This window comes from Nocardioides sp. NPDC006273 (genome assembly GCF_040613495.1).
Lineage (GTDB): Bacteria > Actinomycetota > Actinomycetes > Propionibacteriales > Nocardioidaceae > Nocardioides.
Map to the genome: position 1 here is coordinate 1 of NZ_JBEXSD010000035.1, position 56,228 is coordinate 56,228.

At 69.2% G+C, this 56,228-nt stretch carries 56 protein-coding genes; 22 read left to right on the forward strand and 34 right to left on the reverse strand.

Translation table 11 applies throughout. The annotated features are described in order from the left end of the window. Positions 1 to 39: 39 nt before the first annotated feature. Positions 40 to 669 carry a bifunctional 4-hydroxy-2-oxoglutarate aldolase/2-dehydro-3-deoxy-phosphogluconate aldolase gene (eda, locus tag ABZZ22_RS16055; protein WP_354933033.1) on the reverse strand — a complete coding sequence of 210 codons (630 nt, stop codon included), beginning with the start codon at positions 667 to 669 and terminating at the stop codon, positions 40 to 42. Next, the gene (gene edd / locus ABZZ22_RS16060) at positions 662 to 2,527 is read right to left on the reverse strand and encodes a phosphogluconate dehydratase (protein ID WP_354933035.1); all 1,866 of its coding nucleotides are present in this window, start codon (positions 2,525 to 2,527) and stop codon (positions 662 to 664) included. Before edd ends, eda begins: the two co-directional genes overlap by 8 nt. A 106-nt stretch (positions 2,528 to 2,633) precedes the next feature. On the opposite strand from edd, the gene ABZZ22_RS16065 reads away from it, so the two are divergent. Together ABZZ22_RS16065 and ABZZ22_RS16070 are read left to right on the forward strand one after the other, a co-directional pair. Then, positions 2,634 to 3,797: an ROK family protein gene (locus ABZZ22_RS16065; protein ID WP_354933037.1), complete on the forward strand. Its 1,164-nt coding sequence runs from the start codon at positions 2,634 to 2,636 to the stop codon at positions 3,795 to 3,797. A 46-nt stretch (positions 3,798 to 3,843) separates the two neighbouring features. Beyond that, positions 3,844 to 5,076: a low temperature requirement protein A gene (locus ABZZ22_RS16070; RefSeq protein ID WP_354933039.1), complete on the forward strand. Its 1,233-nt coding sequence runs from the start codon at positions 3,844 to 3,846 to the stop codon at positions 5,074 to 5,076. 10 nt (positions 5,077 to 5,086) lie between these two features. Here ABZZ22_RS16070 and ABZZ22_RS16075 read toward each other — a convergent pair whose 3' ends face one another. The 7 genes from ABZZ22_RS16075 to ABZZ22_RS16105 form a co-directional block, all read right to left on the reverse strand. Then, positions 5,087 to 5,731 carry an SIMPL domain-containing protein gene (locus tag ABZZ22_RS16075; RefSeq protein WP_354933041.1) on the reverse strand — a complete coding sequence of 215 codons (645 nt, stop codon included), beginning with the start codon at positions 5,729 to 5,731 and terminating at the stop codon, positions 5,087 to 5,089. 145 nt (positions 5,732 to 5,876) lie between these two features. Continuing rightward, complete coding sequence (locus tag ABZZ22_RS16080; protein WP_354933043.1) at positions 5,877 to 6,707, reverse strand: PadR family transcriptional regulator; 831 nt, start codon at positions 6,705 to 6,707, stop codon at positions 5,877 to 5,879. Between the two features lie 162 nt (positions 6,708 to 6,869). Beyond that, the gene (locus tag ABZZ22_RS16085; protein WP_354933045.1) at positions 6,870 to 8,138 is read right to left on the reverse strand and encodes a mechanosensitive ion channel; all 1,269 of its coding nucleotides are present in this window, start codon (positions 8,136 to 8,138) and stop codon (positions 6,870 to 6,872) included. Between the two features lie 199 nt (positions 8,139 to 8,337). After that, positions 8,338 to 10,302: a M3 family metallopeptidase gene (locus ABZZ22_RS16090; protein ID WP_354933047.1), complete on the reverse strand. Its 1,965-nt coding sequence runs from the start codon at positions 10,300 to 10,302 to the stop codon at positions 8,338 to 8,340. 72 nt (positions 10,303 to 10,374) lie between these two features. Then, entirely contained in the window at positions 10,375 to 10,740 is a 366-nt protein-coding gene (locus ABZZ22_RS16095; protein WP_354933049.1) for a YciI family protein, read from the reverse strand. A gap of 103 nt (positions 10,741 to 10,843) precedes the next feature. After that, positions 10,844 to 12,091, reverse strand: a complete 1,248-nt coding sequence (locus tag ABZZ22_RS16100; RefSeq protein WP_354933051.1) for a sigma-70 family RNA polymerase sigma factor — start codon at positions 12,089 to 12,091, stop codon at positions 10,844 to 10,846. A 7-nt stretch (positions 12,092 to 12,098) separates the two neighbouring features. After that, positions 12,099 to 12,473: a YciI family protein gene (locus ABZZ22_RS16105; RefSeq protein WP_354933053.1), complete on the reverse strand. Its 375-nt coding sequence runs from the start codon at positions 12,471 to 12,473 to the stop codon at positions 12,099 to 12,101. 157 nt (positions 12,474 to 12,630) lie between these two features. Between ABZZ22_RS16105 and ABZZ22_RS16110 the strand changes: the two genes are divergently transcribed. Next, positions 12,631 to 13,935 (forward strand): MFS transporter, encoded by a 1,305-nt coding sequence (locus tag ABZZ22_RS16110; protein WP_354933055.1) that lies wholly within the window; start codon positions 12,631 to 12,633, stop codon positions 13,933 to 13,935. Here ABZZ22_RS16110 and ABZZ22_RS16115 read toward each other — a convergent pair. The 6 genes from ABZZ22_RS16115 to ABZZ22_RS16140 all read right to left on the reverse strand — a co-directional run bounded on the left by ABZZ22_RS16115 (position 13,867) and on the right by ABZZ22_RS16140 (position 20,227). After that, the gene (locus ABZZ22_RS16115) at positions 13,867 to 14,745 is read right to left on the reverse strand and encodes an alpha/beta hydrolase (RefSeq protein ID WP_354933057.1); all 879 of its coding nucleotides are present in this window, start codon (positions 14,743 to 14,745) and stop codon (positions 13,867 to 13,869) included. The two genes, ABZZ22_RS16110 and ABZZ22_RS16115, sit on opposite strands and share 69 nt — an antisense overlap. 182 nt (positions 14,746 to 14,927) lie before the next feature. After that, a complete protein-coding gene (locus ABZZ22_RS16120) occupies positions 14,928 to 16,028 on the reverse strand; it encodes a glycosyltransferase family 2 protein (RefSeq protein ID WP_354933059.1) in 1,101 nt (366 codons plus the stop codon). 223 nt (positions 16,029 to 16,251) lie between these two features. Continuing rightward, positions 16,252 to 17,166 (reverse strand): pseudouridine-5'-phosphate glycosidase, encoded by a 915-nt coding sequence (locus ABZZ22_RS16125; protein WP_354933061.1) that lies wholly within the window; start codon positions 17,164 to 17,166, stop codon positions 16,252 to 16,254. Beyond that, the gene (locus ABZZ22_RS16130) at positions 17,163 to 18,101 is read right to left on the reverse strand and encodes a carbohydrate kinase family protein (RefSeq protein WP_354933063.1); all 939 of its coding nucleotides are present in this window, start codon (positions 18,099 to 18,101) and stop codon (positions 17,163 to 17,165) included. Before ABZZ22_RS16130 ends, ABZZ22_RS16125 begins: the two co-directional genes overlap by 4 nt. Before the next feature lie 76 nt (positions 18,102 to 18,177). Beyond that, positions 18,178 to 19,446 (reverse strand): alpha-hydroxy-acid oxidizing protein, encoded by a 1,269-nt coding sequence (locus tag ABZZ22_RS16135; RefSeq protein ID WP_354933065.1) that lies wholly within the window; start codon positions 19,444 to 19,446, stop codon positions 18,178 to 18,180. 136 nt (positions 19,447 to 19,582) lie between these two features. Next, a complete protein-coding gene (locus ABZZ22_RS16140) occupies positions 19,583 to 20,227 on the reverse strand; it encodes a TetR/AcrR family transcriptional regulator (RefSeq protein ID WP_354933067.1) in 645 nt (214 codons plus the stop codon). Between the two features lie 71 nt (positions 20,228 to 20,298). Between ABZZ22_RS16140 and ABZZ22_RS16145 the strand changes: the two genes are divergently transcribed. Further along, positions 20,299 to 21,186 carry a sterol desaturase family protein gene (locus ABZZ22_RS16145; protein ID WP_354933069.1) on the forward strand — a complete coding sequence of 296 codons (888 nt, stop codon included), beginning with the start codon at positions 20,299 to 20,301 and terminating at the stop codon, positions 21,184 to 21,186. Here ABZZ22_RS16145 and ABZZ22_RS16150 read toward each other — a convergent pair. The 6 genes from ABZZ22_RS16150 to ABZZ22_RS16175 are packed head-to-tail and all read right to left on the reverse strand — an operon-like array spanning position 21,149 to position 25,953. Beyond that, positions 21,149 to 21,763, reverse strand: a complete 615-nt coding sequence (locus ABZZ22_RS16150) for a hypothetical protein (protein WP_354933071.1) — start codon at positions 21,761 to 21,763, stop codon at positions 21,149 to 21,151. The genes ABZZ22_RS16145 and ABZZ22_RS16150 overlap by 38 nt on opposite strands. Further along, positions 21,760 to 22,560, reverse strand: coding sequence for an HAD family hydrolase (locus tag ABZZ22_RS16155; RefSeq protein ID WP_354933073.1), 801 nt, complete (start codon positions 22,558 to 22,560; stop codon positions 21,760 to 21,762). The genes ABZZ22_RS16150 and ABZZ22_RS16155 overlap by 4 nt, the downstream gene beginning before the upstream one ends. After that, positions 22,557 to 23,069 (reverse strand): GNAT family N-acetyltransferase, encoded by a 513-nt coding sequence (locus tag ABZZ22_RS16160; RefSeq protein ID WP_354933075.1) that lies wholly within the window; start codon positions 23,067 to 23,069, stop codon positions 22,557 to 22,559. Before ABZZ22_RS16160 ends, ABZZ22_RS16155 begins: the two co-directional genes overlap by 4 nt. A 28-nt stretch (positions 23,070 to 23,097) precedes the next feature. Continuing rightward, positions 23,098 to 23,955 carry an HAD family hydrolase gene (locus ABZZ22_RS16165; RefSeq protein WP_354933077.1) on the reverse strand — a complete coding sequence of 286 codons (858 nt, stop codon included), beginning with the start codon at positions 23,953 to 23,955 and terminating at the stop codon, positions 23,098 to 23,100. After that, positions 23,952 to 25,223 carry a serine--tRNA ligase gene (serS, locus tag ABZZ22_RS16170; protein ID WP_354933078.1) on the reverse strand — a complete coding sequence of 424 codons (1,272 nt, stop codon included), beginning with the start codon at positions 25,221 to 25,223 and terminating at the stop codon, positions 23,952 to 23,954. The genes ABZZ22_RS16165 and serS overlap by 4 nt, the downstream gene beginning before the upstream one ends. 52 nt (positions 25,224 to 25,275) lie before the next feature. Then, positions 25,276 to 25,953 carry a peptidoglycan-binding domain-containing protein gene (locus tag ABZZ22_RS16175; RefSeq protein WP_354933080.1) on the reverse strand — a complete coding sequence of 226 codons (678 nt, stop codon included), beginning with the start codon at positions 25,951 to 25,953 and terminating at the stop codon, positions 25,276 to 25,278. Positions 25,954 to 26,170: 217 nt separating this feature from the next. Between ABZZ22_RS16175 and ABZZ22_RS16180 the strand changes: the two genes are divergently transcribed. Beyond that, positions 26,171 to 27,742 (forward strand): YegS/Rv2252/BmrU family lipid kinase, encoded by a 1,572-nt coding sequence (locus ABZZ22_RS16180; protein WP_354933082.1) that lies wholly within the window; start codon positions 26,171 to 26,173, stop codon positions 27,740 to 27,742. 421 nt (positions 27,743 to 28,163) lie between these two features. Here ABZZ22_RS16180 and ABZZ22_RS16185 read toward each other — a convergent pair whose 3' ends face one another. Beyond that, entirely contained in the window at positions 28,164 to 28,574 is a 411-nt protein-coding gene (locus ABZZ22_RS16185) for a DUF4446 family protein (RefSeq protein ID WP_354933084.1), read from the reverse strand. A gap of 24 nt (positions 28,575 to 28,598) precedes the next feature. On the opposite strand from ABZZ22_RS16185, the gene ABZZ22_RS16190 reads away from it, so the two are divergent. From ABZZ22_RS16190 to ABZZ22_RS16225, 8 genes are all read left to right on the forward strand, one after another. Then, positions 28,599 to 29,438, forward strand: coding sequence for a prephenate dehydratase (locus tag ABZZ22_RS16190; RefSeq protein WP_354933086.1), 840 nt, complete (start codon positions 28,599 to 28,601; stop codon positions 29,436 to 29,438). Then, a complete protein-coding gene (gene larB / locus ABZZ22_RS16195; RefSeq protein WP_354933088.1) occupies positions 29,439 to 30,128 on the forward strand; it encodes a nickel pincer cofactor biosynthesis protein LarB in 690 nt (229 codons plus the stop codon). Then, positions 30,128 to 31,327, forward strand: coding sequence for a nickel pincer cofactor biosynthesis protein LarC (gene larC, locus ABZZ22_RS16200; protein ID WP_354933090.1), 1,200 nt, complete (start codon positions 30,128 to 30,130; stop codon positions 31,325 to 31,327). Before larB ends, larC begins: the two co-directional genes overlap by 1 nt. Before the next feature lie 178 nt (positions 31,328 to 31,505). Next, positions 31,506 to 32,108 carry a TMEM165/GDT1 family protein gene (locus ABZZ22_RS16205; RefSeq protein ID WP_354933092.1) on the forward strand — a complete coding sequence of 201 codons (603 nt, stop codon included), beginning with the start codon at positions 31,506 to 31,508 and terminating at the stop codon, positions 32,106 to 32,108. A gap of 25 nt (positions 32,109 to 32,133) precedes the next feature. Further along, a complete protein-coding gene (locus ABZZ22_RS16210) occupies positions 32,134 to 33,348 on the forward strand; it encodes an arginine deiminase (RefSeq protein ID WP_354933094.1) in 1,215 nt (404 codons plus the stop codon). Positions 33,349 to 33,430: 82 nt separating this feature from the next. Then, on the forward strand, positions 33,431 to 33,802 hold the full coding sequence (locus ABZZ22_RS16215) for a cyclic nucleotide-binding domain-containing protein (RefSeq protein ID WP_354933096.1): 372 nt from the start codon (positions 33,431 to 33,433) through the stop codon (positions 33,800 to 33,802). A 77-nt stretch (positions 33,803 to 33,879) separates the two neighbouring features. Next, the gene (locus tag ABZZ22_RS16220; protein WP_354933098.1) at positions 33,880 to 34,818 is read left to right on the forward strand and encodes an adenylate/guanylate cyclase domain-containing protein; all 939 of its coding nucleotides are present in this window, start codon (positions 33,880 to 33,882) and stop codon (positions 34,816 to 34,818) included. 95 nt (positions 34,819 to 34,913) lie between these two features. Further along, the gene (locus tag ABZZ22_RS16225) at positions 34,914 to 35,789 is read left to right on the forward strand and encodes an AraC family transcriptional regulator (protein ID WP_354933100.1); all 876 of its coding nucleotides are present in this window, start codon (positions 34,914 to 34,916) and stop codon (positions 35,787 to 35,789) included. 106 nt (positions 35,790 to 35,895) lie between these two features. Here ABZZ22_RS16225 and ABZZ22_RS16230 read toward each other — a convergent pair whose 3' ends face one another. From ABZZ22_RS16230 to ABZZ22_RS16250, 5 genes are all read right to left on the reverse strand, one after another. Further along, the gene (locus ABZZ22_RS16230) at positions 35,896 to 36,834 is read right to left on the reverse strand and encodes a DUF5926 family protein (RefSeq protein ID WP_354933102.1); all 939 of its coding nucleotides are present in this window, start codon (positions 36,832 to 36,834) and stop codon (positions 35,896 to 35,898) included. 110 nt (positions 36,835 to 36,944) lie between these two features. Beyond that, complete coding sequence (locus ABZZ22_RS16235; protein ID WP_354933104.1) at positions 36,945 to 37,715, reverse strand: glycerophosphodiester phosphodiesterase family protein; 771 nt, start codon at positions 37,713 to 37,715, stop codon at positions 36,945 to 36,947. 81 nt (positions 37,716 to 37,796) lie between these two features. Then, the gene (locus ABZZ22_RS16240) at positions 37,797 to 38,177 is read right to left on the reverse strand and encodes a DoxX family protein (protein WP_354933106.1); all 381 of its coding nucleotides are present in this window, start codon (positions 38,175 to 38,177) and stop codon (positions 37,797 to 37,799) included. A gap of 130 nt (positions 38,178 to 38,307) precedes the next feature. After that, positions 38,308 to 39,036, reverse strand: a complete 729-nt coding sequence (locus tag ABZZ22_RS16245) for an SDR family oxidoreductase (protein ID WP_354933108.1) — start codon at positions 39,034 to 39,036, stop codon at positions 38,308 to 38,310. Then, a complete protein-coding gene (locus tag ABZZ22_RS16250) occupies positions 39,033 to 39,803 on the reverse strand; it encodes a hypothetical protein (protein WP_354933110.1) in 771 nt (256 codons plus the stop codon). Before ABZZ22_RS16250 ends, ABZZ22_RS16245 begins: the two co-directional genes overlap by 4 nt. 192 nt (positions 39,804 to 39,995) lie before the next feature. Between ABZZ22_RS16250 and ABZZ22_RS16255 the strand changes: the two genes are divergently transcribed. After that, positions 39,996 to 41,402, forward strand: a complete 1,407-nt coding sequence (locus ABZZ22_RS16255) for a lytic transglycosylase domain-containing protein (RefSeq protein WP_354933112.1) — start codon at positions 39,996 to 39,998, stop codon at positions 41,400 to 41,402. A 6-nt stretch (positions 41,403 to 41,408) separates the two neighbouring features. Here the strand turns inward: ABZZ22_RS16255 and ABZZ22_RS16260 are convergent, their stop codons facing one another. Continuing rightward, positions 41,409 to 42,425 carry an NADP-dependent oxidoreductase gene (locus ABZZ22_RS16260; protein WP_354933114.1) on the reverse strand — a complete coding sequence of 339 codons (1,017 nt, stop codon included), beginning with the start codon at positions 42,423 to 42,425 and terminating at the stop codon, positions 41,409 to 41,411. A 174-nt stretch (positions 42,426 to 42,599) separates the two neighbouring features. Here ABZZ22_RS16260 and ABZZ22_RS16265 point away from each other — a divergent pair, with 174 nt between their 5' ends. The 5 genes from ABZZ22_RS16265 to ABZZ22_RS16285 all read left to right on the forward strand — a co-directional run bounded on the left by ABZZ22_RS16265 (position 42,600) and on the right by ABZZ22_RS16285 (position 47,603). Continuing rightward, positions 42,600 to 43,661: an ATP-binding cassette domain-containing protein gene (locus ABZZ22_RS16265; protein ID WP_354933116.1), complete on the forward strand. Its 1,062-nt coding sequence runs from the start codon at positions 42,600 to 42,602 to the stop codon at positions 43,659 to 43,661. Between the two features lie 28 nt (positions 43,662 to 43,689). Next, on the forward strand, positions 43,690 to 44,346 hold the full coding sequence (locus tag ABZZ22_RS16270) for an ABC transporter permease (protein ID WP_354933118.1): 657 nt from the start codon (positions 43,690 to 43,692) through the stop codon (positions 44,344 to 44,346). Then, positions 44,343 to 45,056, forward strand: a complete 714-nt coding sequence (locus tag ABZZ22_RS16275) for an ABC transporter permease (RefSeq protein ID WP_354933120.1) — start codon at positions 44,343 to 44,345, stop codon at positions 45,054 to 45,056. Before ABZZ22_RS16270 ends, ABZZ22_RS16275 begins: the two co-directional genes overlap by 4 nt. Positions 45,057 to 45,084: 28 nt before the next feature. After that, positions 45,085 to 46,023 (forward strand): ABC transporter substrate-binding protein, encoded by a 939-nt coding sequence (locus tag ABZZ22_RS16280; RefSeq protein WP_354933122.1) that lies wholly within the window; start codon positions 45,085 to 45,087, stop codon positions 46,021 to 46,023. Between the two features lie 125 nt (positions 46,024 to 46,148). Continuing rightward, a complete protein-coding gene (locus ABZZ22_RS16285) occupies positions 46,149 to 47,603 on the forward strand; it encodes an NAD(P)/FAD-dependent oxidoreductase (RefSeq protein WP_354933124.1) in 1,455 nt (484 codons plus the stop codon). On the opposite strand, the gene poxB is transcribed toward ABZZ22_RS16285, so the two are convergent. The 5 genes from poxB to ABZZ22_RS16310 all read right to left on the reverse strand — a co-directional run bounded on the left by poxB (position 47,600) and on the right by ABZZ22_RS16310 (position 53,321). Beyond that, positions 47,600 to 49,324 (reverse strand): ubiquinone-dependent pyruvate dehydrogenase, encoded by a 1,725-nt coding sequence (poxB, locus tag ABZZ22_RS16290; RefSeq protein WP_354933126.1) that lies wholly within the window; start codon positions 49,322 to 49,324, stop codon positions 47,600 to 47,602. The two genes, ABZZ22_RS16285 and poxB, sit on opposite strands and share 4 nt — an antisense overlap. A gap of 73 nt (positions 49,325 to 49,397) precedes the next feature. Then, complete coding sequence (locus ABZZ22_RS16295) at positions 49,398 to 50,108, reverse strand: hypothetical protein (RefSeq protein WP_354933128.1); 711 nt, start codon at positions 50,106 to 50,108, stop codon at positions 49,398 to 49,400. Between the two features lie 31 nt (positions 50,109 to 50,139). Further along, the gene (locus ABZZ22_RS16300) at positions 50,140 to 50,484 is read right to left on the reverse strand and encodes a VOC family protein (protein WP_354933129.1); all 345 of its coding nucleotides are present in this window, start codon (positions 50,482 to 50,484) and stop codon (positions 50,140 to 50,142) included. Positions 50,485 to 50,528: 44 nt separating this feature from the next. Next, positions 50,529 to 51,959 carry an MBL fold metallo-hydrolase gene (locus ABZZ22_RS16305; RefSeq protein ID WP_354933131.1) on the reverse strand — a complete coding sequence of 477 codons (1,431 nt, stop codon included), beginning with the start codon at positions 51,957 to 51,959 and terminating at the stop codon, positions 50,529 to 50,531. Positions 51,960 to 52,124: 165 nt separating this feature from the next. Beyond that, a complete protein-coding gene (locus tag ABZZ22_RS16310; RefSeq protein WP_354933133.1) occupies positions 52,125 to 53,321 on the reverse strand; it encodes an ATP-binding protein in 1,197 nt (398 codons plus the stop codon). Positions 53,322 to 53,526: 205 nt separating this feature from the next. On the opposite strand from ABZZ22_RS16310, the gene ABZZ22_RS16315 reads away from it, so the two are divergent. Both ABZZ22_RS16315 and ABZZ22_RS16320 read left to right on the forward strand, forming a co-directional pair. Next, a complete protein-coding gene (locus ABZZ22_RS16315; RefSeq protein ID WP_354933135.1) occupies positions 53,527 to 54,390 on the forward strand; it encodes a DNA-formamidopyrimidine glycosylase family protein in 864 nt (287 codons plus the stop codon). 9 nt (positions 54,391 to 54,399) lie between these two features. Then, positions 54,400 to 54,726, forward strand: a complete 327-nt coding sequence (locus ABZZ22_RS16320; protein WP_292650428.1) for a rhodanese-like domain-containing protein — start codon at positions 54,400 to 54,402, stop codon at positions 54,724 to 54,726. Here the strand turns inward: ABZZ22_RS16320 and aat are convergent. Further along, positions 54,723 to 55,457 (reverse strand): leucyl/phenylalanyl-tRNA--protein transferase, encoded by a 735-nt coding sequence (aat, locus tag ABZZ22_RS16325; RefSeq protein ID WP_354933137.1) that lies wholly within the window; start codon positions 55,455 to 55,457, stop codon positions 54,723 to 54,725. The genes ABZZ22_RS16320 and aat overlap by 4 nt on opposite strands. 56 nt (positions 55,458 to 55,513) lie before the next feature. Here aat and ABZZ22_RS16330 point away from each other — a divergent pair, with 56 nt between their 5' ends. Beyond that, positions 55,514 to 56,212, forward strand: a complete 699-nt coding sequence (locus tag ABZZ22_RS16330) for an EcsC family protein (RefSeq protein ID WP_354933139.1) — start codon at positions 55,514 to 55,516, stop codon at positions 56,210 to 56,212. The last annotated feature ends 16 nt before the right edge of the window (positions 56,213 to 56,228 follow it).

Consider the following 56,228-nt stretch of genomic DNA (forward strand, 5'->3'; position numbering starts at 1 on the left):
GTCGGCGCGTTCGAACGCGCCGACTCGGCGGGGTTTGGGTCAGCGGAGCGCGGCGGTGGCGGCGGCGAGCGCGGTGACGCGGTCCCAGTCGCCGGAGGCGAGCGCGTCGGCGGGGGTGAGCCAGGAGCCCCCGACGCAGGTGACGTTGCGGAGGCTGAGGTAGCTGGGGGCGGTGGCGAGCGAGATGCCGCCGGTGGGGCAGAAGCGCGCGTCGGGGAGCACGGACGGCAGCGAACCCAGGTACTTGGCGCCACCGGAGGCCTCTGCCGGGAAGAACTTCATCGCGGTGTGGCCGGTCTCGAGCACCGCGAGAGCCTCGGAGACGGTGGCGGTGCCGGGCAGGAACGGCAGCCCTGTGTCGCGCATCGCGCCGAGCAGCGTCGGGGTGGCACCCGGCGAGACCAGGAACTGGGCGCCGGCCGCGGCGGCCTCCTTGGCGAGCAAGGGAGTGGTCACGGTGCCGGCGCCGATCAGGACCTCCGGCACCTCCTCGGCGATCGCCCGGATCGCATCGAGCGCCACCGGCGTACGCAGGGTCAGCTCGACCACCGGCACGCCACCCTCGGCGAGAGCACGGGCCACGGGCACCGCCTGGTCGACGGAGTCGACGACGACGACCGGGATCACCGGAGAGAGGTCGAGCAGCTGGGTGGAGGTGAGATCAGACATGAACGGGGGTCTCCTGGGGCGAAGCGAACTGGAAGACGGACGCGCCGGTGTCGGCGGAGCCGACGGTGGCGCGGAAGGCGGAGAAGAGCTCGCGGCCGGTGCCACGCCACTCGGCGTCGAGCGGTGCCCGGCCGGTGGTGGGACGGTGCGCGAACTCGTCGGCGTCGACGCCGATGCTCAGGGTCCCGGCGACGGCGTCCACGGTGATCAGGTCACCGTCCTGCACGCGGGCGAGCGGTCCGCCGAGCGCGGCCTCGGGAGTGAGGTGGATGGCGGCAGGCACCTTCCCTGATGCCCCCGACATCCGGCCATCGGTGACGATGGCGACCTGCTGGCCGCGGTCCTGCATCACTCCGAGGGCCGGGGTCAGCTTGTGCAGCTCCGGCATCCCGTTGGCAGCGGGGCCCTGGTAGCGCAGCACCGCGACGAAGTCGCGACCGTCGAGGCGACCCTCGGAGAAGGCGGTGAGGAAGTCGGCCTGGTCATCGAAGACCATCGCCGGCGCGGAGACCAGCCGGTGCTCAGGAGCGACCGCCGAGGTCTTGATGACGGCGGTTCCGAGCTCGCCGGTCAGCATCCGCAGGCCGCCGTCGGGCGAGAACGGGTCGTCGGCCGGGCGCAGCACGTCGAGATCGCCGGAGACCGGGGCGCCCTCGACCAGCTCGACCTCGCCGCCGTCGCGAGTGAGTCGCATCTCCTGGGTGTAGGTCGACAGCCCCCTGCCGAGGATCGTGGTGACATCCTCGTGGAGCAGCCCGGCCTCGAGCAGCGTACGGATCAGGAAGCTGACGCCGCCGGCCGCATGGAAGTGGTTCACGTCGGCGGAGCCGTTGGGGTACATCCGGCTGAGCAGCGGCACCACCGGCGACAGGTCGGAGATGTCGGACCAGGTCAGCTGGATCCCCGCGGCGCGGGCGATGGCGACCAGGTGGAGCGTGTGGTTGGTCGAGCCGCCCGAGGCCAGCAGCGCGACGCAGGCGTTGATGATCGACTTCTCGTCGATCATCTCGCCGACGCCCGGACCGCCGGTCAACGCCAGCTCGGTGGCGCGCTCGGCGGCGGCGCGGTTGAGCGCGGCGCGCAGCAGGGTGTCCGGGGAGGCGAACGAGGAGCCCGGCATGTGCAGCCCGAGCACCTCCATCAGGAGCTGGTTGGAGTTGGCGGTGCCGTAGAAGGTGCAGGTGCCGCGGGAGTGATAGCTGGCGGCCTCGGCCTCGAGCAGCTCCTCACGGGTCGCCTCGCCCGCTGCGTACCGCTGTCGGACTCGGGCCTTCTCCTTGTTGGGAAGGCCCGAGGACATCGGGCCGGCAGGCACGAAGACGGTCGGCAGGTGACCGAACGAGAGCGCACCGATCAGCAGGCCCGGCACGATCTTGTCGCACACCCCGAGCATCAGCGCAGCGTCGAACATGTCGTGCGAGAGGGCGATCCCGGCCGACATCGCGATCACGTCGCGGGAGAAGAGGGAGACCTGCATACCGTCGCGGCCCTGGGTGATCCCGTCACACATCGCGGGCACGCCGCCGGCGACCTGAGCGAGCCCGCCGGCCCGCATGACCGCGGCCTTGAGGAGCGGCGGGTAGGTCTCGTAGGGAGCGTGCGCGGAGAGCATGTCGTTGTAGGAGGTCACGATCGCGACGTTGGGCTTCGCCGCGGGGCTGACCATCTTGAGCTCGGCCTTCTCCGGAGCGGTGGAAGCCGCGAAGCCGTGAGCCAGGTTGCTGCACGCGAGCCGGCCGCGGGCCGGTCCGGTCGCCCTGGCGGCTGCGATGCGGGCCAGGTAGTCGGCCCGGGTGGCGGCGGAACGCTCGACAAGTCGAGCGGTTACGTCGGCGACGGTAGGGGCAACAGCTGTCACAGGTCCTCCAAAGGCAGTGTGCTTTGGCACACAATGACACGATCTTTGGATCGATACAAGTAAATCTTTAGTACACGAAAGACATAAGTAGCGTACGCTCCATCCCATGCCCGACTCGACCACGACCGCCGACGTACTCGCTCTGGTGCGCTCTGGCCGCGCCCTGACCCGCAGCGACCTGCAGAAGACGACCGGGCTGTCGCGTACGGCTGTGGTCTCTCGAGTCTCGGCTCTCGTCGAGGCCGGGCTGATCCTGACCGGGGAGGAGCTCGCCTCGACCGGCGGCCGACCGCCGGGCTCGCTGAGCTTCAACGCCGACGCCGGGGTCGTCCTGGCGGTGGCGATCGGACGCTCCCGGAGCCAGCTCGCCGTCTTCGACCTCGACGGCCGCGAGCTCGCCGGCGACACGCGTGACCACGAGGTCGGCATCGCCGCCGACGACCTCATGCCCGACGTCACCGACCGGCTCGAGCGGCTCTTGGAGGGCATCGAGCCGCCGGTCCTCGGTGTCGGGATGAGCCTTCCGGGCGTGGTCGACCCCGTCCGCCTGGTCTCGGTCGACTCACCGGTCATGCGGGGCTGGGACGGCGTCGCGCTCGACCGCTACTTCGCCCGGCTCACCGACGGCCCGCTCGTCCTCGTCAACGACACCGACGCGCTGGCCACGGCCGAGCTCTTCGGCAGCGGGCTGCACCCGCGCGACGCGCTCGTCGTGAAGGCCTCGACCGGCCTCGGCCTGGCGGTCATCGCCGACGGCCGGGTCCTGCGCGGTCACGCCGGTGCCGTCGGCGAGATCGGCCACACTCGGGTCGAGTCCGCCGGCGATCGCCCCTGCCGATGCGGAGCGACCGGCTGCCTGGAGACGGTCGCGGCAGGCTGGGCGCTGACCCAGGGCCTGGTCGACTCCGGCGTCTCCGCCGGCCACATCCGTGACCTCGTCGCCGCGGCGCTCGCCGGAGACGCCATCGCGCGAGGCCTGCTGCGCGAGGCCGGGCGCCAGCTCGGCGAGGTGCTGGCGATCGCGATCAACCTGCTCAACCCCGAGGTCGTCGTCATCGGCGGAGACATGGCCGCCGCGTTCGACCTCTTCACCGCAGGCGTACGGGAGACCGTCTACTCCCGCTCGACCGCCCTGGCCACCCGCGACCTGACCTTCGTCCCCTCCACTCACGCCGACTCCACCGGCATGGTCGGCTGTGCCGCCGTGGTCATCAACCATCTGCTCTCGGCCGAGAGCCTCGACCTCCACCTCGGCGCCACGGCCAAGTAGCCCGGCGTCCGGCGGACCACCGATGCCACGTCCTATCCTCACCAGGGTGAACTCAACCAGCCGCCTACGACAGATGACCGGACGCGATCCGCACGAGCAGTATCGGAGCGCCACTCCTCTGGAACTGCTCTTCGACCTCACCTTCGTCGTCGCCTTCGGGGTGAGCGGCAACGAGCTCGCTCATCAGCTCGCGGAGGGGCACATCGCGGCAGGGATCGTGGCGTTCTGCTTCGCGTCGTTCGCGATCTGCTGGGCCTGGATCAACTACTCCTGGATGGCCTCGGCCTACGACACCGACGACTGGGCGTTCCGGCTGCTCACGATGGTGCAGATGGTGGGCGTGATCATCATGGCCCTCGGCCTGCCGACCCTGTTCGAGAGCATCCACGACGGCGACCGTCTCCACAACGAGATCGTGATCGCCGGGTACGTCGTGATGCGGGTCGCGCTGTGCGGCCAGTGGCTGCGGGCGTGGCGTCAGGATCCGGCCCGGCGCGGTGCGCACCAGGTCTATCTCGCCACCATCCTGGTCGCGCAGGTGCTCTGGTGCGTGGTCGCGGTGCTTCCACTCAGCGTGGCCGTCGCGTTCGGGGCGATGCTGGTGCCGATGGTGATCGAGCTGACCGGCCCCTTCTTGGCCGAGCGTCGCTTCGGTGGCACTCCCTGGCACGCCGACCACATCGCCGAGCGCTACGGCCTGCTGACGATCATCACCCTCGGCGAGGGCGTGATCGGCACCGTCGCGGTGATGTCGGCCCTCGTCAACGAGCCGGAGCTGGGCTGGAGCCTCGGCGCGATCCTGCTGCTCGCCGCCGGCATCGGCCTGACCTTCGGCCAGTGGTGGACCTACTTCACGATCCCGTGGGCAGCCATGCTCGAACGGCGTCGCGATCGCTCGTTCCTGTGGGGCTACATGCACATCCTGGTCTTCGCCTCGATCGCCGCCACCGGCGCCGGCCTGCACGTGGCCGCCTACCTGCTCGAGCACCACTCCGAGCTCAGCGAGGTCGGCACGGTTCTCGCCGTCGCGCTTCCCGTCGGGTCGTACGCCTTGGTCCTCTATCTCCTCTACAACCTGTTCATGCGCGTCCTCGACCCGTTCCAGCTGCTGCTGATCGGCCTCACCGCGGCCGTGCTGGTCGCCAGCGTCGTGATGGCGATCGCGGGCGTGCCGGTGGCCTGGTGTCTCGTCGTCGTTGCGCTGGCGCCGGTCGTCACCGTCGTGGGCCACGAGACCGTCGGCCACCGCCGCATGGCCGAACACCTCGACGCTCTCTGAGCGGGGCTGATCAGGACCCGACCGCGAACGCCGCTTCGACCTCGGCGTAGACCGTGATGTCATCGGGGCGGAAGGCCAGGTCGGGCGCCATCTCCACCTCCGGGCCGACGGCCATCGAGGCGTACGCGACGTCCCGGGGGAAGCCGACATCGTTGATGCTGCGCACAGAGACCGGTCCGAGGTCGAGCGCGTCCGCATAGTCCTGCGCGCGCACCTTGGCCTGGCGGACCGCCTCCTGGCGTACGCCACGCTCGGTGTTCAGCTGGCTCTCCTTGGTCAGCCGCCAGGAGATCTCACGCACCTGGACGCCCTCCTCCTCGGCGCTCCGGCCGACCCAGACGCCCAGCTCCTCGAAGTCGACGAACTCCGCCCAGAACCAGACCGAGGCGCGATGCACCACCTCGAGCCGATCACGACCCTTCGGCCCATCCCGGTCCACGGACGTACGCGCCTGCTGGATGACGAACCGACCGACGACGCCGTCGCTCTCGAGCCGCTCCAGCTTCTCGCGCACCCTCGCCACCTCGTGGCGTATCCGCTCCAGCACGATCTCCGGCGAGGCCCCGGCGGACCGCACCTCCGCGTGCACCACCCCGACCTCCGGCGGCACTTCCACACTGTGCGATCCGCGCACCTTGATCAGGATCTCGCTCACCCCAGGCACAGTACGCCCCGCGCTGGGCGATGGTGACCGACTTCTAGGCCACCATCGCGCCGAGTCGGCGCCAATGTTCCGTGAAATCGCGTCGAGTCGGCGCCTATGTCTCGAACTGTTGAGACATTTGCGCCGACTCGGCTGGTCAGGCCTTCGGGTCGGGGCCGGCTTCGCCGTCCTCGACCTCGTCGATCTGCTCGGCCGTGACCGTGCCCTCACCCGGAACGGCCTCGTCGTCGCCGGCGGCGAGGAGGCCGTAGAGCTTGCGCCGGGTGTCGGCGAGGATGTCCGCGGCGGCCTGGCGCTGGGGGTCGGTGCCGGAGGTGGCGAGCTGCCACACGGCCGGGAGCACCTGGGCGAGCTCGCCGCCGAGGATCCCAAATCCGGCGAGGTCGCCCATGCCCTGCCCACCCCGACCGGCACGGCTCTGCTCGCGAGCGTTGTCGACAGCCTTGTCGAACGGCTTCCACACGGCTGCCAGCTCGTCGCGGTGCTCAGCGGCGTAGGTCTTGCCGGTGGCGGTGAGTCGGATCGCCCGACGACCGTGCTCGTCGTCGGACTCCACGAGGCCCTCGTCCTCGAGCTGCTGGATGGTCGGGTAGACCGAGCCGGGGCTCGGCCGCCACTCACCCGAGCTGCGCTCGGCGATCTGCTGGATCACCTGGTAGCCGTTGATCACCTGGGCCTGCTCGGCCGCCTCGGCCATCACGTAGATGATCGCGGAGCGTACGTCGCCTCGACGGACGCGGGGACCGGGCCGCTGCGGGGGCTGGTTGTCGAAGCCGAGCAGCGCCGAGATCCACGGCGGCGGGCCGGCGGGTCCACGCCCGCGGCCCTGGGGGCCGCCCCATCCTGCTCCGCCCCAACCAGGGCCACCCTGCCAGCCATGGGAGCGGCGTGGGCCGCCGCCCTTGCCGAACTCTCGACCCATCTGGTCGATCCACTCGCCCCAAGGGTTGCTGTTGTTGTAAGTCATTTGGTTCTCTCTCTCAGAAGACTAGGTCGCGTTCCTTCGCGATATATCGTGATCTTACGCGGCTCTTCGCCCTCGTTCAAGGCAAATGAAAGGAAGCCCCCGGCTGCACCGAAGTGCGGGCCGGGGGCTCCCTGAGTCAGACCCTGAGGGTCGTCGCTGCGATCAGACGCCAGGCGTCTGGGGCGGCGGCGGGGTCTGGGGGGTCGACGAGGTGGTCGCCGAGCTCACCCCACCGCCGGACTGCATCCGCTCCAGCTGCTTGGCAGCAGCGTCGCGACCACCCAGGCCGAAGGCGAGCGCCGCGGCAGCGGCACCACCGACGACCACGGCGCCGAAGCCGAGGTTGATGATCGAGTCGGCCAGACCCATGAACTTCAGCCCGATCGCCACGAACAGCACGATCGTCGCGTACTTCAGGATCTGCGAGACCGATCCGGGAACGATCTTCGCGAGCACGGAGGCGATCACGACACCGGCAGCGATGATCGCGCCGCCGAAGACGACTCGACCACCGAGCTCGAGAACCTCGGCGATGAACGCCGTGATCTGCGGGAACTCCAGCATCTGCGCCGCCATCACGGCGAAGAAGAGCACGATGCCGATCTGGATCACCTTGGTGATGGCAGGCGTGGCGCTCTGCCCCTGCGGCAGCACGTCCATCGAGCGCAGCGCGTTGTCGAAGCCGAGCCCGTCGATGATCTGGCCGAGGATGTCGGCGGCGAAGCGAGCGATGATCACACCGATACCGAGCAGGATCGCGGCAGCAATGATCTTCGGGATCGCGGCGAGGATCATGTTGAGCATGCCCTCAGCAGGATCCGAGATCGAGCTGATCCCGAGAATCTGCAGAGCGGCGATGGCCACCACGATCATGATCATCGCGTAGAGAACGAGCCCGATGACATTGATGATCTTCGCGGCAGTGCCCGACTGCGGAGCCGATGCGTCGTGCGGGTCCGTAGCGGCGTTCACGCCGACGGTCTTGTCAACCTGGCCGGAGAGCTTGCCGCCACTGCCGAGCCACTTGTCGAACGGCACCGCACCGAGTGCGGTCTCGACGAGCTGGCGGACGATCTTGGCGACAAGCGCACCGACGATGAACACGAAGACCGCACCGATGAGGTTGGGCAGGAAGCCCAGCACGCCATCGAGCAGGCGCTGGATCGGCGTCAACACAGCGGTGAGTTTGAACAGGTCCAGCAGTGCGATCAGGCCGAAGAGCCACACCAGCAGGCCGGCCACGGAACCGAGGCTCTTGCCGATGCTGTCCCCGTCGCTTCCAGCCCTCTGGAGCAACGGGATCTTCGAGGTCAGCTTCGCGAAGACCCAAGCGACGATCTTCGCGATGATCCAGGTGACCAGGAGGATGACGATCGCGGCGAGCACCTTGCCACCGAGATCCACCCAGTCGATGTCCTTCACGGCATCCATCTGTCTCTCCCCTCAATAGGGTTCGTTGGAGGTGCCTGAGATCGACGAGCAGCCCGAGTGATGCACGCAACAGGCACCTCTGCTTCAAGAGACGTTCGTCCAGAAGCGACGCCGACGCAAGTTTGGCGCTCCAACAGACGCAAATAAGCAATTCCTTTACAATTCCATGACGTCTGTATCGAACGCGATGAAACGCTGGCTAAGAGACCAACCAGGCCGCGTACGCCTCGAAGGAGTAGGGCCGCCCGAGGAAGTCGGCGACGAGGTCGGCGGCATCCTTCTCGCCCCCGCGGGCGAGCACCAGGTCGCGGTATCGACCGGCCACCTCGGGGTCGAACAGGTTGTCCCGGTCGAAGGCGCTGAACAGGTCCTTCGCGATCACCAGCGACCACATATAGGTGTAGTAGGCCGAGGAGTAGCCGCCCAGGTGTCCGAAGTTGGCGAAGAAGTGGGTGCCCTCGATATAGGGATAGGGAGAGTACGCCGCCTGAAGCTCCTGGAGACGCTTGGTCAGGTCGTCGGGCTGCTCCTTGTGGAACCAGTAGGAGATCGCGGCATAGAACATCTGCTGCCGGGCGTGGTAGCCCTTGCCGAAGTCGTCGGCCGCCCGCATCCGCGCGACCAGGTCGGCCGGGATCGGCTCGCCGGCCGCGTCGGTGGCGAAGGTCCGCAGCACGTCGGCGTCCCAGGCCCATTCCTCGAGCATCTGGCTGGGCGCCTCGACGAAGTCCCACTCCGTCGCGACCCCGGAGAACCGCGCCCACTCGCCCTGCCCGCCGAGGACGTGGTGGATCAGATGGCCAAACTCGTGGAACAGGGTCACGACGTGGTCGTGCTCCATCAGACCGCGGGAGAAATTGCAGACCAGCACGCCCTCGGGGAGCTGGCGGCCCTTCACGCCCGTGGCCAGGTCGAACTGCGCCGCGTGCTTGTACTTGCCCTCGCGGGGGTGGAGGTCGAGATAGATCCGGCCGAGGCGTTCCGTGGTCTCGACAGGCTCGACCTCCGAGGCCCGATAGACGTCGAAGACACTGACGTCCTCGTGCCAGGTGACGGCGTCGGAGACCGGTTCGTAGTGCAGCCCGAAGAGGCGGCCGGTGACGTCCAGCAGCCCCTGGTGCACTTTCGCGAAGTCGAAGAACGTACGCACCACCTGGCTGTCGACGTCGTACTTCTCCTGGCGCACCAGCTCCTCGTAGTAGAGGGCATCGGCCGACGAGACGGCGCTGGCTCTTCCCCCCGAAATGGGCCCAGTGTCCCGGTTGTAGCGGTCGAGAAGAACCTCGAGGTCGCGCTTCATCCGCCCCTCGGAGGCACCGGCGATCTTGTCGATGAACTCCGGGATCGCCGGTCCGTCGCCGATCATCTTCACCGCAGCGTCGAAGGCGGGCCAGTCCTCGTAGCCGACCAGGTCGGCCAGCTCATGACGAAGCGCGAACATCTCCTTCAGGACCTCGTCGTTGTGCGGCCAGCCGCGCTCGAGGCCGGCCACGGTGACGGCGTGACGGACCGACGGGTCCTTTGCGAACATCCGCACCGGGAGAGCGTCCGGGTAGTCGGTGGTGATCTCGACGAGCCCCTTGTCGCTGACCGGATGCGCCTCCAGCCAGTCGGCGGGCATCCCGTCGAGCTGTTCGGGCGTGGCCGTGGTGATGCGTACGTCGTCCCTGCTCACGCGGGAGAACTCGAGGTTGAGCTCGGTGAGCCGTTCGTTGATCTCGGTGAGCCGGGCGCGGGTGGCGTCGTCGCGATCGACGCCCGCGCGGGTGAAGTCCTGCAGGGTCTTCTCCAGGAGTCGCTTGGCCAACGGGTCGAGAGCGTCCGTCTGCTCCGCGGGAAGCTCCGCGAAGACGTTGTAGAGCGCCCGGTCCTGGGTCAGCTCGGTGCGCAGCCGGTCGACCTCGACCTCGGTGTCCTCGCACGCGGTGCGGACCGCCTCGACCGGGTGCACGTTGGCGAGGAGACCGGCCAGCCCGCCGAGCGAGCCGAGCTCGAGGGAGAGCTCGTCCCACGCCTCAAGCACCTCGAGCGCTGTCGCCGGCGGCGCCGTCCGCAGCCGCTCCGCCAGCTCGCGCACGTGGGTCAGTGTCTGCGACGTACGGTCCTTGATCCAGGCCTCCGCGGCCTCGGTCTCGGGCAGGGCAAGCGGTGGCGGCGTGGTCATGCGGGCAAGCCTGCCACGACCTGAAACGCTTCGCCGCCGAGATTCGGCGAAGCGTCGGACCAGGTCTGCGACTCACGCCTCGAGGCGCGGCCGTCCGGGGAACCGGTGGATCTCCTGCGGCCAGTCGAGCGCGACCGCCATCCGGCCCGCCCAGTAGCGCGCGGTCTCGTCGTCGGGAACGTCGACGACGAAGAATCCCCCGAGGTGCTCCTTGGTCTCGACGTACGGACCGTCGGTGAACACGGGCTCCCCGTCGTCACCGAGCTCGACGCTGCAAAGAGCAGTCGAGGCGTCGATCCCGCCGTTGCCGTAGACGAAGACCCCTGCGTCCTTCATCTCCTTCGTCACAGCCATCGAGGTGTCTCGCTTGTGGATCAGCTGCTCCATGGTGTGCTCGGCCACCCACTCGTCGTTGAACGCGATGATGTATTCCGGCATTTCGCTCTTCTCTCCTGTGTCGTCGTCAGCGGCCCGGCGGCCGCCGTCCACCTCTTCTACGAACGCCTCCAGCCCGATCCGACAGCCCCCGGGAGAAATTCCGTCAAGTACGTCCGAGCTGATCCCGGCGCCTGGTCAGCAGTGCTATCTCGGCGGCGTTCTGGGCGAGATCGATGGCCTTGTCGTACGCCGCCCGGGACTCGCCGCTGCGGCCGAGCCGGCGCAGCAGATCGGCTCGGGTGGCGTGGAAGGCGTGGTAGTCGTCCAGGCTGGGCCCCAAGCGCCGGTCGATCTCGGCGAGCGCGACCTCGGGGCCGTCCAGCTCGGCGACGGCGATCGCGCGGTTGAGCCGGACGATCGCTGAGCCGTCGACCCGGATCAGCTGGTCGTAGAGCGCGACGATCTGGGACCAGTCGGTGTCGCGGGCGTCCCTCACGGAGGTGTGGACGGCGTTGACGGCGGCCAGGATCTGGTAGCGCCCGGGCCGCGGGCCGCCGTTCGCGACGACAGCGAGCCGCTCGCGCACCAGCGCGTGACCCTCGCCGATCAGCGCGAGATCCCATGAGCCGCGGTCCTGCTCGTCGAGCCGGACCAGCTCGCCGGTCGCCGAGACCCGAGCCGTACGCCGAGCCTCGATCAGCAGCATCAGTGCCAGCAGACCGGCGACCTCGCCGTCCTGGGGGAGCAGCACACGGACCAGCCGGGTCAGCCGGATGGCCTCGAGAGTCAGGTCGCCGCGTACGGGGTTCTCGTGGTCGCCGGAGGAGAGATAGCCCTCGTTGAAGACCAGGAAGAGGACGGCAAGGACGCCCGAGACCCGCTCGGGGAGGTCGGCCGCCTCGGGCATCCGATACGGGATGTGGGCGGCCTTGATCTTGGTCTTCGCACGGGTGATCCGCTGGCCCATCGTGGTCTCCTGGACCAGGAAGGCGTTAGCGATCTCGGGCACCGTCAGGCCGCCGACCATACGCAGCGTCAGCGCGATCCGCGCCTCGGGCGCGAGCGCGGGGTGGCAGCAGGTGAACAGCAGTCGGAGCCGGTCGTCCTCGATGGCGCCGAGAGGCTCGTGCGGGGTGTCATCGTGCATCGCGACGGCCTCCTTCTGCTTGTCGTCACGTTTGGACTCGCGGCGGATCCGGTCGATCGCGCGGCGGTTGGCGGTGGTGGTGAGCCAGGCGCCGGGGTTGGGTGGGACGCCGTCGAGCGGCCAGCGCTCGACAGCGACCGTGAACGCCTCGGCCGCGGCGTCTTCAGCGATGTCGAGGTCGCTGAAGCGTCTGGCGAGGCTCGCGACCACCCGTGCCCACTCCTCTTGGTGGGCCCGGGTGATCGCCTCCGCAACGTCAGTCAACCGCGACTCACGCCTCAGGGCCGGTCTGCATCGGCCGCACCTCGACCTTGCCGAGGCAGGCGGCAGAGGCTTCGGCGGCAAGCTTGAGCGCGACGTCGAGGTCGGGGACGTCGATGATCCAGAAGCCAGCCATGTATTCCTTGGCCTCTGCGTAGGGGCCGTCGGTGATGACCGGCTTCTCGCCCTGACCGTCGACGACGGTCGCGGTCTTCGCGGCGTCGAGGCCGTCGGCGAAGACGAAATAGCCCTCCTGCTGGAGCTTGTCGTTGAACTTCCCGGTCGCCTCGAACGAGCGCATCATCTCTTCCTCGGAGGCGTAGCCGTGGTGGTCCTTCTCGTAGTCAGCGTCGGGACCCCAGACGGACATCAGGTACTTGGCCATGGTGCTCACTCCTTTGTGTTGGGCAGCCTCGGTGACCGCCTCTCACCCTTGCTACGAACGTCTACACCCCGATCCGACACCCCTTGCCCGGATTTCTCCAGGGAAATTCAGTTCTTTACTATTTGGCGGTCTCGACAGGCACGACCACCGGAGCAGAATGACCATCGCCGCACGGCTCAAGGGTGTCGTCGCCGATACCCGTCCGTTGCAGGACCCGAACTTCCGGCGCCTGTGGTTCGCCGGGATCGTCACGATGATCGGCGCGCAACTGACCGTCGTGGCGGTGCCGGCCCAGATCTACGCCGACACCGGCTCCTCGGCGTACGTCGGCCTCACCGGTGTCTTCGGGCTGGTCCCGCTGATCGTCTTCGGCCTCTACGGCGGCGCGCTCGCGGACCACTTCGACCGCCGTACGATCCTGATGGTCTCGACCGTCGGGCTGATCGGCACGAGCGGGCTCTTCTGGCTCCAGTCCGCGCTCGGCAACACCAACGTGTGGCTGCTGCTCTGCCTGTTCTCGGTGCAGCAGGCGTTCTTCGCGGTCAACCAACCGACCCGGTCGGCGCTGCTGCCCAAGATCCTGCCCATCCACCTGCTGCCGGCGGCCAACTCGCTGCAGATGACCGTCTTCCAGGCGGGCGCCATCGCGGGCCCGCTGGTCGCCGGCGTGATGCTGCCGTTCACGGGGTTCACCTGGTTGTACGCCATCGACACCGTCACCCTCTTCGCGACTCTCTACGCGGTCGTCCTGCTGCCGAAGCTGCCGGTGGAGGGCGCCGGCGCCAAGGTGCCCGGGCTGCGTTCGGTGTGGGACGGCTTCGCCTATCTGCGTCATCAGCCCGTCCTGCTGATGAGCTTCGTGGTCGACCTGATCGCGATGGTCTTCGCGATGCCGCGCGCGCTGTTCCCGCAGATCGCGCACGAGTCCTTCGGCGGCCCGTCGGAGGGCGGGATCGCCTTCGCCCTGCTCTTCGCCGCCATTCCGGCCGGTGCGGTGATCGGCGGGATCTTCTCCGGCTGGGTCTCCCGGATCGAGGCGCAGGGCCGCGTGGTCATGTGGTGCATCGCCGTGTGGGCGCTGGGGATCACCCTGTTCGGGCTCACCGTCGCGTTCGCCGACCACCTCCCGGCCCTGATGCTGGGGCTCGGCGTGCTCTTCATGATGGTCGCCGGCGCCGCCGACGTGGCCTCGGCGGCCATCCGGATGTCGATGCTCCAAGCAGCAGCGGACGACAACGTACGCGGCCGGCTCCAGGGCGTCTTCACGGTCGTCGTCGCGGGCGGCCCTCGGGTCGCCGACGTCCTGCACGGCGGTGCCGCAGCCGTGGTCGGCACCGCGATCGCGACCACCGGAGGTGGTCTGTTGAACCTGCTCGGGATCGCGCTGTGCGCGCTACTCGCCCCGAGCTTCCTCGCCTACCGGATCAACCGGGCCGCTCCCGACAACGAACTGGCGAAGTAGACCCGCGAGCACCTCCGGCTGGTCGATCGGCACCAGCGTCGAGGAGCCCTCGACGACCACCAGCCGGGCGTCGGGGTAGTGACCGGCGAGCCGGGGACCGTGCTCGGCGGGCATCATCGTGTCCTGGTCGGCCCAGACCACCAGCACGGGCTTGGTGAACTTCTGCTGACCCTCGGCCAGCTCGAGCAGCTTGTCGCGCGAGGGCGCGCCGCCGGCGAACTTCATGAAGTCGCGGCGGATCGCCTTGTCGGTCAGCGCCGGCGCGAACCAGCCGTGAACGAGATCGTCGTAGAGGTGGTAGTCCTTGTCGACCGACATCCCGCCGTAGCCCGAGCTCGCCTGCCGGAAGGCCCGCACGCGGAGCAGCTGCAGCGCCGCGGTGAACAGCGGCGGCATCTTCGAGAGCACAGCCAGTGGCCTGGCCGCCTTGGGCGGGTAGTTGTCGAAGGCCTCGCACGCCACCAGCGCCAGCCGCGCGATGCGGTCGGTGCGGTCGGCGTTGATGAGGAACTGACCGCCGCCCCAGTCGTTGAGGACCAGGGTGACGTCGTGGAGGTCGAGCTCGTCGAGGAAGTCTCCCAGGATGCTCGCCACGCCCTGCTGGCTGAGGTCTGCGTCGGGGTTCATCGGCTTGCGATGGCCGCCGAGCGGCAACGTCGGCCGGATCACCCGGAACCCGTCGAGATGAGGCATCGCGCGACGCCACAGACGGCCGTCCATCGGCACTCCGTGGAGGAGTACGAGGACAGGGCCGTCACCGCCGGTATCCTCGAAATCGATCGGACCGGCCGACAGCTGGACGCTGGGCATTCAGTGGGCTCCTCGAAGCAATGACGTGGGGTGCCCACACCTTGCCCCTCCGGCAACAGGCGTGCAACGGGAATCGCCCAATTCCCCACGCATCCGGGTCTATCGCAGGTCTTTGGTCCCTGGGGAGCAGGACCTTCCGATACGACCTGGGGTTTCTCGCGTCAGTTGCCGGGCTGCCGGCCTCAGAGCCCGACCGGCAGGTCCTCGGCGGCGGCGAACGCCTCGATCGTCTTTGCCGGCCCTCGCTCGTCGATCATCTCGATGAGGTCGGCGAGGTCGTCGCGGCGGTCTCGCGAGACCAGCCAGGCCATCAGCCGCTGGCCACGCGGAACGGTGGTCTCCTCGAAGGGAACGCCGGCGTCGTACCAGAGCTCGAGGACGGCCTCGCGGAGCAGCGACCAGTAGCGGTCGGGGTCCTCGGTGGCGGGGTCGACCGCCGCGCGGAAGTGCTCCCACATGTCGATCGGGAGGATCTCGGTGCGCAGCGTCCGCATCAGCTCCTCGGAGCCGGTGGCCGCCACCAGCTCCACGGTCTGGCGCTTGGTGGCGATCCGCTCGACCAGGTTGGCGATCTGCGCGCGCTTCTGGGTGGCGGAGGACAGGTCGTTCCGGACCCGCCAGTCGTAGACGACGTCGGTGAGGACGTCGAAGCTCCGAGCAGCCAGGAACGCCTGGGTCAGAGCGACCTGGTCCTGGTAGCGCGTGCGCTCGGGAAAGGTGATGTCGTTGTCGGCCCAGAAGGAGCGCCGGAAGATCTTGTTCCAGACGAACACGTCCGCGAGCATCAGCGGCGCATCCTGGATCCGGCACTTCAGGCGCGTCCGGGAGTGGTTGCGGCGCATCAGCGGGGTGACGTACCGCTGCTCCTCGCCGTCGACGACGCTCACCCGCTCGGCCGCGCCGACCGCGAAGTCGGAGCCCGTACGCCGCAGCGTCCGCAGCATCGTGGTCCAGGCGTCGCGGGGCAGGATGTCGTCGGGGTCGACGAAGGTGAGCAGTTCACCGGAGGCGGCCTCGATCCCGGCGCGACGGGCGATGGAGACGCCGGAGTTGGGCTGGATGATCAGCTTGACCCGCGGGTCCTTCGCGGCGATGTCCTTGACGATCTCGGCGGACCCGTCGGTCGAGCCGTCGTCGACGACGACGACCTCGATGGCGCAGACCTCACGCAGGGGCTGGCGCAGGATGCTGTCGAGGCTGTCGGCGACGTAGTCGGCCACGTTGTAGACCGGTACGACGACGCTGAGCAGCCTCGGCTTGTCCTTCCTCCTGAATACCCCCACGTAAACGGAGTCTAAAGGGGCGTACATCACCGCACCGCCGCCATCGTGAGCGTGTCGACCCTGCAGCCGTCCGGGGCGATGACCTCGAACACGGCGCGCCAGGAAGGGGTCGTCGCGGTCGGGCCAATGTGGGGGCAATCGGTCACGGGAGGATCAACGCACGATCAAACGAGACGTTAGGCCGATCGCGGTGTCTCCGGGGTGAACGGGTGGTGAGCGTTCGTCACACTGCGGCATGGTGAGCGTACGACGCGGCCATCCGTGCGCCGAAGGCTGCGTTGTCACGCACCAGCGCGATGTTGGTCGCCAGCGAGTCGCCGCCGGTCAGCTCGACGATCCGGGCCAGCAGGAACGGGGTGATGTCCTTGCCGCGGACGTCGCGCTCCTCGGCATCTGCGAGGGCCTGAACGATGTGTGCCCCGATCACCTCAGCCGGGATCTCGTCGCCGACCGGGACCGGGTTGGCGATGACCAGACCGCTGGGGAGACCGAGGCCCCAGGTGGCCTTCATGACCGCGGCGGCCTCGTCGGGGCCGTCGATGCGCAGCGGCGCCGCGAAACCGGAGCTGCGGGAGTAGAAGGCCGGGAACTCGTCGCTGCCGTTGACCAGGACCGGCACACCGTAGGTCTCCAGGGTCTCCAGGGTCAGGCCGATGTCGAGGATCGACTTCACTCCGGCACTCACCACCGCGACCTGGGTGCGGGCGAGCTCGGTCAGGTCGGCGGAGATGTCGAAGGACTCACTCGCTCCCCGGTGCACGCCGCCGAGCCCACCGGTCACGAACGTTTCGATCCCGGCCATGGCCGCCAGGCGCATGGTCGCCGCGACCGTGGTCGCGCCGTGGAGACCGCGGGCGACGACGTATGGCAGGTCTCGAACGCTGACCTTGGTGACCTCGGGGTCGGAGGCGAGGAGCTCCAGGTCGTCCGGGGCAAGGCCGGCGCGCGGGATGCCGTCGAGGAGCGCGATCGTGGCCGGGACGGCGCCGTTGTCACGCACGATCTGCTCGACCTCGGTGGCCATCTTGACGTTGTCGGGGTAGGGCATGCCGTGGCTGATGATCGTCGACTCGAGCGCGACGACCGGGCGACCCTCGGCGAGCGCGGCCTCGACCTCCTCGGTGAGCCGGACCTTCACGCCAGCTCCCGCACGAGGCTTTCGCTGAGATCCATCCTGACGGTGTCGTTGGTGCCGCAGGTGAGCGCGGCCGCAGCATGCCCGAACCGCGCCGCCTCGACCAGGTCGATGTCGCGGAGCAGCTCGTGGGTGAACGCGGCGAGCATCGCGTCGCCGGCGCCGGTGACGTCGATGACGTCTGTCGGCACGGCGGGAAGCTCCTGGTAGATGTCGTTGTAGCTGATCACCGAGCCGCGGGCGCCCAGACGGACCCAGACGACGCCGACGCCGCGGTCGTGCAGGGAGTGGACGGCCTTCTCGATCTCCGCGTCGCTGCCGGCAGGCAGGTCGGTCAGCGCGGCGAGCTCGGCCTGGTTGGGCGTGACCAGATAGAGCTCGCGATCGGCGCGGATCAGCTCACGCGCCCGCTTCGCCTTCTGCACCGAGACCGGGTCGAACCCGACCGGCACGTCGAACTCGCGGGCGAGGTCGATCGCCATATCGGCCGTACGTACCGGGATGTTGCCCTCGACGAGCACGCCGCGAGCGCCCTTGATCAGGTCGCGGGCCGCCTCGACGACCAGCGGGGAGAACTCGTCGGTCGCCGCCATGTCGGCCACCGCGACCACCAGTTCGCCGGAGGAGTCGAGGACGGCGTTGTAGGTGCCGGTGCGTACGTCTGCCCGACGTCGGACGTAGGTGCAGTCGACGCCGACGTCCTCGGTGTAGCTGATCACTTCGTCGCCGATCGGGTCGTCGCCGACGACCGAGACGAGCGCCACCGAGTCACCGAGCCGGGCGAGGTTCTCCGCGACGTTGCGGCCGACGCCGCCGGGCGAGATCCCCGCGGATCCGGACATGCTCGAACCCATCACCACCTGCTCGTTCGCACGAGCGTGGAGATCCATGTTGGAGCCGCCGATCACGACGATGTCTGGCGGGGATTGCGGGTTCATCACCTGCATCGTAAGTGGGGTGCCCGGATCGCGCCCCCTCATAAAGTATGAACTTGGTTGTGCGCTCCTGGTTCCTTCAGCCGAGGAGCTCGCGGCCGACCTCGTCGACCGAGCGGCAGCCGACCAGACCGAGGGAGAGGTCTAGCTCGGCGATCATGTGCTCCAGGACGGCCTGGACCCCGGCGGCGCCGGCGAGGGCGAGACCGTAGACGTAGGGGCGGCCGAGGAGCACCGCGTCAGCACCCAGCGCGAGGGCTTTGAGGATGTCGGCGCCGGAGCGGATGCCGGAGTCGAAGAGCACCGGGATCCGGCCGTCGATCTCGTCGACGATGCTCGGCAGGGCGTCGATGGAGGCGATGGCGCCGTCGACCTGCCGGCCGCCGTGGTTGGAGACGATGATCCCCTCGACGCCGTGCTCGAGCGCGCGACGCGCATCCGAGGGCGCCTGGATTCCCTTCAGCACGATCGGCAGATCGGTCATCTCGCGCAGCCGGTCCAGGTCGTCCCAGATCAGGTCGGATCGGGAGAAGACGTCGAGGAAGGTCTCGACCGCGGCACGGGCGTGACCGGAGCGAAGGTTGTCGACGAGCCTGCCGGGGTGATGCTGGGCCATCGAGGCGACCGCCGACAACGCCGAGGGGAGCTCGCGCAGCCCCGGCCGCACGTTCGTCCCGGGACCCGACGTGATCCGCTGCTCGACGAGCGCCCGGAACGCCGGGTCGGAGGTGTACTGAGCGATCCCGAGGCCGCGGGCGAAGGGCAGGTAGCCCAGGTCGAGGTCGCGCGTACGCCACCCCAGCATGTGCGTGTCGAGCGTGACGACCAGCGCGTCGGAGCCGATGGCCTCGGCGCGGCGTACGAAGGACTCGACGATCGACTCGTCCTTCGACCAGTAGAGCTGGTAGAGCCGAGGGGTGTCACCGAGGTCCTCGGCGACCTCCTCCATGGGGACGGACGCCTGGGTGGAGATCATCATCGGGATGCCGGTCGCGCGAGCCGCGGCGGCGACCTCGTGCTCGGCGCGGGGATGGGCGAGCTCGAGCACGCCGACCGGTCCCAGCATCATCGGCGCCGGCATCTCCACCCCGAACAGGGTGGTGCGCAGGTCGCGGGCCTCGACGTTGGCGAGCATGCGGGGCACGAGCCGGAAGTGGTCGAAGGCCGCCGTGTTGGCGGCGACGGTGCGCTGCTGGCCGGCCCCGCCCGCGACGTAGGCCCACGCCTCGTCGCTCATCGCCTTCTGGGCCGCCTCGGCGAGTGCCGACGGCTCGGTGGGCACCACCGGCCGGTGGCCGAACAGGCCCTTTCGGAAGATCGCGGACTGTAGGTCTCTGCCGATACTCACGCGCCCACCTCCGTAGCGCACGCGCCAAGGTACGGACGCGGGCGCGTGTCATTCTGATGGTTCACTCGCTGTCGCTCGCTCACCCGGCGAAGGCTACTGGCTCAGGCCGGCCGCCGGGCCGGATGTACGACGCGACTCACCTGGCGCCAAGATCCACCGTCAGGTGTGCGGGCAGTGCGGCCCCGGAGAGCGCCGCGATCAGTCGATGACACCGCTCGGTCATCTGGGTCGGCGTCACCTCCGGGTGGTCGAGCCACCAGGTGATCAGCGCGTCGACGGCGCTCATCCAGACGGCGGTCAGCGCGGAGGCGTCGAGAGGGTCGTCATCGCCCACGAGCCTCATCAGCTCGCCCACCCCCTCGACGGCGAGACGGGTGATCCGGTCGGTGTAGACGGCGCGGGCGGCCGCGACCTCACCGTCGTCGGGCGCCGACGGGTCGAAGAGGAGCCGCCACAGCCACGGCTGCGGCTCGAGCGTTCGGAAGAGACCGTCGAGCGTGCGCAGGCCCCGCTCGAGGCCGACCGAGTCATCGGCGGCGACCCGCTCCATCTCGGCGGCGAGGGTCTCGGCGCCGTAGTTGAAGCTGGCCAGGAAGAGGCCCTCCTTGGAGCCGAAGTACTGATAGACCAGCGGCTTCGAGATGCCGGCATCGGCGGCGATCCCGGCGACGGACGCCTTGGCGAACCCCACGGTGCCGAAGACCTCGCAGGCGGCTCGGACGATCTGCAGCTCGCGGTCGGCGCGCGGGACGCCCTTGGTTCCTGCGTTGGCCCGTGACATGCCCAGAAGTCTAGCGACGGCATATGACCCTGAGGTAACTTACTCCAAGGTCATATCTCAGGAGGTCCCCCATGAACGACATTCTCGACCCGATGAAGAACCCGTTGACATACGCGATCCCGTTCTTCGTGATCGCGATCCTCATCGAGCTGGCTGCGCTGAAATGGCTCGATCACGACGACAACCTCGCCGGCTACGTCTTCAAGGACGCGCGCACCTCGATCCTGATGGGCTTCGGGTCGATCGTGTCGATGACCGTCTTCAAGGTGCTGGCCTTCGGGATCTATGCGGCGATCTTCGCCTATGCCTCGCTGTGGCAGATCCCGGGCACGTGGTGGGGCCTGGCGATCTCGGTCCTGCTCGTCGACCTCGCCTACTACTGGAACCATCGGTTCGTGCACCGGACCAGGGTCGGCTGGGCGGCCCACCAGGCCCACCACTCGAGCGAGTACATGACCTTCGCGACCGCGCTGCGGCAGAAGTGGAACCCGTGGTTCGAGTTCTTCTTCTTCCTGCCGCTACCGTTCCTCGGCATCTCCCCGGCGGCGATCTACATCGCCTTCTCGATCAACCTGGTCTACCAGTTCTTCGTGCACACCGAGACGATCGGGAAGCTCTGGCGACCGCTGGAGCTCGTGCTCAACACGCCCTCGCACCACCGCGTCCACCACGGCTCCGACCCGGAATACCTGGACAAGAACTACGCCGGGATCCTGATCGTCTGGGACCGCCTCTTCGGCACCTTCCAACCGGAGCGCCAGCGTCCGACGTACGGCCTGACCTACAAGGTCGACACCTACAACCTGATCCGCCTCGAGTACGGAGCGTTCCGCGAGCTCTGGAACGACGTACGCAGCGCAGACGGCTGGCGGCTCAAGCTGAGCTACCTCTTCCGGCCGCCGGGGTGGGCGCCCGAGGAGCCTATGCGGTCTTCCGCCGCCCCAGAATCTGCACGATGAGGAGGCCGAGGAGGCCCACGCCTACGAGCACGAAGCCCGGCGCTGCCACCTTGACGAGCTGCTGGCCCTCAGGGGAAGCGGGCTCGCTGAAGCTCACCTGCTGAGGCTCAGGGGCGATCACCTCGGGGAACTCCTTGGCGATCTCCGCCTGGAGCTTGTCGGTGTACTCCTGGACGCGCGGCTGGGTCCCGGCGGCGAGGATCGTGTCGCCCTTCTTCTGCACGAAGAAGTAGTAGTCCTCGTCGTCGGTCAGCGACTTCTTCTGGCAGACACCGGGGTTGAGCGCGACCTGGAGATTGCTGCCGCCGGTGACTCCCTTGAGCGCCTTGACCACGGTCACCGGGTAGACCACCGGGCCGCCCTTCTTGGTGGCCTTTCCAGGGCCGGTCACCCGCGCGTGGAAGACCATCGGCTCCTTGACCGCGTCGCTGAGCACGAACGCAGGGCACTTCGCGGGAGCCGTCGCAGGGCCCGCCGATGCCGGGGCTGGGCTCGTCGTGACCACTGCGGTCACCGCAAGAGCGAGGGCAGCGAGGAATTGGGGGACGCGGCGCATGCCGAAGATCAAACCAGTCACAGGCCGAAGACTCCAGCCAGGACCCGCGCGACACCGTCGTCCTCGTGGCCGGGAGCGACGTGAGCGGCACACGCGGTGACGCTCGGGTGGGCGTCCGCCATGGCGTACGACCTCCCGGCCCAGGTCAGCATCGGCAGGTCGTTGGGCATGTCACCGAAGGCGATCACGTCGGCGGCGGAGATGCCGAGCTCGGTGCAGACCAGCTCGAGCGTGGAGGCCTTGGTGACCCCGGGAGCGCTGATCTCGAGCAGCGGGAACGACGAGTGGGTCACGTTGACCCGGTCACCGACGACGGCCACCGCGGCCGCCAGCAGCTGGTCGGCGTCATCGTCGTCGTGACGGCGGCCGAGCAGCTTGATCAGCGGCTCGTCGGAGAGCTCCTCGATCGGGGCGACCCGCCTGGCAGGCCGGAGCGCGTCGGAGAAATGGGACGTGAACGCGGGCTCGCACGACCATCCCTCGAGCGACTCCGTCGCGAAGACGAGCCCGGGTACGTTCTCCTTCAGCGTCGCCGCCACCTCGGCGGTCAGGGACGGCTCGATCAACCGGGTGAGACGTGGCTGATCGGTGGCGACGTCCCAGACCAGAGCGCCGTTGGACACGATCGCCAGCCCGACGCTGCCGATGTGCTCGAAGAGCACGCGGGTCCAGCGCAGCGGCCGGCCGGTCACGAAGATGACTGGTACGCCGATCTCCTCGAGCTTCACGAGGACATCACGGGTGAAGTCAGAGACCGAGCCGTCTGCTCTGACCAGGGTCCCGTCCAGGTCGGTGGCGACGAGCTTCGGCGTACTCATTCTTCCATTCTGCCACCGGACACCGGCCTGGCCATCACCAGATGCCCATCCTCGTCGGCGCCGCGAAGGTCGATGAAGCCGCACTTGGCGAGCACCCGGAGGCTGGCGGCGTTGGCGGGCTCGACCGAGGCCCGGATGCGTACGCCCTCCTCGTCCGCGCATGCCAGCAGGCCCTTGAGCGCCTCGGTCGCGAACCCCCAGCCGCGAGCCTCCTCGACCAGGCCGTAGCCGACCTCGGCCTCCGGTTTTCCGTCCGGGGCGACTTCAGGTGGCCCGAAGAAGCCGATCGAGCCGAGCACGGTGCTGTTGCGCACGATGTAGCGGGCGCTCCACAGGTCGCCCTCCACCCACATCGTCGCCGCGTCCCGGTCGTCCTCACGCGGGAACTGCGGGTGCCAGCCCTGCGGCCGGCCGAGCCCGCCGTTCGGATCGCGGATGGCCTCGACGTCGGTGCGGGTCCACAACGGCAGCGTGAGCCGCTCGGTGATGATGGTGTTGGGAAGGGTCACGAGGGCCAAGACTCTCAGAACAGCACTCTCAGAACCAGCGGAATAGTTCCAGCGCCGCGCCGTCGTCGGCGACATGGGCCGTCACGGCGTCGGCCACCATCTGGACCTCCTCGGGGGCGTTGCCCATGGCGACGCCGCGACCGGCCCACTCGAGCATCTCGATGTCGTTGCGGCCATCACCGATGGCGAGCACTTCGGCCGGCTCGAGGTCGAGCTGGTCGCACACGTAGGAGAGGCCAGAGGCCTTGGAGACACCGACCGGGGTGAGGTCGAGCCAGGCGGTGTAACCAACCACGTAGTCGATCCCGTGCAGGCCGAGCTCGCGCCCAAGGGCGATGAAGTCCTCGGGGCTCGCATCGGGGTCCCGGATGATCACCCGGGAGACCGGCTCGGCGACCATCTCGTCGATCGGCGCGATCAGGTGGTCACCGTCGAGCTCGCCCTCGGGGAACGGCCGGTTGAACCGATAGCCCAGTCCGCGGTTCTCGACCGCGACCAGCACGTTCGGACGCCGCTCCAGGATCTTCTCCAGCGCAGGACGGGCGTCGAAGGTCTCCTCGTGCACGACGTCGACGGGCGGGTAGCGAAGCACCACCGCCCCGTTGGAGGCGACGATCCACAACCGCTCCGCGGCCTCTTCCGGAATCCCGAGGAGGTCGGCGATCCCGGTCATCGAGTGGGCCGAACGGCCGGAGGAGAGCACGACATGCGCACCGGCTTCGTACGCCCGGCGAACCGCGTCGCGCACCTTGTCCGAGAGCGCCTCGGACGGTGTGCCCCTGTCCTCGACCCAGCGCAGCAGGGTGCCGTCGATGTCGAGCGCGACGAGCTTCGGCTCCCAGGCGGACTCGCCGGGCCAGGCGGTGGTGCTCTCGGTCGTGCTCACTTCTGGATCGGCTCCAGGACCTCGCGGCCGAGCCACTTCTGCAGCGCCTTCGGCACCCGCACCGAGCCGTCGGGCTGCTGATGGGTCTCCAGGACGGCGACGATGGCGCGGGTGATCGCGGTCAGCGTGCCGTTGAGCGTGGCGACCGGGGTGGTGCCACCCTCCGTCCGGGACCGGATGTCGAGGCGACGGGCCTGGAAGGTGGTGCAGTTGGACGCCGAGGTGAGCTCGCGGTACTTCCCCTGGGTGGGGATCCACGCCTCGCAGTCGAACTTCCTCAACGCCGAAGGACCGAGGTCGCCCGCGGCCACGTCGATGACCTGGTAGGCGAGCTCGAGCTTGTCCAGGAACGCCTTCTCCCACTCGAGGAGACGCTGGTGCTCGGCGTACGACTCCTCGACGGTGGTGTAGACGAACATCTCCACCTTCTCGAACTGGTGGACCCGGATGATGCCCTTGGTGTCCTTGCCCGCCGAGCCGGCCTCCTTGCGGAAGCACGACGAGAAGGCGGCGTAGCGCAGCGGGAGCGTCTCGGGGTCGAGGATCTCGTCGGAGTGGTAGGCCGCCATCGGCACCTCCGAGGTGCCGACGAGGTAGAGGTCGTCGTCCTCGATCTTGTAGACGCCGTCGTCGACCTGGTCCAGGAAGCCGGTGCCGGCCATGGCCTCCGGGCGGACCAGCGCGGGGGCGATGACCTGGGTGAAGCCGGCCTCGCGGGCCTGCTCCATCGCCAGGTTGATCAGCGCGAACTCGAGCTCCGCGCCGACTCCGGTGAGGAAGTAGAAGCGGCTGCCGGAGACCTTGGCGCCACGCTCGAGGTCGATCGCGCCGAGCATCCTGCCGAGCTCGACGTGGTCGCGGGGCTCGAAGCCCTCGGCCTCGAAGTCGCGGGGCTTGCCGACCTTCTCGATCAGGACGAAGTCGTCCTCGCCACCGGCCGGAGCGTCGTCGGCGATGTTGGGGATGGCCTTGAGGGCCGCCTTCCACTCCTCCTCGGCGACGCCCTGCGTCGCCTCGGCCTCCTTGACGGCGGCCGCGAGGCCTTTCACCTCGGCCAGCAGCTGTTGCTTCTCCTCGCCTTTGGCCTGAGCGACCTTCTTGCCCATCTGCTTCTGCTCGGCCCGCTTGGCCTCGAAGTCGGCGATCGCCGCGCGCCGGGCGCTGTCCGCGGACAGCGCCCGGTCCACCACGTCAGAGGACGCGCCACGACGCTCCTGCGAGGCACGTACGCGGTCGGGGTCTTCGCGGAGGATGCGCGGGTCGATCATGCGGCAAGGCTAGTCGACCGGGCCACCAGATCTCACTTCAGTAATCGGCCGGTCACCAGTAGACCGGGCTGGTCTTGCCGCACGGGCGCAGGAACGAGCGGTAGACCGTCCGGTTGGGGAAGTCGTAGCGGTAGGAGTCGTTGGTGAAGTAGGTGCCGCTGGTGTAGGTGATGTACGCCGCCGAGGTCCCGTAGGTCTTGGGGAAGCCGGTGTTCGACGCCGTCGAGCGCGAGCGCTTGCTGGGGATCCAGCCATGGATCACCGGGTTCGCGAGGGAGCCGCTGGTGGTGATTGTCGCCTGCCTCCAGCCGGTGCTGCGCTTGTTGGTCACCGTGTAGCGGATCGACTGGCCGCCTCGGACGATGACGCAGGCGTACCAGTTCGCCGTCGCGGTCGCGGAGATGATCGTCCCACTGCCGGACATGCCCGCCTTGATCTTCGACCACGTACGCGACCCGACGATGCCGTCGGCCGCCAGGCCCTTGGCCTTCTGGTAATCCTTCACCCGGGCGGTGGTCGCCGACCCGAACGAACCGTCCGGCTTGAGCCCGCCGAGCACCTTCTGGAGCAGCTTCACGCAGCTGCCGGTGTTGCCGGGACGTACGGTCTTCGGGCTGCTGATCGTGCAGCTGACCGCGGCCTCCGCGGGCGCCGTGCCCGCGTCGAGGCCGACCAGTCCGCTCGTCGCCACGGCCGCCGCAGCGACCAGGCCGCCAATGCGCAGTCGCATCGATGTCTTCACTTGGATGGAGCTCCCTCTGGATCGATTCGCATGCTTCAGCACGCCACGGCGCATTCTCGTGATCCGCGGCGACGCCCGAACCCGTACCTCTCCCGTAGCCCACGAAGGAGCCACGGGAACTGCGCTCACATCGGTGCTCTCCCCCAGGTCTTGACCAGCCCGTTCATTCACTGTGTGGAAGACGTTTCGCGCATACTGACTTATCGTGCTTGACCTCTCCCGCCGTGCCCTGCTGCTCTGGGCGGCTTCGCTGCTCGCCCTGAGCACCCTGATCGGGATCGCGGCGATCAACGCGTGGCCGCTGGTCTCGACGATCGACGAGCTCGGCCGAGACGCGACGGAGGTGACCGCGGAGCACGGCTGGATGCTGAGCTTCTGGCATGTCATCGAGGTGGGCACCGACTGGTATGTGATCGTCGGGGTCGCCGTCCTGATCGCCGCCGGACTGTTCCGCAAGTACCCGCGGGCCGCGGTCTTCGTGCTCGGCGTCGTGGCGGTCACCCTGGTCGTACGCCGCGGGGTGGTGCACTTGGTCGACCGGGACAGGCCGTCGTGGCAGCTGATGTCGTGGTTCCACGAGTCGCCGTCGTACCCGTCCGGTCATGCGACCGGCATCGCCGTCCTGACCGGCGTGATCGCCGTGGTCGTGACGATGTTCGTACGCCGCCGCGGCATCCGCCGCCTCGCCTACGCCGGCCTCACGCTGCTGGTCGTGCTGGTCGCCGCCGACCGGTTCTTCCTCGGCCGCCACTACCCCTCCGACGTGATCGGCGGGATCGTCTTCGCCGCCGGCGCCGTCCTTCTCGGCATGGCGCTCTACACGCCGCTGCCCGCCTCCCACGCGCTGGGGCGCCGGCCGCTGATGGACTCGGTGCGCGGCAACCGCAACATCGCGGTCGTCCTCAACCCGATCAAGGTCGAGTCGGTCGAGCAGTTCAAGACCATGGTCGACGCGATGGCCGAGGAGACCGGCTGGAAGAAGCCGACCTGGCACCTGACCACGATCGAGGACCCCGGCACGGGGATGGCGCGCGCAGCCCAGGCGGAGGGCGCCGACCTCGTGCTCGTGTGCGGTGGCGACGGGACCGTACGTGAGGTCTGCTCCGCCCTGGCCGGCACCGGCATCGCGGTCGGGATCGTCCCCGGCGGCACCGGCAACCTGCTCGCCCGCAACCTCTCCATCCCGCTCTACATCCGCGCCGCGATCGACGTCGCGCTCACCGGGCAGGACCAGGCCATCGATCTGGTCGAGGTCTCGGGCGACAACCTCGAGGACACCAACTTCCTGGTCATGGCCGGGATGGGCTTCGACGCCGCGATCATGAGCGGCGTCAACGAGGACATCAAGAAGCGGATCGGCTGGATGGCCTACGTCCTCTCTGCCTTCAAGAGCCTGATGTTCCCGGCGATGCGGATGGAGATCTCCGTCGACGGCGGGGAGTTCACCAAGCACCGGGCGCGGACGGTCGTGGTCGGCAACGTCGGTTACCTCCAGGCGAACATGCCGCTGCTACCGGCGGCTGCGCTCGACGACGGGCTCGTCGACGTCGTACTCCTCTATCCGCAGCGGTTCTGGTCCTGGCTCCCGCTTGCGTTCCGGGTGCTGAGCAAGCGGCCGCGCACCGACAACCTGATCAACCGGATGACTGGTGCCAGCGTCGTGATCCGGACCAATCACGACCAGCCGCGCCAGCTCGACGGGGACACGATCTCCGAGGGGCGAGAGCTGCGGATGCAGTGCCTTCCGGGGCGCCTGCTCGTCCGCGTGCCACGCTGAACAGCGGTCCCGTTTCGGTCCCGAATCTGAGCGACACGCGACAGGGGAAAAAGTCCCAGCAATCCGGGCATAAAGTCCCGATTCAGGCGTGATTTCGGCGCGTTTGGGATCGATTTCTGCGTCTGACCGAGCCGACTCGCCGACCCAGATGTCTTGTTGAGAAGTAAATGTTCATAAGGTATCTGACACGACTCGGCGTCAGCTGAGTCGGCGTCTTCGCGCTCGGGCTCAATCCAGAATCCGACCGACGACGTGGCATGACCCACACACTGGTCGGATATCCCCCGCGACCAGTGGTCGACTCCCGGGCCGTCCCACCCGCAGCCCGGGTTTGAAAACCGGCACGCTCGGAACGGTTCCCCCGCCACACCCGAGCGTGCCGGCGTCGTTTTGGGTGGATCGGCCGCTCTGGATCAGCGGATCAGCTCTTGGGCTTCGCCTGCTGCACGGCCTCGGCCTCTTCGGGCGACATCAGCTGGGACGACTTCCAACCGCTGATGCTCTTCGCGTACGACCTCGCCTCGGTGCGGCCGTGGATCGAGGTCAGCACGACCCCGTCGCCGCTGTCGTCGAGCAGGGCCAAACACCAGCTCAGATGGCCACCGGCGTCTCCGAACGCGTCGAAACGAACGACCGCGAGGTGACGGAGGCTCATCGCCGACTCGGCACGCAGGGCCGCGACCTCGGCACGCAGCCCGGCGACGTCGGTCGGCAGCGACTCGGCGTCGGCAGGGTCGGGGCGACGTACGCCCCTCGTCTTCTGCCAGACCGCTCCGGCGAGGACCAGAGCGGCGATTGCTGTCAGCAGACTGAGAATTGCAAGAGCGACCACATCGGGCGAATCTAGACTGTCGCTGTGTCCGAGCCACATCGCATCGCCTATCAGGGCGAACCAGGGTCCAACTCACACATGGTGTGCCAGCGGCACTACCCCGAGCTGGAGTCGGTGCCGTGCGCTTCGTTCGAGGACGTCTTCGCCAGCGTCGAGGCCGGTGAGACGTCGCTGGCGATGATCCCCATCGACAACTCCCTGGCCGGGCGGGTCGCCGACATCCACCATTTCCTCCCCGAGTCCAACCTCCACATCATCGCCGAGCACTACCTGCGGATCCGGTTCCACCTGCTCGGCCTTCCCGGCGCCCCGCTCGACGGGATCCGTACGGTCCACTCCCACGTCCACGCGCTGGGCCAGTGCCGCAACATCATCCGGGAGCACGGGTTCACGCCGGTCGTCTCCGGTGACACCGCCGGCGCCGCGCGCGAGGTGGTCGAGGCAGGCGACCCGACGATGGCCGCGATCTCCCCGCCGCTGGCAGCCTCGATCTACGGGCTCGACGTGCTCGCCACCGACATCGAGGACGCCGACCACAACACCACCCGCTTCGTCGTGCTCTCGCCCGACTTCATCCAGGCGCCTGTTGACGCGGGTCCGGTGGTGACCTCGTTCATCTTCAACGTACGCAACATCCCGGCTGCCCTCTACAAGGCGCTCGGTGGCTTCGCCACCAACGGCGTCAACATGACCAAGCTGGAGTCCTACATGGTGGATGGGAAGTTCACCGCAACCCAGTTCCTCGCGGAGGTCGACGGTCACCCCGACCAGCCGGGGCTGAAGCGGGCCCTGGAGGAGCTGGCCTTCTTCACCACCGACGTCAAGCTGCTCGGGGTCTACCCCGCCGACCCGGCCCGGTTCTGAGTGACGTCGAACGACGAGCCGACCGCCCACCTCGGGTTCGCCCGCGTCGACCTCGACCGGGAGCGTCGCACCGGCGACCCGGAGGTCGTGTACGCCGCAGGCAAGACGCCCGAGCAGGTCGTCGAGATCCTTCGCCGACTCCACCAGGCGCACCCCACGCGCGCGGTCCTGGCGACACGGGTCTCGGTCGAGGCCGCCGCCGCGGTCGCCGCCGAGCTGCCGACGGCGGTGCACGACATCGAAGCCGGTGCCGTCACCCTCGGCCCACTACCGACACCGCAGGGCCGAGTGTGCGTGGTGGCCGCCGGCACCTCCGACGGGCCGGTCGCCGCCGAGGCAGCCCTGGCGTGCCGGGTCCACGGGGCCGATGTCGAGCGGATCACCGATGTCGGTGTCGCCGGGATCCACCGCCTGATGGCCGTGCGCGAGCGGCTCGATGCCGCCGACTGCCTGATCGTCGTCGCGGGGATGGAGGGCGCGTTGCCCTCGGTCGTCGGTGGGCTGGTCGGGGTGCCGATGATCGGGGTGCCGACCTCGGTGGGCTACGGCGCCTCCTTCGGCGGGCTGGCCGCGCTGCTGGCGATGCTCAACTCGTGCGCCCCCGGCGTGACCGTGGTCAACATCGACAACGGCTACGGAGCCGGCGTCGCGGCTGCCCGGATCGCGCGGCGTGCGCGAGGAAGCATCTGATGAGGGTCTGGGTCGATGCCTCCTCGGGGGCTTCGGGGGACATGCTGCTCGGCGCGCTGCTGGATGCGGGCGTACCGCTCTCGGTGATCGCCTCGGCGGTCGACGCGGTCGCCCCCGAGCCCGTGCGTCTTGCCACGGAGCCGGTGACACGTGGGGCGCTCGCTGCGACCCGGTGCCACGTCGAGATCGCTGACTCGGTTCGTCACCGCACCTGGACCGACGTGCGCGCGATGCTCGTCGGTGCCGGGCTCGACGCCCCCGTGCGAGAGCTGGCGCTCCAGGTCTTCGAGCGGCTCGCGGTCGCCGAGGGCGCGGTCCACGGGATCCCGCCCGAGGAGGTGCACTTTCACGAGGTCGGTGCGCTGGACGCGATCGCGGATGTGGTGGGAGTCTGCGCCGGCTTCGCACACCTCGGCGCCGACGAGGTCGTGATCTCGCCTGTCGCGGTCGGCTCCGGCTCTGTCCGGGCCGCGCACGGCGTCCTCCCGGTCCCGCCGCCGGCGGTGGCTCGGCTGCTGACCGGCGTACCTTCCTTCGCCGGGGCTCCCGGGCATCCAGCGATGGAGCTGTGCACGCCGACCGGCGCCGCGCTCCTGGCCACTCTCGCGACCGACTACGGCCCACAGCCGCCGATGACGACGCGGACGATCGGCGTCGGGGCCGGCAGCCGAGATCCGGAGGGCTGGTCGAACGCCATCCGTCTGCTGATCGGTGAGGCTGCGATGCCGGCGCGGGAGGATGCGCCGACCGAGCTCGTCGTCGAGGCGAACATCGACGATCTCGACCCGCGCCTGTTCCCCGGGGCGATCGATGCGCTGCTCGCCGCCGGCGCCCGCGATGCCTGGCTCACGCCGATCCTGATGAAGAAGGGCCGGCCCGCCCACACGCTCCACGCCCTCGTCCCGCACTCGGACGCCGAGGCTGTCCGGCGGGTGTTCTTCCGGGAGACCTCCACGATCGGCGTACGCGAGCACGAGGTCGCCAAGCACGCCCTGCCCCGCGAGACGCTCAACGTCACCGTCGGCGGTCACCCGATCACGGTCAAGGCTGCCCGTCTCGACGGCGAGATCGTCAACCTGCAGCCGGAGTGGGACGACGTCGCCCGGGCCGCGGCCGCGCTCGATCGACCGGCGATCGACGTACTCGCCGAGGCCAAGGCCGCCGCGCTCGCTTCACCGCTGGTCGAGCCGGATTCGTGAGGTACGAACGAGTCCGTGTCGAGACCAACACGGCCCCATAGAGCGCGATTCGGGCCGCGTTGGTCTCGACACGCCTCCGCCGCCCTCGCTTCGCTCGGGTGCTCCCGCGGCTCGACCGACGGTTCAGGCGGGATGCGACGATATGGGCCGGATGTAAAGAACTGGAACGGAAACCCTGATGGACACCACCGTCATCGCCCTCGCCTTCGCCGCGATCTTCGTCGTCGAGCTGCCGGACAAGACGTTCCTGGCGACGTTGGTGTTGTCGACGAAGTACCGCCCGTTCTTCGTGTGGCTCGGCGTGGGCGCGGCGTTCGCGATCCAGACGCTCATCGCGGTCGTGATCGGCGGCGTGGCGACGCTCCTCCCGACCGACCTCATCCAGATCATCGCCGCCCTGCTCTTCTTCGGCGGCTCGATCCTGCTGTTCATCGAGGGGCGTCGCCACCACGGCACCGCTACCGAGGAGGACGGCAGCGAGTTCGCCGACAAGGCCAAGGACGTACGCGGATTCCGCCAGGTCGTGGCCAGCTTCATGGTCCTCTTCGCGGCGGAGTGGGGAGACCTCTCCCAGCTGTTGAGCGTCTCACTGGCGGCCCGCTACGACGAGCCGGTCTCCGTCTTCATCGGCTCCTGGGCCGCGCTGCTCACGGTGTCGGGTCTCGCGGTGCTGCTGGGACGTACGCTGCTCCGGTTCATCAAGCTGCACGTCCTGCACTACGCCGGAGCCGTGGTCTGCCTCGTCCTGGGCGTGCTGACGTTGGTCGAAGTGCTCGCCTGAAGGGCATTCGCCTAGGCTGCCGGGCATGGTAGAACTTGGCGCCGACAGCGAGGTCGGTCGACTGCGTACGGTAATGCTCCACCGACCCGGTCGGGAGCTGACCCGACTGACCCCGCGCAACAACGACAAGCTGCTCTTCGACGGAATCCCGTGGGTGAAGCGGGCACAGGACGAGCACGACGCCTTCGCGGCCGCGCTGCGAGAGCGCGACGTCGAGGTGCTCTACCTGACCGATCTGCTCACCGAGACCCTCGAGGTCCCCGAGGCCAGGCAGCGGGCGCTCGACAACGTGCTGGGCGCCCTCACGCTCGGGGACACGCTGCGGGCCTATCTGGTCGGTGCACTCGACGACGCCGGACCCGCCGAGCTGACGGGCCACCTGACCGCCGGCATCCGCAACGACGAGGTCCGCGGCGGCCACGGTCTGGTCACCAGCCTGCTCGCCCACGACGACTTCCTGATCGACCCGCTCCCCAACCTACTCTTCACCCGCGACTCGTCGGTGTGGATCCGTGACCGGGCCACGGTCACGTCGCTGGCGATGCCGGCGCGCAAGCGCGAGACCGCGCTCACCGAGCTAATCTACCAGTTCCACCCGCGCTTCCGCTCCAGCCCCCGCCTGCACGGCGCCCACCTCGAGCACGTCGAGGGCGGGGACGTGCTCCTCCTGGCTCCCGGCGTCGTCGCGGTCGGGGTCGGGGAGCGTACGACCCCTGCCGGCGCCGAACGGCTCGCGCGGCAGGTCTTCGCGGAGGGTCTCGCCCACACCGTGCTCGCGGTGCCGATCGCGCAGGAGCGGGCGACGATGCACCTGGACACGATCGCCACGCTGGTGGACACCGACCAGATGGTGATCTACCCGAACGCGGTCGACTCGCTGGTGGCGTACGCGGTAACCCCTTCGGGCGACGACGGCCGGCTGAACATCGCGGACCCTCGGCCGTTCCTCGAGGTCGCCGCCGAGGCGATGGGCATCGACAAGCTCCACCACGTCGACACCGGCCTCGACCCCGTCGCCGCCGAGCGCGAGCAGTGGGACGACGGCAACAACACCCTGGCGCTGGCACCGGGCGTGGTCGTCGGCTACGAGCGCAACACCCAGACCAACGAAGCCCTGGAGGCGGCTGGGATCGAGGTCATCGCCATCGCGGGCTCCGAGCTCGGCTCCGGCCGGGGCGGGCCGCGGTGCATGAGCTGCCCGATCGCCCGGGACCCGTTGCCCGCACAGCCCGGACGGTAACCCCCGTAGGCGAACATCGTTGAACTCTGTAACCGCCGTCACCTAGCGGCAGCCACCCCACAGCCGAGCGAAGGAAAACCTCGTGACCGAGTCGTTCTTCTCCACATTCACGCCCAAGGAGATCGCGCACATCAGCGCCACCGGCACCCGCGTGCATCTGCCGGAGGGCTGGTCGCCGATCTGGGAGGACACCCCGCCGGACAAGGCCTACATCATCCTCGACGGCACCGTCTCGGTCCGCCGGGACAAGGAGGAGATCGCCCAGTGCGGTCCCGGTGACATCATCGGCGAGGCGGCGATCCTGCGTGGGTCCCTGCGCACGGCCTCCATCGTCGCGCTCACCCCGCTCGACCTGATCCACCTCAGCTCCGACAAGCTGCAGCAGCTCTCCGTCGAGATGCCGTCGTTCGCGAAGGCGCTGGAGAAGGTCGCCAAGGACAGGTTCGGCTCCTGACCCACGACGAGGCCGACGAGAGCGCCAGGACGGGTCGCAGCCGCGAGGCCGACATCGAGCTGACCGAGGCGCTCGCCGTGGTCGAGGCGTTCGTCCTCGGCCAGACGCCGACGCTGACCCGCGCCGAGGTCGCGCGGGCGGCCGGCGTGCCCATGGAGGTCACCGAGGACCTGTGGCACCACCTCGGCTTCCCGCACGCAGACGAGGACGAGGTCGCCTTCACCGAGTCCGATGTCGAGGCGCTGCGGATGTCCCAGGAGCTCATCCGCCTCGGCGTCCTCAGCGAGGACCGACAGGCTGCGCTCGTACGGACCTGGGGGCGGTCCTACGCCCGCCTGGCCGAGTGGCAGACCTCGCTGCTGGCCGAGGTCGCCCGTGAGCGGGGTGGCGACGAGGTCGAGGACCTGCTCTCTCTGAGCGCGCAGGTGCTGCCGCTGGTGGAGTCGCTGCAGGACTACGTCTGGCGCCGCCACCTGGTCAGCGCAGCGCGGCGGATGCTCACCGTCGCCGACGCGTCCGCGGTGCCGCTGGCGGTCGGGTTCCTCGACATCGTCGGCTACACCGCGCGCTCCAAACGGCTCACCGACAAGGAGCTCGTCGACTGGGTCGAGGAGTTCGAGGACACCTGCTCCGACGTCGTCGTCGAACACGGCGGACGGGTGATCAAATACCTGGGCGACGGGGTGTTCTTCACCTTCGAGGACGTCTCGGCCGCCGCCCGGACGGCGCTGGACCTGGCCGCACTCGGAGACGACCGCGACAGCCCGTTCCCGCACGTCAGAGCCGGGATATCGTACGGCGACGTGGTGCTCAGGCTGGGCGACGTCTTCGGCCCGACGGTCAACATCGCCGCGCGCCTCACGACCCTCGCCCGGCCCTCGTCGGTGGTCATCGACGAGAACGCGGCGGCCGCGCTCGAGGCCGTCGACGGCTTCCGGGTCGAGAAGATGCGGCGTACGAGCGTGAAGGGCTACTCCCGGCTGCAGGCGTTCCGGCTTCGCTCCCGGTCCGACTGAACGGGCCGGTCGACCTGGCCAGACTGAATCTGACCAGAAAGGTCGGGCCCGGACGGGTGCTCCCGCGCCAGGCTAGATCGCGAAAGGAGGACCACATGATCGGCACGCTCAACACTCTGGTCAACCTGGTCGAGGCAGAGCTCGACGACGGGCTCGCCGGCGAGATGGACGTGGCTCGGGTCGCCCGCGACCACGGCACCACGGAGTACCACCTGCGCCGGATGTTCTCGGCCCTGGCCGGGATGCCGCTGTCGGAGTACGTACGCCGCCGCCGGATGACCCTGGCCGCAGCAGACCTGGTGACGGGTGCCCCTGACCTTCTGGAGGTCGCGGTGCGCTACGGCTACGGCTCGACCGAGGCGTTCGGGCGCGCGTTCCGTGCTGTGCACGGTTCGGCTCCCGCCGACGTACGCCGATCCGGTGGTCCGCTCCGCACACAATCCACGCTCAGGTTCCGCCTGAGCGTCGAAGGGGGCACCCCGATGGACGTCACCATCAACGACATTCCCGCGCTGCGGCTGGTCGGCCACGCCGCCAAGGTCCCGCTGATCCACGAAGGCGCGAACCCGCACATCCAGGCGCACATCGCCTCGATCGCACCCGAGGAGCACGGCCGCCTCAAGGAGCTCAACGACACCGACCCGCGCGGCATCCTCGCGGTCACCGACTCCCCGTCGCCCGATGCGCCGGAGGGGACGATGATCACCTACCTGCACGGCGTCGCGGTGACGTCGTCGGTCGAGGTGGCCGAGGGGCTCGACAGCATCACCGTGCCGGCCGGCGCCTGGGCGGTCTTCGCATCCAGCGGCCCGCACCCGAAGACGCTACAGCGGCTCTGGGCCTCGACGGCGACCGACTGGTTCCCGTCGAACCCGTGGCGGCTCCGCCCCGGGCCCTCAGTCCTGCGCTACCTCGAGCTCACCGAGACGTACGCGTCCTGTGAGATCTGGATGCCGGTGGAGAAGGGCTGACGGGGGGCCGAATGCTCACCGAGGTAACTCGGTGAGCATCCGCTTCCCTCGTGGAACTCCATGAAGTAGGTGATTGCTGACCGAGGTAACTCGGTCAGCATCCACCTCAGCGGATCGTCACCTGCCGATTGGCGAGACCGGCGCGAGCCGAGCGCACCTCGGGAGTGATCTCGGATTCGTCGGCGAGGGTCTCGTCGAGCAGCTTCTTGAACGCCACCGCCGGCTCCTCGAGCGCCTCGGCGCCGGTGCCGACAGGTACGTCCCAGACGGGAGCGAGCAGGCCGTGGGCACGGAACATGCCGACGAAGCGGGCGTCGGGGACGATCACGTCGTCCCCGGCCACGTGCAGCCGGGCCAGCGCGGTCAGCAGAGCGTCCTCGGGCTCGGGCATCACCCAGCGGAGGTGCTCCTTGGAGCCGACGGAGGTCCAGTACGCGGCCTCGACCGAGGTCAGCCGCTCGGTCGGCAGCACCGACTCGTTGGCGTGCTCGAGCGCGTGCTCGAAGTCACCCTTGTCCTCGACGTCGCCGAGCCACCACTCGAAGCCCTCGTGGACGGTGACGTCCAGGGACGAGCTGGTCACCAGGTCCTGCAGTCGAGGTCCGGCACCGGGAGCGGTGGTCAGACCGAAGACGCCGGACTCACCAGCGGCACGCGCCTCGAGCGCTTGGAGCAGTGCGGCGGCGACATCGCGAGAGACGTCGCCGTAGTTGTGCTGCACCTGCAGCCCGACCCAGACCTCGCCCGAGTCACGCGACATCGCTGGCGCGGCCCCGGGCAGCAATGTGCCCAGCCTGACCGGGGTCGACTCGTAGCCCTTCACGGTCAGCGACACGGTCGCCGACGGCACGAGCTCACGCAGGGCGACCAGGTCGCACTCGCCGGGCAGCCCCTCGAACGGGCGCCCCACGAAAGCACCCCCGGACGCACCGTGGCATGCCTTGTAGCGCTTGCCGGACCCACACGGGCACGCCGCGCGCGGGTTGGGACCGTCCGTCGGGGCCGCAGCCGCCTGACGGTTCTTCACTCGGGACTTCTTGGCCACGGCCAAACCCTAACCTGCCGGGGCCGTTCGACGTGTAACACGTCGTTCGTGGGTCTACTCGCCTTTTATAACGACCGGATAGACCCACGAACGACGTGTTACACGCGGGCTCAGCGGCCGAGCAGCCCCAACATGAACCCCGGCCGGTCGGTGATGACCGCGTTGACCCCGAGGTCGAGGCAGAGCTTGAGCTGATCCTCGGTGTTCACGGTGTAGACGTGGAGGTTGCGACCCTTCGAGGCCAACCGCCGGGCGAGCTTGGGATGGGCGGTGAGCATGTCGATGCCGGCGCCGAGCCACCAGTCCGGGCCGATCGTGTGCCGCAGGAGGGACCAGTTGGCAGCGCGGTCGATGAGCTGGACGACAGGCACGCCCGGCGCCAGCCGCTCCACCCGCTGCAGCGCCGTGAACGAGAAGCTCATCACCCGCACCGGGCTGTCCGGACCCGCCCAGCCGAAGTCGTTGAGCACGTCGACCAGCCTGCCCTCGGTCAGGCCGCCGTAGCGCGTCGGGTGCTTGGTCTCGATGGCCATCTCGACGTGGCGGTCGTAGTCCCGCACGGTCCGCAGCAACCGGTGGAGCGTGAGCACCCCGCGCTTGTCCCGGTCGGGCGCCTCGTCCTGCCCGTCCCAGAACCCGTTCTTCCAGGCCGCGAAGTCGATCGCCTGCAGCTCGGCGAGCGTCATCTCCGAGACCAGCCCGCGCGCCCCGATGCGGCGCAGGTGACGGTCGTGGACACAGACGAGATGTCCGTCCATCGTCAGACGCACGTCGCACTCCAAGGCGTCGGCGCCCGCATCCAGAGCCGCGACGTACGCGGCCAGGGTGTGCTCCGCGATCTCATGACTGGCGCCGCGATGCGCGACCACCTGGGGCCTCATATGGAGATTGTGGGCCATCGGGCAAGCCACGTCGCGCGACACGAGCGACAAGTCACCAGGCCATGTATCCGAAGACCCCGCCTAGAACGGGACGAGCTCGAAACGGCCGATCGCGACGAAGGCTGCCAGAGACCAGAAGACCAGGTCGCCGGCGGCCGAACCCCACTCCTTGCGAATGATGCGGGTGGTCGTCGCACCAGTCATCAGCAGGACCAGCCCGAGGGCTGCGAGCGGCACCAGCCAGGTGGCGGTCCCGGTGACCGCCGGCAGGATCAGCCCGGCGGCGGCCAGCACCTTCATCACACCGATGACCTTGAGGAATCCCGCAGGGAAGTCATCGGCGTAGTGCCACCCCTCGAAGGCGTTGCGAAACCTCTCCTTCGACAGCAGCAGCATCGCCAGCCCGCCGGCGAGATAGCCAGCCGCCAGAAAGATCGTCACGATCCACAAGATGATGTTCATGCCAACCATGACGACGTACGCCGCCCGGCTGTGACATCGGTGGACATCAGCGTGCGGGCGTCAGCGTGCGGGCGTCAGCGTGCGGGCGTCAGCGTGCGGGCGTCAGCGTGCGGGCGTCAGCGTGCGGGCGTCAGCGCCCGCCGGTCACCCGCAGCGTCGTCGCGGTCACGTACGCGGCCTTGTCGCTCATCAGCCAGGCGACGGCCTCGGCGACCTCGTCGGGTGAGGACGCCCGGCCGAGCGGGATCTGGGGTGCCATCCGCGCGAGCCTGCCAGGGTCGCCGGTGTTGGCATGCATGTCGGTGTCGGTGAGACCGGGGGCGACCGCGACCACCCGGATCCCCTGGCCCGCGACCTCCAGCCCGAGGCCCTTGGTGAGCGCGTCGATCCCGGCCTTGGCGGCGGCGTAATGGACGTACTCTCCCGGCGACCCCAGGGTCGCGGCGCCGGAGGAGATGTTGACGATGACGCCACCGCTGCTCCCACTGTTGGCGAGCGCCGACACCGCCGCTCGGGCGACCAGCGTGGGACCGACCAGGTTGACCGCGTACGTCTTCCGGATCTCGTCCGCCGGGGTCTCGGCCAGGGGCGCATAGCGGTAGGTCGCGCCGGCGTTGTTGACCACACCTGTGATCGGGCCGGCGGCCTCGAACAGGTCGGCGATCCCGCTGTCGGTGGTGATGTCAGCCTGGACGATCTCGCAGGAGACCCCGAGGGCTTCGACGGCGGCACGGGTCGACGTGGCCGCTTCGGCGTCGGACAGGTATCCGAGCACGAGCGAGTGGCCCTCGGCAGCGAGCCGATGAGCGATAGCGGCACCGATCCCGCGGGTGCCTCCGGTGATGAGCGTTCGTTTCACACCCGAAGGTTGTCACGCAGCCGCCACGCCACCAACGCCAGTGCCAGGACGCCGGCGAGCGCCCATCCGGCCGGAAAGTGCACCGCGGGCTCGTTCCAGCGCTCGTGGAAGTAGACCAGGTGCGAGGAGAGCAGGCCGGCGTCGACGGAGCGGCCCTCCTGGATGAGTACGCCGATGGCCACCAGCACGGTCAGCAGGGTCTGCATCGCCCAGCCGAGGATCCAGGCGGGCACCCAGGCGACGACGTCGACGGCGCGGCGTACCGAGGTCACCAGCACGGTCACCAGCGCAGCCGCGAGCAGCGCATCGATGACCGACGACGGCAGGTCACCGGCGAGCATCCCGTCGAGCCAGAGGGGTACGCAGACGGCCGGCGCGGCAAGCATCGGCGCCCGCAGCACGTACGGCCCGAGGCTTGCGGTGATCCCGGCGGTCAGACCGGCGCCCGTCGTGATCGCGGCGACAGCGATCAGCTGGGTCGCCATCGAGGGGTTGGTCGTCGCCGGGCCCGCGGCGAACGTCAGGCCGAGGAACGCCGCGCCGACGACCCCGACGCCGGCGAGACCCGCGCTGAGCAGCCGGCGGTCGGGGCGCAGTCCTCCCGCGAGCCCACCGAGCGCCGCGGCGAGCAGCGTGAACGAGACCAGCTCGGCGACCATCGGCGCAAGCAGGAGCGGCTGCGGCTGGACGATCTGCGGCAGGAAGCCGGCGCCCCAACCCGCGGCCGCGACCAGCGGAACCATCCACAGACGCGTCCGTTCAGTCATGCCCGCCACGCTGACATGCGCAGGATGAGACCACGCGGCGAAGCGGGAAACACCAGCCCAACGTCAGGTTGCCCGACCGTTGACGTTCCTCATCGTGGGGGATTGATTTCTGATTGAGGGGGCATCAGATGGGAATACCTGGGTAGGCTCAGGGACGACACGTACCCCACGCGTGGAAGAGGTGAGACAGGCGTGACCAAAGCAGCCCGACGAAAGCCGGGAAGAAGCTCGGCCAGAAGCATCAGCACTGCGGCGCTGACCAGCATCGGACCTCGGGCCGTTGCCGCCGTCGCGCTGACCGCTGCCTTCGCCGTCCTGGCTCCGAACGAGGGACGCCTCGACACCGGCCATCATCGGCCCGAGCTGCCCGACCCGGGCGCCCTGCAGGACCCCCTCGGCATCTCCGGCGGTCTGGGCGGCGTGAAGAACCTGACCCCGACCGACGCGGTGAAGCTGGCCGCCAACGCCGAGGAGCTGTCGATCCCGCCGGTCGCCCTGGCTGCGTACCAGCGCTCGTCGACCGTGCTCAACGACGCCGACGCCTCCTGCCGCCTCGACTGGGCGCTGGTCGCTGCCATCGGCATGGTCGAGAGCAACCACGGCCGCTTCGGCAGCAGCGAGCTGAACTCCCACGGCCTCGCCATCCCCGCGATCATCGGCCCGCAGCTCAACGGCGCCGGCAACTACGCGGCGATCCACGACACCGACAACGGCCTCTACGACCACGACACGGTCTATGACCACGCGGTCGGCCCGATGCAGTTCATTCCCTCCACCTGGACCTACGCAGGCGCAGACGGTGACGGCGACAACCGCCGCGACCCGCAGGACATCGACGATGCCGCCGTCGCCACGGCGGCGTTCCTGTGCGCCGGCACCGAGGACGTCAGCACCACCTCCGGCGCCAACGCCGCGGTCTACCGCTACAACCAGAGCGACACGTACGTCGAGGCAGTGCTGAAGATCGCCGGGCAGTACCGCAACGGGGAGTTCCCCGGCTCGCCCAACGTGGACGGCGGACCACCTTCTTCGATGAAGCCCACCGCCTCCCCGCTGCCGCGCACCTCGAACACTGTCGCGCCGGCGCCGAAGTCGGAGACCAAGACAGCTCCCAAGGCCGCTCCCAAGCCTCCGGCTCCTACACCGACGCCCGCACCCGCGCCGAGCAAGCCTGCGGACACCGACGACACCGATCCGGACACCGGCACCGGCGGTTCGGCGGGCGAAGGCGAGACGACGAAGCCGACCCCCACACCGACCCCCACACCGACTCCGACTCCCACGGACCCGCCCACGTCCGAGGAGCCGGATCCGGAGCCCACTGTCGAGAGCCGGTGCGAGGAGGCCGTCACCACGACGTACCCCGATCTCGATCCCGAAGGGGAGACCTACCAGTCGGTCGTCGCGAAGTGCGTCGAACACTTCGGCACCACGATCCCCGTCCTGGAGGACGCCGAGGACTACGTACGATCCCTCCACGGCGCCCCGGGCTGGGAGGCACTTCCCCCGCCGACCGCCGACGACACCGCCCCCGCGCCGTCGGAAGGGGCCGAGACCGAGACTGGCGAGGAGGCCCCGGCCGCTTCGTCGACGGAGTGAGCCGGGTCAGCTGACCTTGATCACCGTCTTGCCGAAGTTCTGACCCCGGAGCATCCGGTTGAACGCGGCAGGCGCGTTCTCGAGACCCTCGGTGATGTCCTCGCGGTAGCGGAGCCTGCCGTCGGCCAGCCAGCCGGCCGCGTCGGAGAGGAAGTTCTGCTCGTGGTCGCGGACGAACTCGGTCTGGATGAAACCCCTGATCAGCAGGGACTTGTTGAGCACATGCCGCATCAACCCGGGCGCCCGGTCGGGCCCCTCGGGGGCGGAGGTGTCGTTGTAGTGGGCGACGATCCCGCAGACCGGCACCCGAGCGAACTTGTTGAGCCGCGGCAGCACCGCGTTCCACACATGCCCACCGACGTTCTCGAAGTAGACGTCGATCCCGCCGGGAACCGCCGCCTTCAGCTGGTCCTTGAAGTCGGGCGCGCGGTGATCCAGGGCCGCATCGAAGCCGAGCTCGGTCAGATGCTCGACCTTCTCCGGGCCGCCGGCGATCCCCACCGCACGGCAGCCGAGGATCTTCGCGATCTGCCCCACCGTGGCACCCACGGGACCGGTCGCCGCCGCCACCACGACGGTCTCGCCGGGCTGCGGCCGGCCGATCTGCGTCAGCCCCGCGTACGCCGTGAACCCCGGCATCCCCAGCACCCCCAGCGCGGTCGAGACCGGGGCGACGGCCGGATCCAGCTGCCGGGTGTGCGCCGCCGGCGCGGTCGAGTAGGACTGCCACCCTCCGTACGCCAGCACGACATCGCCCACCTGCCGCGACGGATCGCGCGACTCCACGACCTCGGCGACCGTCGCGCCGGGCAGCACGTCGCCCAGGGCGGTCGGCGCGGCGTACGAAGGCGCGTCGCTCATCCGACCGCGCATGTAGGGGTCGAGCGAGAGGAACTGCGTACGCAGCAGCACCTCTCCTTCCCCGGGTGTGGGCACCTCGGAGGTGACGATCGAGAAGTCCTCGGGGGTCGGCTCGCCGACCGGGCGGGCGCGGAGCAGGATCTGGGTGTTCGTATCGGTCATCCAGCCATGGTGCCGCACTGCCGGGCAGGTTCGTTCGGCTACGGTCCTGAGGACCACAGACCTGCCCGACCCGTCGGACGCGGGAATGCTTCTGTTCGCTTTCCTGTTCTGGCAGGCTGAAGTCCTTGAGCAACGGCGTCCGCAGGTGGGGAACGACAGACAGGAGCGGTGGCTGTGATCGAGTTCGAGAGCGTGACCAAGCGCTATCCGGACGGCACCGTTGCGGTGGGAGACCTCTCCATGAAGGTCGGGGCCGGGCAGATCACCGTGTTCGTCGGACCGTCGGGATGCGGCAAGACGACCGCGCTGCGGATGATCAACCGGATGATCGAGCCGACCGCCGGCCGAGTCCTGATCGACGGCGAGGACGTCACCGCGCGCCCAGAGGCGGAGCTGCGGCGCGAGATCGGCTATGTGATCCAGGGCGCCGGGCTCTTCCCGCACCGCACGGTCCTCGACAACGTCGCGACGGTCCCGATCCTGCAGGGCGTCGCTCGACGGGACGCACGCTCGAGCGCCCTCGGGCTGCTCGAACGCGTCGGGCTCCCGGCCAACCTCGGCGAGCGCTACCCGTCCCAGCTCTCGGGCGGTCAGCAGCAGCGCGTCGGCGTCGCCCGCGCGCTCGCGGCCGACCCGCCGGTGCTCCTGATGGACGAGCCGTTCTCCGCCGTCGACCCGGTCGTGCGCGACGACCTCCAGCAGGAGCTGCTCCGGCTCCAGAGCGAGCTCGGCAAGACGATCGTCCTGGTCACCCACGACATCGACGAGGCGATCCGGCTCGGTGACGAGGTGGCCGTCTTCGCGCAGGGCGCCCGCCTGGCCCAGTTCGCGCCACCGGCCGACCTCCTCGCCGCGCCCGCCGACGACTTCGTCGCCGCGCTCGTGGGCCGCGACCGTGGCTTCCGCGGCCTCGGGTTCGCCGACGGGAGCGAGATCACGCTCCGGCCCATCGACCACGGCGTCGACGGGCTCGCCCTCGAGGTCGACCCCGACGGCCGGCCGCTGGGATGGCGCGGCGCGGACGGGCTCCTCCCGACCGAGGGCACCTTCCGTGACGGTGCCAACCTGCGTACGGTCACGGACCTGGTCATCCTCTCGCCGGCAGGCGCCGCGGTGCGGGTCGATGCCGAGGGGCGCGCCGACGGGCTGGTCCTGCTCGAGGACCTGGCCGGCAGCGTACGCACCCAGCAGCGGGAGCGGCTGACGGCACTGGCCACGGCGGAGGACGCCGGGTGAGCGAGCGGCGACGAGCGGAGGCGGCGGCGTGAGCGACCTCTGGCGCTACCTCGGCACCAACGGCGACGACATCCTCACCGCACTCGTCCAGCACATCTGGCTCGCCCTGTTGCCCGTGACGATCGCGTTCGTCCTCGCGTTGCCGCTGGGTGCCCTGGTCCAGCGCTACGGCTTGGTACGCCACATCGCGCTCACCGCCGGAAGCGTGATCTACACCGTCCCGTCGCTGGCCCTGCTCCTGCTGCTCCCGGGCATCCTCGGCACCAGCGTCCTCGACCCGCTCAACGTGATCATCGCGCTCACGCTCTACTCGCTCGCTCTGCTCGTCCGCACGACCGCCGACGGTCTCGACGCCGTCGACCCAACCGTCCTCCAGGCGGCCTCCGCGATGGGCTATCGGCCCGTACGCCGCTGGTTCACCGTCCAGCTGCCGCTGGCGATGCCGGTGATCCTGACCGGTCTCCGGGTCGCGACGGTGGCCAACGTGAGCATGGTCAGCGTCGCCGCCCTGATCGGCATCGGCGGTCTCGGCCAGCTCTTCACCCGAGGGTTCCAGCTCGGCTTCTACCTGCCGCCGATCATCATCGGGCTGGTCCTCTCGGTCGCGCTCGCGGTCGTCGCGGACGTCTTCATCGTCGCGATCCAACGCCGGCTCACCCCGTGGGCGAGAGCGGGTGCGCGATGAGTCTCGACTACCTGCTCGACGCCGCGAACTGGTCGCTGGCCAACCCCGAAGGGTTCCCGCAGCGCATCCTCGAGCACCTCGGCTACACCACCCTCGCCCTGCTGATCGCGGCCGTGATCGCGTTCCCGATCGGCCTGCTGATCGGTCACACCGGGCGTGGTGCGCTGCTCGCCATCAACCTCGGCAACGCGGGTCGCGCGCTGCCGACCCTGGGCGTCCTCATGCTCGCGCTCGCGGTCGTCGGGATCGGTCTGGTCCCGGTCACGATCGCTCTGGTCGTGCTCGCGATCCCTCCCATCCTCGCCACCACGTACGCCGGCGTCCGGTCCGTCGCCGACGAGACCGTCGACGCGGCGCGAGGTGTCGGCATGACCGAGCCCCAGATCGCCTGGCGCGTCGAAGTCCCGATCGCGCTGCCGATCATCATCGGCGGTCTGCGCAACGCCACCCTCCAGGTGATCTCGACGGCGACGATCGCTGCGTACGCCGGCCTCGGCGGTCTCGGCCGCTATCTCTTCGACGGGCTGGCGACGCTCGAGTACGACCAGGTGGTGGCCGGCGCGATCGTGATCGCCGCGCTCGCGGTCGCGATCGACCTCGCGCTCGCGGGGGCGCAGCGGCTGCTCGTCTCACCGGGGGTCGGCGGCCGCGGAGCCGACAACCGACCGACCACCGTCCGTCCCGAGCCCAAAACCGAACCCGCCGGCTGAACAACCCAGCAAACCGAGAGGTATCCCGATGTCCCGCCGTACCCGCACCACCGCGTACCTGTTCGCGACGATCGCCGTGGCAGGCACCCTGACCGCCTGTGGCGGTGACCCGCTCGACTCCGACTCCGACTCCGGCTCCGGCTCCGACTCGGACTCCGGGACGATCGTCGTCGGCTCCGCAAACTTCCCTGAGAGTGAGCTGCTGATGGAGATGTACGCCCAGGCTCTCGAGGCCGAGGGCGTCGAGGTCGAGACCAAGCCCAACATCGGCTCGCGCGAGGTCTACATGGAGGCCTTCAAGAGCGGCGACATCGACCTGCTGCCCGAGTACAACGGCGGTCTGCTCTCCTACCTGACCGAGGGCGACATGCCGGAGGGCGTCTCCGCGCCTGAAGACGTCTACACCGCGCTCCAGGACGTCCTCCCGGAGGGCAGCCAGACGCTTCCGCAGTCGGCCGCCGAGGACAAGGACTCGTTGACGGTCACCAAGGAGACGGCCGAGAAGTACTCCCTGTCCAGCATCGAGGACCTCGCGCCGATCGCCAAGGACCTCAAGCTCGGCGCCAGCCCGGAGTTCAAGAAGCGTGCCCAGGGCGTGCCCGGTCTCGAGAAGGCCTACGGCGTCACGTTCAAGGAGCTCACCCCGACCGACCCCGGCGGCCCGTTGACCATCGCGGCGCTGAAGAAGGGTGACGTCGACGTCGCCAACGTCTTCACCACCGACTCCGCGATCCCGACCAACGACTGGGTCGTCCTGGAGGACCCGAAGAACCTCTTCCTCGCCCAGAACGTGGTGCCGCTGATCCGTTCCGAGGTCCTCACCGACGACGCTGAGTCCGCCCTCAACGCGGTCTCCGATGCGCTGACCACCGAGAACCTCACCGACGCGCTCGCCGAAGTGCAGGTCGACAAGGCCGACCCCGCCACGGTCGCCAAGGAGTTCCTGGCCGACAACGGCATCGACTGAGGCGCCTGACCCAGCTCTCCCCGGTAGCCGCCCGGCGTCATCCTGATGACGCCGGGCGGCCCTGTCTTCCTGTCTTCCTGGTTTCCGCCCTTCGCCTGTCCTGGCGCGCGGGTAGGGTTCCTGACATGACGAGCACCAGCAAAGATCTCACCGTCGACGTCGTGGTCATCGGGGCCGGACCGACCGGCGAGAACGTCGCCGACCGCGCAGTGCAGGGTGGTCTGACCGCGGCCATCGTCGAGCGTGAGCTGGTGGGTGGCGAGTGCTCCTACTGGGCGTGCATGCCGACGAAGGCGCTGCTCCGGGACGCGGCGGCGCTGCGTGCCGCCAAGGCGCTGCCGGCCGCCGGGAAAGCGGTCACGGGCACCCTCGACGCCGATGCCGTCTTCGCCCGGCGCGACCAGTTCACCTCGGGCTGGAAGGACGCCGGCCAGGTCGAGTGGCTGACCGGTGCCGGGATCACGCTGGTCCGTGGACACGGCCGCATCACCGGCACCCGCACGGTCACCGTCACCGACTCAGACGGCACGACCACGAACCTTCAGGCGCGTCAGGCCGTGGTGATCGCCACCGGCACCACCGCCCTCATCCCGCCCGTCCCGGGCCTGGCTGACGCCTCACCCTGGACGAACCGTGAGGCTGCCGCCGCCACGTCTGTCCCGGAACGCCTGGCGATCATCGGCGGCGGGGTCGTCGGTGCCGAGATGGCGACCGCTTTCAGCGCCCTCGGGTCGCAGGTGACCCTGATCTCGCGCACCCGGCTCCTTGCGGGGGTCGAGGAATTCGCGGGTGAGCACGTGGCCGATGCGCTCCGGACGTACGGGGTCGCTCTTCACCTGGACCGCGACGCGACCGAGGTCCGTCGCGACGACAACGGCGAGGTGCACCTGACGCTCTCCGACGGGACCGATGTGGCCGCGGACGAGGTCCTCGTCGCCACCGGCCGGGTGCCCAGCACCAAGGACCTCGGCCTCGAGCACGTCGGGCTCACGCCCGGCAAGTGGCTGAAAGTCGATGACGCGTTGGCCGTGGTCGACGACAGTGGCCGGCTCGAGGACGGCTGGCTCTACGCCGCCGGTGACATCAACCACCGCGCGCTGCTGACCCACCACGGGAAATACCAGGCCCGCGCCCTCGGTGACCTGATCGCGGCCCGGGCGCGCGGCGAGGAGCCCGACCTGAGCACGTGGGGCCGTCACGCCGCCACCGCCGACGAGCGCGCCGTCACCCAGGTGATCTTCACCGATCCCGAGGTCGTCGCCGTCGGCCACACCGCCGAGTCGGCCGAGGCCGCCGGCATCGAGGTCGGCGTCGTCGACTACGACCTCGGCTCGGTCGCCGGCGCATCGCTGCACGCCGACGGCTACCGTGGCCAGGCGCGGATGGTCATCGACGAGCAGCGCAAGGTCCTGGTCGGCTTCACCGCGGTCGGTCCGGACATCTCCGAGCTCCTGCACGGGGCCACGATCGCGATCGTCGGCGAGGTCCCGCTGGACCGTCTCTGGCACGCCGTCCCCGCCTACCCGACGATCAGCGAGATCTGGCTCCGCCTGCTGGAGACCGCTGGACGCGATCGTTAGAACAGCTGGCGCAGGTTGGCCTTGCTGAGGTCGATCAGCTCGTCACCTCGACCGGACATGACCGACCGGATGGCGTAGAGGGTGAAGCCCTTGAGCTGCTCGGCGGTGATGTTGGGCGGGATGGAGAGCTCTTGGCGCTCCGTGACGACATCGAGGAGGGCGGGGCCGTCGTGACCGAGGATGTCGGCGACCGCCTCCGGAAGATCCTCGGAGTGCTCGACACGACGAGCGTAGATGCCCATCGCGTTGGCGACGTCGGCGAAGCTCGGGTTCACCAGGTCGGTGCCGTACGTGACGAAGCCGGCAGCCTTCATCTCCAGCTCGACGAAGTTCAACGAGGAGTTGTTGAACACGACGAGCTTGACCGGGAGCCGGTTCTGAACGAGGGTGAGCAGCTCGCCGAGCAGCATGGTGAGCCCACCGTCACCGGCGAGCGCGACGACCTGACGGTCCGGATGGGCGATCTGGGCGCCGATCGCCTGCGGCAGCGCGTTGGCCATCGAGCCGTGGGCGAAGGAGCCGATCAGCCGGCGGCGACCGTTCATGGTCAGATAGCGCGCCGCCCACACCACCGGCGAACCGACGTCGGGGATGAAGACGGCATCGTCGGAGGCGGCCTGGTCGACCAACCGAGCGAGGTACTGCGGATGGATCGGCGCCTTCGACCGGGACGGGGTGGCCAGCTCGTCGAGCTTGGTCCGGGTGCGGCGGTAGTGGTCCAGCGAGTCGTCCAGGTGCCGCCTGTCTCCACTTCGGTCGAGCAACGGCAGCAACGCCGCGGCCGTGTCCTTGACCGTTCCCACCATGCCGAGGTCGATCGGGTGGCGCCGACCGAGCTGCTCGCCGCGGATGTCGACCTGGACGGTCTTGGCGTGCTTCGGGAAGAACTGCCGGTAGGGGAGGTCGGTGCCGAGCATCAGCAGCGTGTCGGCCCGCTCCATCGCGCGATAGCCGGAGGCGAAGCCGAGCAGGCCGGTCATCCCCACGTCGTAGGGGTTGTCGTACTCCAAGAACTCCTTTCCGCGCAGCGCGTGCACCACCGGGGCGCCGAGAGCCTCGGCAAGGGCCACCACCTCGTCGTGCGCACCGGCACAGCCCGCGCCGGCGAGGATGGTGACCCGGTCACCGGCGTTCAGCAGGGCGGCCGCCTGCCCGATCTCATCCTCGTCGGGGATGACCCGGGAGCGCGTCGGACGGATCGCCACGGCCCGGTCGACCTCCGACTCGGCCAGCGCGACGTCCCCAGGGATCACCAGCACCGCCACACCCTGCTTCTCGACCGCCGCACGCATCGCGATCTCGAGCACGTGCGGCATCTGGCTCGGCTGAGCGACGTACTCGGTATAGACCGAGCACTCTCGGAACAGCTCCCGCGGGTGCGTCTCCTGGAAGTAGTTGGTGCCGATCTCGGCGGTCGGGATCTGGGCGGCGATCGCGAGGACCGGCACCCGTGAGCGGTTGGCGTCGAAGAGCCCGTTGATCAGGTGGAGGTTGCCCGGCCCACAGCTCCCGGCGACCACCGCGAGCTCACCCGTCACCGCAGCGTCGGCGGCCGCCGCGAACGCGGCAGACTCCTCGTGACGTACTTGGATCCAACTCATGTCTCCGTTCTTGCGGAGCGCATCGGTGAACCCGTTGAGGGAGTCCCCCGGGATCCCGTAGACGCGGCGGACGCCGCTGGCGGACAAGGTGGACACGATCTGTTCGGCGATGGTCGACATGCGGTCTCCTTCTCGGCGCGTACGTCATCCACCGTAGAACAGCGTCGATGCGGTCCTGACGTACGAGCCGCCCTCACCTGGCCGACGCGGGATCCCTCCGTTCCACCCGGCTCGCCGACAACAGCCCGCCGATCAGCAGGGCGAGCGACACCACCAGGAGTACGCCGCCGACACCGAGCAACACACCGATCGCGATGCCGAGCATCGGGAGGGTGGCGCCGATGGCCGCCACGGCGGTCACCGGAGCATGCCCGTCGGCATTCATCACGACAAGGGTCCAGTCGCCCGACTCGACCTCCCAGGTGAGCGTCTGGGGCCCGGTCCCGCTCGCCGAGGCGGCCCAGAAGCCGGCATCCGCAGGGAGGGACGCCGGGGATCCGCCGTCGACCGCATCGTACGTCGGGGTGTTGCCGTCGAAGCCGTCGATCGTCGAGTGGCGGACGTCGGCGAGGTAGGCGGCGACGTCCGCGGACGGCGCGACGCCCACGAAGACCGGGCCCTCCTCGACTGAGGTGACGACCAGCTTGGCGTCCCCGACCAGCACGCCGGGTACGTCCGCTCCGGTGTCGGTCTCGATGGTGATCGTCTCGGAGGTGATCGCGTGCCCAGAGGCGGAGATCGCCACCCCGTCGGTCACCAGATAGCCGTCGTCGTCCCGCTGGGCCGCGGCCACCGCGAGAGCACCGCCACCGGCGATGAGGCCGAGCGAGACCAGCAGGAGAACGCTGCCGGCCACGACGGCGATGACTCGCCCGGTCGTCCAGCGCGGTCGTTCAGTCGTCATTGGCCGGACCTCGCGCTGCGGCTCTGTCGGGTCATTCACGGAACAGTCCGATGATGTTGCCGCCGGGGTCCCGGAACATGGCGAACGACCCGGTGCCGGGGATCTCCATCGGCGGCACGACGGTCTCACCACCCAGCTCTTCGGCGCGCCGGAGGCTGCCGTCGAGGTCGTCGGTCGAGACGTACACCGTGACGTAGGCGGGCATCTCGTCGCGGGTCTGCATGACACCGCCACCGATCCCGTCCTCCGCAGCTTTCACGAGCCAGTAGTCGGGGCCGGCCCCCTGGATGTCCCAGCCGAACAGGTCTCGATAGAACCCGACGAGCCGCTCGCCGTCAGATCCGGCGATCTCGAAGTGCACCACGGAATGTGTCATGTCTGTCTCCTTCGTTGAGTCGTTGAGGGTTCCGAGACCAGGCGTCATGAGCCCAGGAGTACGCGTTCACCGCGCCGGGGCACCACGGCGACGACGCCGAGCTCGTCCTGGACCCGGTCCGCCAGCGCGCGGGATGACGTCGGCTCGCCGTGCACGACGTAGACGGTCTGCGGGAGCTCGGGTGCCGAGGCGACCCAGGCGAGCAGCTCGTCGGCGTCGGCATGCACGCTGAAGTCCGAGATCGCCACCACCTCAGCTCGGACCTGGACGTACCGGCCGTGCATCTTCACCGCCCGGGCACCCTCGACCAGCTGCCGGCCGCGGGTGCCCTGAGCCTGATAGCCGGTGAGCACGATGCTGTTGCGAGGGTCGGGAAGCTGGCGGAGCAGGTGGTGGACGACGCGGCCGCCGGTGGCCATCCCGGAGGCCGAGATGATGATGCACGGCTCCTTGGGGCGGTTGAGTCGCTCGGAGGCGGCGGCGTCTCGGATCCGGTGGACGTTCAAGCGGTCGAGGTCGTGCAACGGCGCCGCTCGCTCGAGGTCGAGCTCGTCGCTGTGCGAGCTCAGGGCTGCCTGGTAGACGTCGAGCGCGGCGAGAGCCATCGGGCTGTCGACGAAGATCGGGACCTCGGGCATCTGGCCGGTGCGGCGGAGCCTGAGCAGCTCGAGCAGCACCAGCTCGGTCCGGTCCACGGCGAACGCCGGGATCAGTACGACACCGCCACGAGCCACGGTGCGGCGTACGGTGTCGGCGAGGACCTCGGGATCCACCGGTGGGTGCCGTCGGTCGCCGTACGTGGATTCGAGCACCATCGCCGAGGCGGCCGGAGGCGGCGCTGGCGGCCGCAGGATCGGATGCCCCGGTCGACCCAGGTCGCCGCTGAACACCACCCGCTCACCTCCGACGTCGACGACGGCCACCGCGGAGCCCAGGATGTGGCCGGCACGCTGCAGCGTCACGACCATGCTGCCGAGCGGCCACGGTTCACCGAAGGCCACCGGGTGCACGCGCTCGAGCGTCCGCTCGACATCTGCCGCCGTGTAGAGCGGCAGAGCCGGGTCGTGTTTCGACCAGCCGCCCTCGTTGGCGACCCGAGCGTCCTCCTCCTGCAGACGGGCACTGTCCCGGAGAACGATGGCGGTGAGTGCGGCGGTGCCCGGCGTGCACACCGTCTCGCCGGCGAAGCCGTCGCTCACCAGCCGAGGCAGGTAACCGGTGTGGTCGAGGTGAGCATGGGTGAGGACGACGGCATCCAGGTCTGCGGGCGTCACCGGGAACGGCGCCCAGTTGAGCCGTCGCAGCTCGCGCAGGCCCTGGTAGAGGCCGGCGTCCACCAGCAGGCGATCGCTGCCGTACGTCACCAGGAACCGGCTTCCGGTCACCGTGCCGGATGCACCGAGGAACTCCAGTGCGGGATGCTTCGAAAGCGACGTACCGGGGTCGCCGACGACAGGGGTCTCGGAGTAAGTCATCAAGCTTCCCTTCGCAGGTGATGTCACCACCACGCTGCTGCATCCGCTCGGATGCTGGGAGGGTCCTACGGCCTTCGCCGAGTGACCCACGGCCCGATCACTCGACCCGCTGGTGCAACGGCGGGCTGCGGCATCAGCTGTCCAGGGTGCCGACCGGGCGCTGAACTACCCCTGTTGACGAAGGTAACGGCCGAAATGGGGGACGGTGAACGCGATCCGACCCCGTTCACCGGAGTAGATCAGGCCCTTCTTCATCAGCGCGTCACGGGCAGGCGAGAGCGACTGCGGTTTCTTGTTGAGGAACGCCGCGACGTCCGCGGTGGCGACGGTGCCGATGTCGTCGGCGCCGAGCTCGACGGCGGCATCGGCCATCGCGCGAAGGTAGTCGCGCTCGGCGGGGGTGGCGCGCTCGTAGCGCGAGCCGAAGAAGCCGACCGCCAGCTCGCGCTCGGCCTCGGGAGCCGCGACCTTCACGTCCTCCACGGTGATCGGCGAGCGGGGCGCCTGGTCCCACACGGTCTTGCCGTAGGCCTGGATGAAGTAGGGGTAGCCGCCGGTGGCGGAGTACATCTCCTCCAGCGCGGCGGTCTCGAACTCGGCCTCCTCCTCGCCCGCCGGAGCGGCGAGGGCGCGGTCGGCGGCCTCACGCTCGAGGCGGTCGATGCGCTGGTAGGAGAAGAGCCGCTCCGAGTAGGACTTGCTCGCCGAGAGCACGGCCGGGAGATGCGGCAGTCCGGCGCCGACGACGATCACAGGGAGCCCGGACTGGCTGATCTCGTGGCAGGCCGCGCACATCGCGGAGACGTCGTCGGGCCCGAGATCCTGCATCTCGTCGATGAAGACCCCGACACCCTTCCCGACATCCGCTGCGAGCCCGCCGACATCGGTGAGCAGCTCGACCAGGTCGATCTCTATGTCACCGGAGTCAGCACGCCCCCGGACCGCCGGAACCTCGATGCCCGGCGACCACTGCTCGCGCAGCTTGGCGTTGGGGCCGGCCTCCCGCTGGGCGAACGAGCGGATCACACCGAGCACGTGGTCGACGTCGTCGGCGCTCGGATGTCCCAGCTCGCGCACCGCCTGGTGCAACGCACTCGACAGCGGCCGCCGCAACGACTGGTCGGGGCGCGCCTCCATCTTCCCGGTGCCCCAGCCCTTGCGGACCGCCGCGGAGCGCAGGGTGTTGAGCAGGACCGTCTTGCCGACGCCACGGAGCCCGGTGAGCACCAGCGACCGCTCCGGACGACCCCTTGCCACCCGCTCCAGCACCACATCGAACTGCCCGAGCTGCTCGTTCCGACCGGCGAGCTCAGGGGGCCGCTGGCCCGCGCCTGGAGCGTACGGATTGCGGATGGGGTCCATGATCAGACGATATCCAGATCTATAGGACGCGTCTTAGATTTCGCTAGCGAGCCACATCTTTCACGAGCGTAGGTCTCTATTCGGCTTTCTAAGTCAGACCTTAGAAAGCCGCAGACTCCTGCATCGACCGCTATCGTCGAACATGTGTTCGATGATAGCCGGATTCTCTCCCCCTATGCAAGCCTGACGATCTAGACTCGCGAACATGCCGGAACTACCCGAGGTGGAAGCGCTCGCCGAGGACCTGCGCGGGCGCCTCGACGGCCGGGCGATCACGAAGGTGCACGTCGCGCAGTTCAGCGCCCTGAAGACGTACGACCCGCCGCTGACCGCAGTCGAGGGCACGCTGGTCGATAACGTGACCCGCCACGGCAAGTTCATCGACATCGAGGCCAGCGGAATCCATCTGGTGCTGCACCTGGCCCGCGGCGGCTGGATCCGGTGGCGCAACGAGCTCCCGGCGACACCGCCTCGCCCGGGGTCCAAGAGCGGTCTTGCGATCCGAGTTGTGCTCGACGACGACACCGGGCTCGACATCACCGAGGGTGGCACCAAGAAGCGCCTGGCTCTCTACGTCGTCCACGACCCGCAGGACGTCCCGGGAGTCGCCTCGCTGGGCCCCGACCCGCTCGCCGACGACTTCACCCTGGACCGCTTCCGCGAGATCCTCGCCGGCCAGGGCCGCAAGCAGATCAAGGGCGTGCTGCGGATGCAGTCGATCATCGCGGGCATCGGCAACGCCTACTCCGACGAGATCCTGTGGGCGGCGAAGATGTCGCCGTTCAAGCCCGCCGAGATGACCCAGGACGAGTCGGAGAGCCTCTACAACGCGCTGCGGACGACCCTGAAGGAGGCCGTCGAGCGCGACTCCGGCCTGGCGATGAGCGAGCTCAAGGGCGAGAAGAAGTCCAACCTCGCCGTGCACGGCAAGGCCGGCAAGAAGTGCCCGGTCTGCAAAGACACGGTCCTCGAGGTCAGTTTCGCCGATTCCAGCCTGCAGTACTGCCCCACCTGCCAGACCGGCGGGAAGCCGCTCGCCGATCGCCGGATGTCCCGGCTCCTCAAGTAGGCTCTGCGGGTGAGCATCCCCACCGTCGAGATCACCGGAGTGCCCGATCCTCTGCCCGTGGCAGTCCTCGATGTCCGCGAGGACGACGAGTGGGCCGCGGGTCACATCGAAGGTGCCACCCACATTCCGCTCCAAGAGCTCCCGGCGCGCCTCGGTGACCTTCCCGAGGGCCAGACGCTGGTGGTCTGCAAGGTGGGCGGACGCAGCGCCCAGGCGGTCAACTACCTCGCCCAGCAGGGTTTCGAGGTCGTCAACCTCGCCGGCGGGATGCTCGACTGGGCCGCCGCCGGGCGGCCGATGGTCAGCGAGACCGGCTCCGAGGCGTACGTTCTCTAGGGCATCTGCGTCGGCGGACCGCCGAAGACCTCCGGGAGCGGCAGTCTGAGCGCCTTCTCCAGGCGGTCGAGATAGTCCGTGCGATCCTCCTCGATCACGCCGAGCGAGGCGAGATGGTCGGTGCGCCACTGCACGTCCAGGATCCGCTGGTCGGTCGACCCCGCCTCGCGCAGCGCGGAGACCAGCCCGACGAGAGCGACCTTGGACGCGTCGCGGACGCGATGGAACATCGACTCCCCGGCAAAGAGTCCGCCGATGGCCACCCCGTAGAGCCCGCCGACCAGGCGGTCGTCCTGCCAGGCCTCGACCGAATGCGCCCAGCCCAGCCGGTGCAGGTCGCCGTACGCCCGACGGATCCGCTTGTCGATCCAGCCGTGCGGCCGTCGCGGATCGGCGCACGAGCCCACCACCTCGTCGAAGCTGGTGTCGACCCGGATCTCGAAGTCCCGCACCGACCGGCGCAGGGATCGCGAGACGACCAGCCCGTCCAGAGGGAGTACGCCACGCCTGACCGGCGAGAACCACATCATCGGATCTCGCGGGGACTCGCCGGGCATGGGGAAGATCCCGTGACGGTACGCGGCCAGCAGCGTACCGGGCGCGACGTCCGCGCCCACCCCCACCAGATCGTCCAGCTCCGCCCCGCCATGAGCGTCCGTTCCTGGGTCCCGAAGGTCCGCGAAAGCCCACGGCGACGGCTCCGGTTCGATCGGACCCCCAATATTCGCCACGACGAAACGTTATCGCCCTGCACCAGCCCCAACCACCACGCGCTTAAGATTTGCTCATGATCGGTCCCAAGGCAGTGCTCAGCAGTGCGGCTGGCCGGCTCGCACCCAAGGTCATCCAGTCCGCCCCCGGCGTGACCACCACCGTGGTCAGGCAGGCGCTGCACCACGCCATCGTCGGCGTCGGTCCGCTCCCAGGCGCAGCCACGGCCGCCGAGAAGCACCTCAAGGACCACGACGGTGACGTCGAGCTCGCGGTGAAGCACATCATCGACAACCACGTACGACTGGCCGGCGTGGGCGGCTTCGCGACCAACATCGGCGGTGTGGTCACCACGGCCATCACGCTCCCCGCCAACATCACCGGGATGGCGATCATCCAGTGCCGGATGGTGGCCGCGATCGCGCATCTGCGTGGCTACGACCTGACCGACCCGCGCGTACGCAACGGCATCCTGCTCACCCTCCTGAGCGAGGAGAAGGTCGGCAAGCAGATCCAGGAGAAGAAGATCCCGGCGCCGCCGATGGCGATCGCCACCGCGCCCAGCTACGACCGCGCGGTCGATGCCATCGTTGCCGCGGAGGTGGCCCAGGAGCTGCTCAGCCGGGTCACCGGCCGGGGCATGATCTCCATGGCCGCGAAGCGGATCCCGCTGGTCGGCGGCGTCGTCGGCGCAGGGGCCGACGGGTGGATGACCTACCAGATCGGCCGCTACGCCTCACGCGAGCTGCTGCCGCGCCGCGCCGAAGACGGCTGAGGCCTCACAGGAACCC

Bases quoted from the DNA above. Each gene is read 5' to 3' on its own strand.
- ABZZ22_RS16275 (WP_354933120.1), top strand. From the start codon at position 44,343: ATGAGTCTCGACTACCTGCTCGACGCCGCGAACTGGTCGCTGGCCAAC.
- ABZZ22_RS16140 (WP_354933067.1), bottom strand. From the start codon at position 20,227: ATGTCACGGGCCAACGCAGGAACCAAGGGCGTCCCGCGCGCCGACCGC.
- ABZZ22_RS16085 (WP_354933045.1), bottom strand. From the start codon at position 8,138: ATGGATGCCGTGAAGGACATCGACTGGGTGGATCTCGGTGGCAAGGTG.
- ABZZ22_RS16175 (WP_354933080.1), bottom strand. From the start codon at position 25,953: ATGCGACTGCGCATTGGCGGCCTGGTCGCTGCGGCGGCCGTGGCGACG.
- ABZZ22_RS16115 (WP_354933057.1), bottom strand. From the start codon at position 14,745: ATGCCCAGCGTCCAGCTGTCGGCCGGTCCGATCGATTTCGAGGATACC.
- ABZZ22_RS16250 (WP_354933110.1), bottom strand. From the start codon at position 39,803: ATGACTGAACGGACGCGTCTGTGGATGGTTCCGCTGGTCGCGGCCGCG.
- ABZZ22_RS16235 (WP_354933104.1), bottom strand. From the start codon at position 37,715: ATGAGGCCCCAGGTGGTCGCGCATCGCGGCGCCAGTCATGAGATCGCG.
- ABZZ22_RS16130 (WP_354933063.1), bottom strand. From the start codon at position 18,101: ATGAACCCGCAATCCCCGCCAGACATCGTCGTGATCGGCGGCTCCAAC.
- ABZZ22_RS16225 (WP_354933100.1), top strand. From the start codon at position 34,914: ATGATCGGCACGCTCAACACTCTGGTCAACCTGGTCGAGGCAGAGCTC.
- ABZZ22_RS16240 (WP_354933106.1), bottom strand. From the start codon at position 38,177: ATGAACATCATCTTGTGGATCGTGACGATCTTTCTGGCGGCTGGCTAT.
- ABZZ22_RS16210 (WP_354933094.1), top strand. From the start codon at position 32,134: ATGGTAGAACTTGGCGCCGACAGCGAGGTCGGTCGACTGCGTACGGTA.
- ABZZ22_RS16260 (WP_354933114.1), bottom strand. From the start codon at position 42,425: ATGACCGATACGAACACCCAGATCCTGCTCCGCGCCCGCCCGGTCGGC.
- ABZZ22_RS16095 (WP_354933049.1), bottom strand. From the start codon at position 10,740: ATGCCGGAATACATCATCGCGTTCAACGACGAGTGGGTGGCCGAGCAC.
- ABZZ22_RS16280 (WP_354933122.1), top strand. From the start codon at position 45,085: ATGTCCCGCCGTACCCGCACCACCGCGTACCTGTTCGCGACGATCGCC.
- ABZZ22_RS16205 (WP_354933092.1), top strand. From the start codon at position 31,506: ATGGACACCACCGTCATCGCCCTCGCCTTCGCCGCGATCTTCGTCGTC.
- ABZZ22_RS16065 (WP_354933037.1), top strand. From the start codon at position 2,634: ATGCCCGACTCGACCACGACCGCCGACGTACTCGCTCTGGTGCGCTCT.
- ABZZ22_RS16285 (WP_354933124.1), top strand. From the start codon at position 46,149: ATGACGAGCACCAGCAAAGATCTCACCGTCGACGTCGTGGTCATCGGG.
- ABZZ22_RS16305 (WP_354933131.1), bottom strand. From the start codon at position 51,959: ATGACTTACTCCGAGACCCCTGTCGTCGGCGACCCCGGTACGTCGCTT.
- ABZZ22_RS16330 (WP_354933139.1), top strand. From the start codon at position 55,514: ATGATCGGTCCCAAGGCAGTGCTCAGCAGTGCGGCTGGCCGGCTCGCA.
- ABZZ22_RS16090 (WP_354933047.1), bottom strand. From the start codon at position 10,302: ATGACCACGCCGCCACCGCTTGCCCTGCCCGAGACCGAGGCCGCGGAG.
- ABZZ22_RS16105 (WP_354933053.1), bottom strand. From the start codon at position 12,473: ATGGCCAAGTACCTGATGTCCGTCTGGGGTCCCGACGCTGACTACGAG.
- ABZZ22_RS16155 (WP_354933073.1), bottom strand. From the start codon at position 22,560: ATGAGTACGCCGAAGCTCGTCGCCACCGACCTGGACGGGACCCTGGTC.
- ABZZ22_RS16300 (WP_354933129.1), bottom strand. From the start codon at position 50,484: ATGACACATTCCGTGGTGCACTTCGAGATCGCCGGATCTGACGGCGAG.
- eda (WP_354933033.1), bottom strand. From the start codon at position 669: ATGTCTGATCTCACCTCCACCCAGCTGCTCGACCTCTCTCCGGTGATC.
- ABZZ22_RS16080 (WP_354933043.1), bottom strand. From the start codon at position 6,707: ATGACTTACAACAACAGCAACCCTTGGGGCGAGTGGATCGACCAGATG.
- larC (WP_354933090.1), top strand. From the start codon at position 30,128: ATGAGGGTCTGGGTCGATGCCTCCTCGGGGGCTTCGGGGGACATGCTG.
- ABZZ22_RS16145 (WP_354933069.1), top strand. From the start codon at position 20,299: ATGAACGACATTCTCGACCCGATGAAGAACCCGTTGACATACGCGATC.
- ABZZ22_RS16310 (WP_354933133.1), bottom strand. From the start codon at position 53,321: ATGGACCCCATCCGCAATCCGTACGCTCCAGGCGCGGGCCAGCGGCCC.
- ABZZ22_RS16110 (WP_354933055.1), top strand. From the start codon at position 12,631: ATGACCATCGCCGCACGGCTCAAGGGTGTCGTCGCCGATACCCGTCCG.
- serS (WP_354933078.1), bottom strand. From the start codon at position 25,223: ATGATCGACCCGCGCATCCTCCGCGAAGACCCCGACCGCGTACGTGCC.
- poxB (WP_354933126.1), bottom strand. From the start codon at position 49,324: ATGTCGACCATCGCCGAACAGATCGTGTCCACCTTGTCCGCCAGCGGC.
- ABZZ22_RS16295 (WP_354933128.1), bottom strand. From the start codon at position 50,108: ATGACGACTGAACGACCGCGCTGGACGACCGGGCGAGTCATCGCCGTC.
- ABZZ22_RS16315 (WP_354933135.1), top strand. From the start codon at position 53,527: ATGCCGGAACTACCCGAGGTGGAAGCGCTCGCCGAGGACCTGCGCGGG.